52 protein-coding genes and 4 pseudogenes (2 of these 56 only partly in view) are annotated in these 57,671 nt (G+C 62.9%); 23 read left to right on the top strand and 33 right to left on the bottom strand.

Annotation, left to right across the window (positions count from 1 at the left end; all coding sequences use genetic code 11):
- Together AC1D75_RS03880 and AC1D75_RS03875 are read right to left on the bottom strand one after the other, a co-directional pair.
- Positions 1-142, bottom strand: the 5' portion of a protein-coding gene (locus AC1D75_RS03880; RefSeq protein WP_495513980.1) for a hypothetical protein. Its footprint begins 101 nt before the window's first position; only the first 142 of its 243 coding nucleotides appear in the window; it begins with the start codon at positions 140-142; the stop codon falls past the left edge of the window.
- Between the two features lie 168 nt (positions 143-310).
- Entirely contained in the window at positions 311-982 is a 672-nt protein-coding gene (locus tag AC1D75_RS03875) for a DedA family protein (protein WP_495513979.1), read from the bottom strand.
- Positions 983-1,336: 354 nt separating this feature from the next.
- On the opposite strand from AC1D75_RS03875, the gene AC1D75_RS03870 reads away from it, so the two are divergent.
- Positions 1,337-2,086, top strand: a complete 750-nt coding sequence (locus AC1D75_RS03870; RefSeq protein WP_495513978.1) for an SDR family NAD(P)-dependent oxidoreductase — start codon at positions 1,337-1,339, stop codon at positions 2,084-2,086.
- 67 nt (positions 2,087-2,153) lie between these two features.
- Here AC1D75_RS03870 and AC1D75_RS03865 read toward each other — a convergent pair whose 3' ends face one another.
- Positions 2,154-2,681 carry an ester cyclase gene (locus tag AC1D75_RS03865; RefSeq protein ID WP_495513977.1) on the bottom strand — a complete coding sequence of 176 codons (528 nt, stop codon included), beginning with the start codon at positions 2,679-2,681 and terminating at the stop codon, positions 2,154-2,156.
- 206 nt (positions 2,682-2,887) lie between these two features.
- Between AC1D75_RS03865 and AC1D75_RS03860 the strand changes: the two genes are divergently transcribed.
- Positions 2,888-4,207 carry a hypothetical protein gene (locus tag AC1D75_RS03860; protein ID WP_495513976.1) on the top strand — a complete coding sequence of 440 codons (1,320 nt, stop codon included), beginning with the start codon at positions 2,888-2,890 and terminating at the stop codon, positions 4,205-4,207.
- A 2-nt stretch (positions 4,208-4,209) separates the two neighbouring features.
- The gene (locus AC1D75_RS03855; RefSeq protein WP_495513975.1) at positions 4,210-5,598 is read left to right on the top strand and encodes an outer membrane protein assembly factor BamB family protein; all 1,389 of its coding nucleotides are present in this window, start codon (positions 4,210-4,212) and stop codon (positions 5,596-5,598) included.
- A 9-nt stretch (positions 5,599-5,607) separates the two neighbouring features.
- On the opposite strand, the gene AC1D75_RS03850 is transcribed toward AC1D75_RS03855, so the two are convergent.
- Positions 5,608-6,675, bottom strand: coding sequence for an alpha/beta hydrolase-fold protein (locus AC1D75_RS03850; protein ID WP_495513974.1), 1,068 nt, complete (start codon positions 6,673-6,675; stop codon positions 5,608-5,610).
- 188 nt (positions 6,676-6,863) lie between these two features.
- On the bottom strand, positions 6,864-7,409 hold the full coding sequence (locus tag AC1D75_RS03845) for a TetR/AcrR family transcriptional regulator (protein WP_495513973.1): 546 nt from the start codon (positions 7,407-7,409) through the stop codon (positions 6,864-6,866).
- Positions 7,410-7,517: 108 nt separating this feature from the next.
- Here AC1D75_RS03845 and AC1D75_RS03840 point away from each other — a divergent pair, with 108 nt between their 5' ends.
- Both AC1D75_RS03840 and AC1D75_RS03835 read left to right on the top strand, forming a co-directional pair.
- Complete coding sequence (locus tag AC1D75_RS03840; protein WP_495513972.1) at positions 7,518-8,525, top strand: aldo/keto reductase; 1,008 nt, start codon at positions 7,518-7,520, stop codon at positions 8,523-8,525.
- Between the two features lie 32 nt (positions 8,526-8,557).
- On the top strand, positions 8,558-8,947 hold the full coding sequence (locus tag AC1D75_RS03835; RefSeq protein WP_495513971.1) for a VOC family protein: 390 nt from the start codon (positions 8,558-8,560) through the stop codon (positions 8,945-8,947).
- 852 nt (positions 8,948-9,799) lie between these two features.
- Here the strand turns inward: AC1D75_RS03835 and AC1D75_RS03830 are convergent.
- Positions 9,800-11,236 carry a hypothetical protein gene (locus tag AC1D75_RS03830; protein WP_495513970.1) on the bottom strand — a complete coding sequence of 479 codons (1,437 nt, stop codon included), beginning with the start codon at positions 11,234-11,236 and terminating at the stop codon, positions 9,800-9,802.
- Between the two features lie 269 nt (positions 11,237-11,505).
- On the opposite strand from AC1D75_RS03830, the gene AC1D75_RS03825 reads away from it, so the two are divergent.
- Positions 11,506-12,237, top strand: coding sequence for a hypothetical protein (locus AC1D75_RS03825; RefSeq protein WP_495513969.1), 732 nt, complete (start codon positions 11,506-11,508; stop codon positions 12,235-12,237).
- A 541-nt stretch (positions 12,238-12,778) separates the two neighbouring features.
- Here AC1D75_RS03825 and AC1D75_RS03820 read toward each other — a convergent pair.
- A pseudogene (locus AC1D75_RS03820) lies at positions 12,779-13,093 on the bottom strand (transposase); the annotation flags it as partial.
- 1,493 nt (positions 13,094-14,586) lie between these two features.
- Between AC1D75_RS03820 and AC1D75_RS03815 the strand changes: the two are divergent.
- Positions 14,587-16,413, top strand: coding sequence for a hypothetical protein (locus AC1D75_RS03815; RefSeq protein ID WP_495513968.1), 1,827 nt, complete (start codon positions 14,587-14,589; stop codon positions 16,411-16,413).
- A 49-nt stretch (positions 16,414-16,462) separates the two neighbouring features.
- Here AC1D75_RS03815 and AC1D75_RS03810 read toward each other — a convergent pair whose 3' ends face one another.
- From AC1D75_RS03810 to AC1D75_RS03800, 3 genes are all read right to left on the bottom strand, one after another.
- Positions 16,463-16,936, bottom strand: a complete 474-nt coding sequence (locus tag AC1D75_RS03810; protein WP_495515974.1) for an Abi family protein — start codon at positions 16,934-16,936, stop codon at positions 16,463-16,465.
- Positions 16,834-17,322, bottom strand: a complete 489-nt coding sequence (locus AC1D75_RS03805) for an Abi family protein (RefSeq protein WP_495513967.1) — start codon at positions 17,320-17,322, stop codon at positions 16,834-16,836. Before AC1D75_RS03805 ends, AC1D75_RS03810 begins: the two co-directional genes overlap by 103 nt.
- 218 nt (positions 17,323-17,540) lie before the next feature.
- Positions 17,541-18,068 carry a HEPN domain-containing protein gene (locus tag AC1D75_RS03800; RefSeq protein ID WP_495513966.1) on the bottom strand — a complete coding sequence of 176 codons (528 nt, stop codon included), beginning with the start codon at positions 18,066-18,068 and terminating at the stop codon, positions 17,541-17,543.
- An 83-nt stretch (positions 18,069-18,151) separates the two neighbouring features.
- On the opposite strand from AC1D75_RS03800, the gene AC1D75_RS03795 reads away from it, so the two are divergent.
- On the top strand, positions 18,152-18,412 hold the full coding sequence (locus AC1D75_RS03795; protein ID WP_495516094.1) for a hypothetical protein: 261 nt from the start codon (positions 18,152-18,154) through the stop codon (positions 18,410-18,412).
- A gap of 27 nt (positions 18,413-18,439) precedes the next feature.
- Here AC1D75_RS03795 and AC1D75_RS03790 read toward each other — a convergent pair.
- The 3 genes and pseudogenes from AC1D75_RS03790 to AC1D75_RS03780 all read right to left on the bottom strand — a co-directional run.
- Positions 18,440-18,745: pseudogene (locus tag AC1D75_RS03790) on the bottom strand (ApeA N-terminal domain 1-containing protein); the annotation flags it as partial.
- Positions 18,746-18,764: 19 nt separating this feature from the next.
- Positions 18,765-18,962 carry a helix-turn-helix domain-containing protein gene (locus tag AC1D75_RS03785; protein WP_495513965.1) on the bottom strand — a complete coding sequence of 66 codons (198 nt, stop codon included), beginning with the start codon at positions 18,960-18,962 and terminating at the stop codon, positions 18,765-18,767.
- 726 nt (positions 18,963-19,688) lie between these two features.
- Positions 19,689-19,976, bottom strand: coding sequence for a hypothetical protein (locus tag AC1D75_RS03780; protein ID WP_495513964.1), 288 nt, complete (start codon positions 19,974-19,976; stop codon positions 19,689-19,691).
- An 83-nt stretch (positions 19,977-20,059) separates the two neighbouring features.
- On the opposite strand from AC1D75_RS03780, the gene AC1D75_RS03775 reads away from it, so the two are divergent.
- Positions 20,060-21,028, top strand: a complete 969-nt coding sequence (locus AC1D75_RS03775; protein ID WP_495513963.1) for a phospholipase D family protein — start codon at positions 20,060-20,062, stop codon at positions 21,026-21,028.
- Positions 21,029-21,176: 148 nt separating this feature from the next.
- On the opposite strand, the gene dnaB is transcribed toward AC1D75_RS03775, so the two are convergent.
- A complete protein-coding gene (gene dnaB / locus AC1D75_RS03770) occupies positions 21,177-22,562 on the bottom strand; it encodes a replicative DNA helicase (RefSeq protein WP_495513962.1) in 1,386 nt (461 codons plus the stop codon).
- A gap of 504 nt (positions 22,563-23,066) precedes the next feature.
- Between dnaB and AC1D75_RS03765 the strand changes: the two genes are divergently transcribed.
- Entirely contained in the window at positions 23,067-23,630 is a 564-nt protein-coding gene (locus AC1D75_RS03765) for a hypothetical protein (RefSeq protein WP_495513961.1), read from the top strand.
- A gap of 31 nt (positions 23,631-23,661) precedes the next feature.
- Here the strand turns inward: AC1D75_RS03765 and AC1D75_RS03760 are convergent, their stop codons facing one another.
- Positions 23,662-24,105, bottom strand: a complete 444-nt coding sequence (locus tag AC1D75_RS03760) for a MarR family winged helix-turn-helix transcriptional regulator (RefSeq protein WP_495513960.1) — start codon at positions 24,103-24,105, stop codon at positions 23,662-23,664.
- Between the two features lie 131 nt (positions 24,106-24,236).
- Between AC1D75_RS03760 and AC1D75_RS03755 the strand changes: the two genes are divergently transcribed.
- Positions 24,237-26,372, top strand: coding sequence for an MMPL family transporter (locus tag AC1D75_RS03755; protein ID WP_495513959.1), 2,136 nt, complete (start codon positions 24,237-24,239; stop codon positions 26,370-26,372).
- 12 nt (positions 26,373-26,384) lie between these two features.
- Entirely contained in the window at positions 26,385-27,002 is a 618-nt protein-coding gene (locus AC1D75_RS03750) for a lipocalin family protein (protein WP_495513958.1), read from the top strand.
- A gap of 77 nt (positions 27,003-27,079) precedes the next feature.
- Here AC1D75_RS03750 and rplI read toward each other — a convergent pair whose 3' ends face one another.
- From rplI to rpsF, 4 genes and pseudogenes are all read right to left on the bottom strand, one after another.
- The gene (rplI, locus tag AC1D75_RS03745; RefSeq protein WP_495513957.1) at positions 27,080-27,535 is read right to left on the bottom strand and encodes a 50S ribosomal protein L9; all 456 of its coding nucleotides are present in this window, start codon (positions 27,533-27,535) and stop codon (positions 27,080-27,082) included.
- A gap of 18 nt (positions 27,536-27,553) precedes the next feature.
- Positions 27,554-27,817, bottom strand: a complete 264-nt coding sequence (rpsR, locus tag AC1D75_RS03740) for a 30S ribosomal protein S18 (protein WP_020106984.1) — start codon at positions 27,815-27,817, stop codon at positions 27,554-27,556.
- A 67-nt stretch (positions 27,818-27,884) separates the two neighbouring features.
- Complete coding sequence (locus AC1D75_RS03735; protein ID WP_495513956.1) at positions 27,885-28,427, bottom strand: single-stranded DNA-binding protein; 543 nt, start codon at positions 28,425-28,427, stop codon at positions 27,885-27,887.
- 240 nt (positions 28,428-28,667) lie between these two features.
- Positions 28,668-28,943, bottom strand: a pseudogene (gene rpsF / locus AC1D75_RS03730) (30S ribosomal protein S6); the annotation flags it as partial.
- A 172-nt stretch (positions 28,944-29,115) separates the two neighbouring features.
- Here rpsF and AC1D75_RS03725 point away from each other — a divergent pair.
- Positions 29,116-30,573: a hypothetical protein gene (locus AC1D75_RS03725; protein WP_495513955.1), complete on the top strand. Its 1,458-nt coding sequence runs from the start codon at positions 29,116-29,118 to the stop codon at positions 30,571-30,573.
- Positions 30,570-31,181 carry a GNAT family N-acetyltransferase gene (locus tag AC1D75_RS03720; protein ID WP_495513954.1) on the top strand — a complete coding sequence of 204 codons (612 nt, stop codon included), beginning with the start codon at positions 30,570-30,572 and terminating at the stop codon, positions 31,179-31,181. The genes AC1D75_RS03725 and AC1D75_RS03720 overlap by 4 nt, the downstream gene beginning before the upstream one ends.
- Positions 31,182-31,192: 11 nt before the next feature.
- On the opposite strand, the gene AC1D75_RS03715 is transcribed toward AC1D75_RS03720, so the two are convergent.
- From AC1D75_RS03715 to AC1D75_RS03705, 3 genes and pseudogenes are all read right to left on the bottom strand, one after another.
- Entirely contained in the window at positions 31,193-32,821 is a 1,629-nt protein-coding gene (locus AC1D75_RS03715; protein ID WP_495515973.1) for a glycosyltransferase family 87 protein, read from the bottom strand.
- A 91-nt stretch (positions 32,822-32,912) separates the two neighbouring features.
- The gene (locus tag AC1D75_RS03710) at positions 32,913-35,162 is read right to left on the bottom strand and encodes a transglycosylase domain-containing protein (protein ID WP_495513953.1); all 2,250 of its coding nucleotides are present in this window, start codon (positions 35,160-35,162) and stop codon (positions 32,913-32,915) included.
- Between the two features lie 101 nt (positions 35,163-35,263).
- Positions 35,264-35,653 (bottom strand): annotated as a pseudogene (locus AC1D75_RS03705) (DUF5318 family protein); the annotation flags it as partial.
- A 288-nt stretch (positions 35,654-35,941) separates the two neighbouring features.
- Here AC1D75_RS03705 and AC1D75_RS03700 point away from each other — a divergent pair.
- From AC1D75_RS03700 to AC1D75_RS03690, 3 genes are all read left to right on the top strand, one after another.
- Positions 35,942-36,583 carry a PadR family transcriptional regulator gene (locus AC1D75_RS03700; protein WP_495513952.1) on the top strand — a complete coding sequence of 214 codons (642 nt, stop codon included), beginning with the start codon at positions 35,942-35,944 and terminating at the stop codon, positions 36,581-36,583.
- Positions 36,576-37,673 carry an inositol-3-phosphate synthase gene (locus AC1D75_RS03695; RefSeq protein WP_495513951.1) on the top strand — a complete coding sequence of 366 codons (1,098 nt, stop codon included), beginning with the start codon at positions 36,576-36,578 and terminating at the stop codon, positions 37,671-37,673. The genes AC1D75_RS03700 and AC1D75_RS03695 overlap by 8 nt, the downstream gene beginning before the upstream one ends.
- Before the next feature lie 305 nt (positions 37,674-37,978).
- On the top strand, positions 37,979-39,010 hold the full coding sequence (locus AC1D75_RS03690; RefSeq protein ID WP_495513950.1) for an alcohol dehydrogenase catalytic domain-containing protein: 1,032 nt from the start codon (positions 37,979-37,981) through the stop codon (positions 39,008-39,010).
- A gap of 24 nt (positions 39,011-39,034) precedes the next feature.
- Here the strand turns inward: AC1D75_RS03690 and AC1D75_RS03685 are convergent, their stop codons facing one another.
- Positions 39,035-40,336 carry a TrpB-like pyridoxal phosphate-dependent enzyme gene (locus AC1D75_RS03685; RefSeq protein WP_495513949.1) on the bottom strand — a complete coding sequence of 434 codons (1,302 nt, stop codon included), beginning with the start codon at positions 40,334-40,336 and terminating at the stop codon, positions 39,035-39,037.
- Between the two features lie 93 nt (positions 40,337-40,429).
- Here AC1D75_RS03685 and AC1D75_RS03680 point away from each other — a divergent pair, with 93 nt between their 5' ends.
- The 3 genes from AC1D75_RS03680 to AC1D75_RS03670 all read left to right on the top strand — a co-directional run bounded on the left by AC1D75_RS03680 (position 40,430) and on the right by AC1D75_RS03670 (position 43,355).
- Complete coding sequence (locus AC1D75_RS03680; RefSeq protein ID WP_495515972.1) at positions 40,430-41,350, top strand: alpha/beta hydrolase; 921 nt, start codon at positions 40,430-40,432, stop codon at positions 41,348-41,350.
- 194 nt (positions 41,351-41,544) lie between these two features.
- Complete coding sequence (locus AC1D75_RS03675) at positions 41,545-42,678, top strand: ABC transporter permease (protein WP_495513948.1); 1,134 nt, start codon at positions 41,545-41,547, stop codon at positions 42,676-42,678.
- Positions 42,675-43,355 carry an ABC transporter ATP-binding protein gene (locus AC1D75_RS03670; protein WP_495513947.1) on the top strand — a complete coding sequence of 227 codons (681 nt, stop codon included), beginning with the start codon at positions 42,675-42,677 and terminating at the stop codon, positions 43,353-43,355. Before AC1D75_RS03675 ends, AC1D75_RS03670 begins: the two co-directional genes overlap by 4 nt.
- A gap of 19 nt (positions 43,356-43,374) precedes the next feature.
- Here AC1D75_RS03670 and AC1D75_RS03665 read toward each other — a convergent pair whose 3' ends face one another.
- From AC1D75_RS03665 to AC1D75_RS03655, 3 genes are all read right to left on the bottom strand, one after another.
- Positions 43,375-44,919, bottom strand: a complete 1,545-nt coding sequence (locus tag AC1D75_RS03665) for a hypothetical protein (RefSeq protein ID WP_495513946.1) — start codon at positions 44,917-44,919, stop codon at positions 43,375-43,377.
- A 147-nt stretch (positions 44,920-45,066) separates the two neighbouring features.
- Positions 45,067-45,861 (bottom strand): LLM class F420-dependent oxidoreductase, encoded by a 795-nt coding sequence (locus tag AC1D75_RS03660; protein WP_495513945.1) that lies wholly within the window; start codon positions 45,859-45,861, stop codon positions 45,067-45,069.
- Positions 45,862-45,875: 14 nt separating this feature from the next.
- On the bottom strand, positions 45,876-47,312 hold the full coding sequence (locus AC1D75_RS03655; protein ID WP_495513944.1) for a phytoene desaturase family protein: 1,437 nt from the start codon (positions 47,310-47,312) through the stop codon (positions 45,876-45,878).
- Positions 47,313-47,440: 128 nt separating this feature from the next.
- On the opposite strand from AC1D75_RS03655, the gene AC1D75_RS03650 reads away from it, so the two are divergent.
- Both AC1D75_RS03650 and AC1D75_RS03645 read left to right on the top strand, forming a co-directional pair.
- Complete coding sequence (locus tag AC1D75_RS03650; RefSeq protein WP_495515971.1) at positions 47,441-49,525, top strand: PhoX family protein; 2,085 nt, start codon at positions 47,441-47,443, stop codon at positions 49,523-49,525.
- Positions 49,526-49,747: 222 nt separating this feature from the next.
- Positions 49,748-49,906: a hypothetical protein gene (locus tag AC1D75_RS03645; RefSeq protein WP_495513943.1), complete on the top strand. Its 159-nt coding sequence runs from the start codon at positions 49,748-49,750 to the stop codon at positions 49,904-49,906.
- Here the strand turns inward: AC1D75_RS03645 and AC1D75_RS03640 are convergent.
- The 3 genes from AC1D75_RS03640 to ggh all read right to left on the bottom strand — a co-directional run bounded on the left by AC1D75_RS03640 (position 49,903) and on the right by ggh (position 52,952).
- The gene (locus AC1D75_RS03640) at positions 49,903-50,523 is read right to left on the bottom strand and encodes a TetR/AcrR family transcriptional regulator (RefSeq protein WP_495513942.1); all 621 of its coding nucleotides are present in this window, start codon (positions 50,521-50,523) and stop codon (positions 49,903-49,905) included. The genes AC1D75_RS03645 and AC1D75_RS03640 overlap by 4 nt on opposite strands.
- 75 nt (positions 50,524-50,598) lie before the next feature.
- Positions 50,599-51,546, bottom strand: a complete 948-nt coding sequence (locus AC1D75_RS03635) for an alpha/beta fold hydrolase (RefSeq protein WP_495513941.1) — start codon at positions 51,544-51,546, stop codon at positions 50,599-50,601.
- 65 nt (positions 51,547-51,611) lie between these two features.
- Positions 51,612-52,952: a glucosylglycerate hydrolase gene (gene ggh / locus AC1D75_RS03630; protein ID WP_495513940.1), complete on the bottom strand. Its 1,341-nt coding sequence runs from the start codon at positions 52,950-52,952 to the stop codon at positions 51,612-51,614.
- 91 nt (positions 52,953-53,043) lie between these two features.
- Here ggh and AC1D75_RS03625 point away from each other — a divergent pair, with 91 nt between their 5' ends.
- On the top strand, positions 53,044-53,724 hold the full coding sequence (locus AC1D75_RS03625) for an SDR family oxidoreductase (RefSeq protein WP_495513939.1): 681 nt from the start codon (positions 53,044-53,046) through the stop codon (positions 53,722-53,724).
- A gap of 15 nt (positions 53,725-53,739) precedes the next feature.
- On the opposite strand, the gene AC1D75_RS03620 is transcribed toward AC1D75_RS03625, so the two are convergent.
- From AC1D75_RS03620 to AC1D75_RS03605, 4 genes are all read right to left on the bottom strand, one after another.
- The gene (locus AC1D75_RS03620; RefSeq protein WP_495513938.1) at positions 53,740-55,545 is read right to left on the bottom strand and encodes a penicillin-binding transpeptidase domain-containing protein; all 1,806 of its coding nucleotides are present in this window, start codon (positions 55,543-55,545) and stop codon (positions 53,740-53,742) included.
- Between the two features lie 115 nt (positions 55,546-55,660).
- Positions 55,661-56,587: a serine hydrolase gene (locus AC1D75_RS03615; RefSeq protein ID WP_495513937.1), complete on the bottom strand. Its 927-nt coding sequence runs from the start codon at positions 56,585-56,587 to the stop codon at positions 55,661-55,663.
- Positions 56,569-57,447 (bottom strand): LysR family transcriptional regulator, encoded by an 879-nt coding sequence (locus tag AC1D75_RS03610; RefSeq protein WP_495513936.1) that lies wholly within the window; start codon positions 57,445-57,447, stop codon positions 56,569-56,571. Before AC1D75_RS03610 ends, AC1D75_RS03615 begins: the two co-directional genes overlap by 19 nt.
- A gap of 82 nt (positions 57,448-57,529) precedes the next feature.
- Positions 57,530-57,671: the 3' portion of an alpha/beta fold hydrolase gene (locus AC1D75_RS03605; RefSeq protein ID WP_495513935.1), read on the bottom strand. Its footprint extends 842 nt past the window's final position; the window shows 142 of its 984 coding nt (coding positions 843-984); the start codon falls outside the window, past its right edge; the stop codon is at positions 57,530-57,532.

The raw sequence follows: 57,671 nt of genomic DNA, 5'->3' as shown, positions 1-57,671 counted from the left end.
CCGTGCGGTCGAGGGCTTCACAGCGCAGCAGATAGCCACCGGAATCGACGGAAGCGGCCGCGGCCATCTCCCGGCACGTCTGGGAGGCCTCGGCGGTCCATTGAAGGCTCGTGTGAGCGGGGCTGTACTTCGCGATGAACACGCGAGCGTCACAGGTATGGCAGGCGAGAGACTGCAATTTTCCGGATCCCTTCCTCGGATGAACCGAGACTACGAACCAGGATGTGGTGGGGACCACAGGAATTCAGTCCAGCGGAACACCACGTTCGCGCAAGTCAACGCCGGAACCACCCGATGGCTCGCATTCGGCTCAGGTGGTGTCCTTTTTGGGATTGCCAAAGTCGGGATCAGCGGGTTCAACTTTCCGCGATTCCCGGAACTTCTTGACCACGCGATCGACGACGAAACCCAATACCAACGCGAGGCAGATCGACACGACCGCACCGAGCAGCGGCTGTTTGTCAAAAAGGTCACCGACGAACCGCCCGATCAGAGCCGAATACACCGCCCACGTGGTACCCGCGATGATGCTCAGGGGCACAAACTTCTTCCGGGGGTAGTGCGTCGCACCTGCGGTCATGTTGGCAGCAACGCGACCAACCGGAACATATCGGGCCGTCAGTATGATCACCGCGCCGCGCTTGTCGAGCCCGTGACGCGCCCTGCCGAGGGCCTCACGCACCTTGGGTTTGCGCATCCACGAGAAGCGATCCACGCCGACCCGTCGGCCGATCGTGTAGGCGATGTTGTCGCCGATGATCGCGCCCAAGGCAGCAAGGAGGATGATCAACCATAGATATGGTCGGCCCGTGGATCCGGACAACGACGCCAGGGTCGTCAAGACGGATTCGCTCGGTAGCGGCGGAAAGAACCCGTCGATGACGCACAACGCGAACAGCACCGGATACACCCATAGCGCGCTGGCCTGAGCGCTGATGAATTCGTTGATCACGTCCATATGCGCCGCCGTGCTTCCTGTCATCTGCCGGTTCCGGATGTGCACCGGAATAGGCGTCGGACCTACTTCGCAAACCGGGTGGCCGGAGCGCGGCCGGTTGCCACACCATCGATCCTGACACGGCGCCGACAGTAAAACCGCCCGATCAACGGGAAAGATCAGCGAACACCCGGGGTGCTCCACCCCTACCGCCGACCCCGAAATCGGACTTTTCGCACCACCCATGCCGGCATGGTCGGGGTAATGGAGAACCGATCACCGATCCCTCCTCGACTCTCTCGTCCAATGCGAGGTCTGATTCCCGCCAGTCTTCAGCGCTCGTTGCAGTGAAGATCAAGTGGCACACACCAGAACGCCAAAATCGTTGGCGGATAACACATGGAGCAGATGATGTCGAAGATTGCGTTGATCACCGGATCCAACCGGGGGCTGGGTTTCGCCGCTGCGAAAGCGCTTGGACGGGCCGGCTACACGGTGGTTCTCAGTGGCCGCACACACGAGAAGGTGACGCCGGCCGTCAAAGAGCTACAGGCACTGGGGTTTGACGCGCAGGGCCAGATCCTCGACGTCAGTTCATTCGAGAGTGCACGTTGTGCCGCGGACGATTTGCGCGACCGACACGGACATCTGGATCTGTTGGTGAACAATGCCGGAATCCTGCCGGAGGCCACTCAACCCGGTGACGTCAATTTCGTCCATCCTGCAAGTGCATCGCAAACGTTCACCGTCAATACCGTGGGCGTCCTCAACGTCATCGAAGCGATGTTGCCACTGATTCGGCGAAGCGAGGCCGGACGAATTGTGAACGTCTCCAGCACAGTTGGATCGTTGGCAGAACAGGAAGATCCGCAGTCGCAGTACTTTTCGATGATTGTTCCGGCCTATCAGGCCTCGAAAGCTGCACTGAACTCGATCACCATCGGCTTGTCGAAGCTGCTCGTCGACACCCCGATCAAAGTGACAGCGGTGTGCCCGGGCTACGTCCAGACCGAACTCTCCCCCGATAACAGGGCACAGGCGCCGCTCACCGCGGACGAAGCGGCCGAAGTGGTTGTCCGCGCCGCCATGCTCCCCGACGACGCCATGTCGGGAACATTTGTGGACGCAGCCGGTTCCGTGCGCTGGTGACCAGGGATGAAGGACTTCGTGGTGGCTGGGGACAACGTTTCCCACACCCGCCGCCCGCCTCCATCTGCTAACGGCGGCGAACCATCCCTGCCACACGAGTTTTGGCGTTGAAGGCGGCCTTCATCGCGCGATCCGCGATCGATCCATCGGGCGGCATCATCTTGATCTGGCGAGCAAACTCCATCTGGTCGTAGCGCACCGTGTTGGTGACGACCTTCCCATCTGCGATGACAAAGTGGTCGAAACCCTCCAAGTCGATTGACCGCCCGGTTCCGGCCACTCCGACGAAGGTACCGACGTGACGACCGGTCAAATGCCAGTGGACCAGAACATCTTTGCCGGCCTCGGCGATCGACACGACCTCCATGTCGAAGTCGTGCACGGCCGCGAAGACCTGCTCGAAGTAGGCGGCAATGACGTCGGCTCCACGACACGTGCCGGTTGGGAACTCCACGAGGGTGTCGGTTGTCCAGAAACCACGCAGGCTGTCGATGTCCTGGGCATTGAGGCGGCCCAATGACCACCGGACGAGTTCAGCGTTGGAGACGTCCCTCGGCGGGGCAGTGGTGGTCGAGGTGTAGCTGGGATCGGGCATCTGTCCTCCATGCACTTCTGTGTGCGGCAAGTTCACTGGCGCCGCCTGGCGGGCTTCCATTCCCAGACTGACATTGCACGCCACCCAAAGCGCGTGTAGTCGGCTACTCGACTGACGCCCTTCAACCCGCCGATCTGGCGTCGAGTAACGAACGTGCTGGTCTGGACGACATGGCTTCTGTAGCGGCCACGATCGGGGGGAGACCGATGGACGACGAGAGTTCTTCGCGTAAGAAGGAAGCGTGGACCTTCGCGCTGGTCATCGTGTCCGTCCTTGCGCTCGGGATCGTGCTGGCAGGATTTCTGCAACCTGAGCCCGATCCGGAACTGACGACGGCTCCGCCCGCGTCGACCACAGAGGCCGAACCCACTGCGCCCGTCGAGTACGACATGGTGGAAGAACCTGTCGACCTGACGGCACAGATCCCTGGATGCGACGTCGTCGAACAACCTGACGAGTCCGGTGGCTACAGCGCGTTCTCGGTCTCCTCAGTCGACGAGCAGACCTATGACAACCCCAAATTTCCTTGGTTCAACGGCCCGAAGGCGACCGCGATGTCGAACGCGGTGGCCGAGACATTGCCTGACAGTGCAGAGATCGAGTTCGCGAGTCCGGAACGGTCGCTCGTCTTTCAACCGATCATGGACTTCGGTGACTCTGACGCCGAACCCAAAGGGAGCACCATTGCATCGGGATCGGTGGTCAACGATGATGCCAGGGGCAGCCTGACCGTCCAAGTGCAGCAAGGCTCAGCGCCGATTCCATCCTGTGTGGCAGGGTATCTCGACGAGCGTCGCACCTTGCCTGACGGCGTGGTGGTCGATGTGCACGACACCTGGTGGGAAGTGAATGGTGTTCGTACCCTCAGTCGGTCGGCGCAGGCATACGTGGCGGACGGGTCGCTGATCCACGCGAGCTCCACCGACAACTCCGGAGCGACACAACAGGAGCACAGCGGCAAAATCCCCTTGACCACAGATGATCTGGTACGTATCGTCAGCGATCCGCGGCTCCGTATCAGCACTGTCGTTCCGCCGGGGACCCTGGCCCCGCCGGAGGAATGTTATGGCTACTCCGAGGCCAACGGCCCCGCCGTTACTCGTGAGCAGGCACGCAAACTCGACGCCATCCTCGCGACAATCGATCTAGGCGGGCCGAAGCTGAGACCCTTGCAACCCGGCGGGAACGACACCCTGTGCACTGCGGATCCCGATGCGGGACTCGAGATTTCAATCGCCGGAGGTCAGCCGCTTCCCGTCGAAGAGCGCCCGGTTCCGGGTTCCGATTCCCAGAAGACGCTGCGAACACTCGCTGACGGGACCGTTGTACAGACCGAGCGGTCCTTCCATTCAGCCTCCCCGATGAACAAGCCAGAGGAATCCACGATGCAGATGTCGAGTTCGGTCATCGTGACGCGACCTGCCGGGACGAGGATCTCAGTCAGTTCCAGTGCGGCAACATCCGATCAGGTGCTCTCGTTCAATGAGCTCGAATCCATCGCACTCACACCAGGATTGGAACTGTAGACGTGCCCGACAAGAGCACCTGGCAACTCGTTGCTGCCGCCGCGGCTGCCGTCGTGACCCTCACCGCAGCGGGGTTTGTGCTGGTGGACCACCACACGCAGGCGTCGGTCAAGAAGATCACCGGGACGACCGCGCAAACGCCCGGACTCGCCTGGTCCCTTGATGCCGCCGAGTATCTCGGCCGGCCGTTTGCCGACTTCTCCGACCCGCGCGGGGGATCCTCGTACAACTCCGGTCTCCCTGGATTCATCCTCGCGGGAGGCACCCTGGTGACCATTGCCGGCATCCCCAACGACGGATACACCCTCGACGAAGCCGTCATGATAGGCGTCGACCCCGACGATGGGACCGTCCGCTGGGAGGCTCCCGCCGCCGATCTCCAGCAATGCAGCGAGGAACCGCTCGGCGGCAAGATCTATTGCTATGCAATGGATGATGGGTACGAGCTCGTCAGCTATGACACCGGATCCGGCGAGACGGCCAGGCGATCAATCGAGGAATCGATCTTTGGTCTCACCACCACCTCGGACACCCTTTTCATCGTCGAAGGCAGTCCCGAGGAGAACGATGTGCGGGTCCATTCAGGTACGTTCGATGACGTTTCCGCCAACTGGTCGCAAAGCTTCGACATCGGAGGCGGATGGGAGGACGTGTTCGGTCCCGACACGCTGATTGTGACGGACGGCGTCGGCCTCGTGCGGATCAGCAACACGATGGCGCAATTCGATGCCGAGTCGGGTAGCGAGCTGTGGAGCAACGGCGACAACTGCGTGTACGCCGCGAGTCTCGAATCCGGTGGTGTTGTGGCGCAGGCGAACACCGATTGCGAGTCCTACGACACCATTTCAGAGCAGCTACTCAGAGGCCCCGACGGGAAGGTTCTGGCTACGGCGAAGAGCTCCGTGCGGCAGGGTCCGATGCTCGAGCACCCGTCAGACTCTGATGCCCCGATCCTGCTGGGCGATTCCGCGTACGACCGCGCCACCGGCGATCGGCTCTGGACCAATATCGATCTCGTCGCGGGCGCGAACGGGACGCAGGGAACCGTGACAGCCGTCGTCGGCGACATCGCCTACCTCCGTGACACGTCAGGCGAAGTCGAGACGGAAACGGGCATCGACGTGCGAACAGGAACACGGTTGTGGCACAACGATACTGCCCAACATTTCAATCCGACTGCGGCCGGCGGCAGTGTGATCGTCGGTACCGATGGGATCGCGTTGACGGCTTTCGACGTCAGCACCGGCAAGGTGGTGTGGACCGCGCCGTTCACAGCCATCGACCCCGATCCCGAAACATTCCTCTCGGGTAGTGCGACCGAACGGTACGACGACGGGTGGATCTTCTCGTCGGACCGCCGGATGATCGGTCTCACACCGCTGCCTCGGTGACCGGTGCGGTCATGGGCAAAGACGGTCGATCGCGTCGAGGATTGCGTGGCGATACCACGCGTAATCGTGTCCACCGGAGTAGGTTTCGAAGTGCACATCACCTCCGGCGTCCTTCGCCGCGTCCGCGAACCACCGTGACTGATCGACCATCGCGCCCTCGATGTTTCCGACCTGCACCACAACGCGATTGGTGAAAGCGCGGGTACCGGCCATGCGTTTGAGCGACCGAGTGAGCGTCCCGGGTCGCTCGTAGTCGCGTGTTTCGCTCTCTTCGTCGAACCAGAAGGACCCCGACTGCACAATCGCAGCGTCGACGAGGTCGGGGAGGTCGATGAGAAGACCAGCCGCAGCCAGGCCACCGTAGCTTTGGCCGGCGACGATGATCCCTTTCCATCTGATTCCGGCTCGTTCGAGTGCCGGAAGTACTTCCCGCGTCAACAATTGCGTCATCAACGCACGCTTGTCGAGAATGCGCCGGTCGGGTGTGCTGACGAGGATGGCGGTCGGCGATGGTCCGGTTGCATCCTTGTTGCGCTGGGTCATTGCACTGCGATAGCCGAATCCGGAATCGGCCCACAGATCTCCGTCGAACATCACCATGAGTGGTCCATCCACATCACCGGGAAGAATCGTCAGCGCCCGACCCGATTCGACTATGGAATAGACGGATTCACCCTCGGTCCCACCGTCGCTAGCAGAGGCCGACCAAGCCGGGTGTTTGACCGCACCCGGCAATTCCAGCACCGACGACGAGCCGAGCATACCGAATGGACGGCGAATCACATCAGGATTACTCGGGTCGCAGACAAGGTTGTCGAGGACCTGATAGATCGACATTTCTTGCTGCGCTTCAACGGATTCGAAGATCAGGAAACCGTAACTCACACACGCGTCGTCCGGAAGTCGGACCGTCGTCGCATATACGCCCGGCTCGGTGAGCGTCAGTCCGATGCCGCCGTGGATGGTGGTGCCGGGATAACCGGTCAGATGAAGCGAGACGACCACGGGAACATCGCTGTACCAACGAAATGTGACATCGGTGTACCCGGCGACCAGGTTGGGTTCAGTGACCGCCATCGGTTCGACTACCTCTCCTACAGATCATCGACACCCAGGATGGCACAACCGTTCTCCCGAGCCGCGATCGCGGTTACACTCCTCGACGAGGTCTCCCCCGCCGAGGCCGATACCCGAGGACTGACAGCCAGGCGTGAGACGAAGATCGTCATCGGCAGTCGCATCCATCTGAGCTCAGGTGTCCCGGTTCAGGACGTACCGTGCTCGAGAATCGCCATCAATGCGGCGACGAAAGGCTCAGAGCCGACATCGCCTCGGATAGCTAGTTGTTCGCTGTAGCCGACGAGAACTGCGACAAAGGCTTCGGCGATCTGAGCCGGGTCATCCGGGTGATTGTCGGGGACGAGTTCAGCGATCGCCGTCCGCAGCTCATCGAGTTGGGCACGAACTACCTCGGCCAATGCCGGCGACAGCGCGGCTTCGGCGTAAATCTGGGCGACCAGTCGGGCATGGCCGGTCTCTTGCGACATTGTCCGCATGTGCTCGAGTAGATCCCGAACCGCCTCGGCGGTGAGTGCGTCCGGAAGTGCGCCACTCGCCTGTTCACAGACTGCAATGACGATCTCGTCTTTGCTTCGGAAGTAGCGGTAGATCGCCCCGTTGGACAGGCCGGTCTCAGCGACGATGTCCGCCATCGACGTTCGAGCGAACCCATGGCTGGCGAACCGAACGCGGGCGGCGTCCACTATCTGTTGACGTCGCGCGTCGAGGTGCGCTTGGGTGACCTTCGGCATAAAAGAGTGACCCCTCGTTTTATTTTGGTACGTTGATCAGATCGTACCGAACACCATCTGGAGCCCACCATGCGCTACAAGACCTTTTCTCGACACAGCGGCCTTCGGGTGTCTGAATATGCCCTCGGCACCTCGACCTTCGGTGCAGTCGAGACCCTTGACCGACCCGATGCCTCCCGCACGATCTTCGACGCCTTCGTCTCTGCGGGCGGCACCACATTCGACTCCTCCGACGTCTACCAGGGCGGGCGGGCCGAATCCGTCCTCGGCGAACTGCTTGGTACCGATAGAGACGATTTCGTGGTGATCACCAAATACACAGGTCTCCGACAAGACCATTCCGGCCCCGGCACAACTGGAAACAGCCGGAAAACCATGATCCGCTCCCTGGAGGCCAGTCTTCGCCGACTCCAGACGGACTACGTAGACGTGTTCATGCCGCACTTCCCGGACGGTGTCACGCCGGTCGCCGAGATCCTCGATACCTTCGACGACTTGATCCGATCCGGAAAGATCCTGCACGGCGGGCTTTCCAACTTCCCTGCCTGGCGGATAGCCGGGGCCGCAACACGATCCGAACTGAAGAATCATGCACCCTTGATCGGCATCGAGACCGAATACAGCCTCGCCGAACGATCTGCCGAGCGGGAACTACTGCCGATGACCCAGGCCCACGGCCTTGGCGCGCTGCTCTATTCACCGTTGGCGGGTGGACTACTCACCGGCAAATACCGACGCGGCGAGACAGGTCGGCTCAATGCTCAGGCCGGTGGAGTCGAGGACAAAGGGCACAACGCGGCAGTACTCGACGCCGTGCTGGCCATCGCCGACGAGATTGGCAGCACCGCCCTTCAGGTGTCCATGTCGTGGCTACGCCGTCGGTCCACACTGGCGAACACCGCACTGATTCCGATCATCGGCCCACGCTCCCTGTCACAGCTGCAGGCATACCTCGAGTCGCTCGACTTGGAGTTGAGCGAAGAGCACTATCAGCGCCTCGACGACGTCAGCGCTGTCCGGCTCGGGACACCACACGAAGATGTGACGGCCGCACTCGCGGGCGGCTACGACGGTGACCGCACCACGCTCGACACGCCCCTGATCCCCGTGCTCTAACCGACAGAACTCGCGATAGGAAACCAAATATTATGTCCAGCAACGTACTCGGTGTCAGCTTCGACGCCCACGACGCCTACGCAATCGCCACCTTCTGGGGCGAAGTCCTGCAATGTGCCGTCGCCGATGGAGCCAGCGCAGACCACGCCTCACTCCCGACCGAACCAGGAACGAACCGCCCGCGGATGAGCTTCCACCGAGTCCCCGAAGGCAAATCCGTGAAGAACCGGATGCACCTCGACCTCACCACCACCGACTTCGACACCGAAATCGCCAGACTCATCTCCCTCGGCGCCACCAAACTAAACGATGTCGACCTCGGAATCCGTTGGGCAACGCTCGCCGACCCCGAGGGCAACGAATTCGACGTGATCGACGGATCACACACCGGAGGCCGCGCAGCTGCCGCCGACAGTGAGTGACCGGGCCGAACAAGTTGCCGCGCAGGCAGTTTACGACCGAAGCTGCACTGCAGCTCGACATTTCCCGTGTAGGTTCCGCCGCACAATGTCACCTGAGAAGGCTGTGACCTGTGGTGTTCCATGGACTGTCACCAACAGATTCCAAATTATCCTGTCAGAAAATTCGGGCACACCGGAACATTCCAGACTCGCACCGAAGCATATCTGGCACCGCATGTGTTGTGCAGCAACCCAGAGCACCTCCCCTCACAGAAGGCAGTCGGAAACCTCGTTGTGGGTATGAGAATCACGACGGTAGCTCCGGCGGGACCGCCAGGATCTGCGCGTGGGATCGTCTCGGCAGGCGTTACTTCGATGACCATTTAATGGCCACCACCTGGGCGGGATCGGGCTGCCGGAACAGTGATCCCACCAACGAATGGCCGGATGTGACCCGCTTCGGCTTGACGGCACACGGAATGCGTTCAGTTGAACTCACCGGCTTACATGTCGGCCAAGCCCAGCACGCCCAACCGCGGGTGGAGACCACCGAAGCGCGCGAGTTCCAAGTCGCTGTCGCCGACTCTCAGATAAGTGTTGAAACCCCAGCTACGGCTTCATGCGGGCAAGAGCGCGCGTCCATGTCACGATCAGTAACCTGAGCGCTTTCATAAGCCCGCCCAGAACTTGGCGGCGCGCCTGAACTAGGCCGCGTCTAGGGCCGACATCTGCTGCGGCTGGCTGCCTGTAGCTTTCGGGTCGGACAACCGTGACTCTTACGCTCGTATACCGGGAACTAGGGGCGTGCCAGCGTAGACGGGTGGTGTTCGCGTGCGGACTTTCGCGCGCGACGGCCATCAAGATGCGTGACAGTCAGGTCGCTAAGGCCTGTTCTAAGGACTGCCTAAGAGTCTGAATCCGGGTGTCGCGAATGATTCTGTCGGGTGACGAAGTGAAGGCGTCCACCGCTTCGGAGAGTGCCTTGGCGTCTCGGTCGACGTACTTCGGGCGGAGGATATCGAGGGCCTGCCCGAACTTCTTCCGCGGCTTGTCGTAGCTCAGGTTGCCTGCCACCTCGGGGCCAGTCAGAAGGTATAGCGCGCGTGCGGCTTGCCCGGGGGTCAACCTGGTTATGAGGTCTTCGTAGATCTCGTTGGCCTTCCATGAGACGCCACTGGAGCGCCCGAGAAAGATGGTGGCGAGGGCCTCGACGTACTTTTTCTCGACGCCGATAGGGATTGCTTGGGTGCCGATGATCTGAGCGAGACGAGTCGCGACCGGTGGCTCATTATAGAAGTTGTCCATACCTTCGTGCGCCCGGCGAAGTTCGTCGATCAGGGTGTCAATCTCGCCAAGTCGAACGTCCTCAGAGAGGTAGGAGAGGCCGTCGACGGCGGAAAGGAACTCCCGGGCGAGGTCTGCCTGCTCTTGGTCGAGCGATGCCTTGAATCTCGCCTGCCGCACGCCATAATTCGCTCGGACGGTCTCTGGGACTTGCGACCAAAGCGGAACTGACAGGAGCCGAACGTTGTCACGAACGACAGTCGATGAACTGAGGTCGGTATAGATCCCGAATAGGCCGTTTGCGAGCAGCTCGACTTGGTCGGGGCGGAGGCCATTGAACACTCCGGCCAGCTCTGCGGCCACGTCGGCGGTCACCGTCGTGTTTTTCACGTTGTACAGCAGCCGCCCCGTCGCGACCATTGTTGGCGATTCCGGGAGGAGGATCACCTCACGGATGCACGTCTCCATGAACGCGAGAAGTTGGTACGGGCCTATCTCGTGCTGGTTTGGGTGCGCCGCGCTCGCGTGATTTCGCATGTAGCGGACGAGGTCGAGTTGCTGCTGACCGACCGCCGATATGAAGCCTATCTTCGCGGCCGCCCGGATCAGCTCGTCATCGGTGATCTTCGCGAGGTCGGAGGGCTCGCGAAGATCCTTCCGCTTGTCAGGGTCTGTGACCGCCTGATCGAAGAAGTAGTTGAGATCGTATGCGACGATCCGATTACGAAGCTCACCGATTGTCTCGTCCCAGAGATAGTTGAGGGCTGCGTCGAAGAGCCCGGCGCTGACGGCGAGCATGAACTTGGACATGTAGACGGCGCGGCGGCGGTGTTCGGCAGGCAGAGGACCAATTACCGTTTCGACGTTGTTGAGGATCGATATGCGCTGTTGGATGTCGACCAGGACACCCACCGTCGGCAGCCCGAACTCGTCCACTTTCGAGAGGATCGCGCTCTCATAGGAGGTGATCGTCCCTGAAACGTCGATCTGCTGAGGAAGCCTCGTCGACGGCACGATGTCGGACACGTACGCCTCCTAAATGCTTGTTTGGTACAACCTACCGTTGAGCCGGTAGTCCTCACTAGATCTTGCAGGTGACGGCAATCCGAGTCTCAGGTCCGTGTCACCGAGTCCAACAAGGGTGCCGAAGCATAATCCACGTTGTCATCCGACAAGGGGTGGGGAGTGCCACCACTCCAGTTGACGCGTGAGGTTAACAGGTAGGCCCGTGCGGTCAGCACAATTTGACGCAAGTTGGCCACGGCTTCGGATCTCGCCGCCGTTAGGGTGACCGTATGCCCGAACCAATCGAGCTCGATGTGCCCTCGACATGGCCCCAGCGGCTACGGGACTTAGCCGCACAGGCGTCCTTACATCCCAGCGGCAAAGGCGACTATGCCCCTGAACTTGAACCGACCCCCGAACTATCGTTACCAATCGATGCGATCTTGGCCGAGCACGGCATCGTCGCATACCACTACACCCGGCTTCTGGACTCCGAGGTCGACGATATTCGCCGAAATGGATTGCGTGCCACTTCAACCGAGCTCCTGGCAGACAAACTCGACTCGGCAGTGTCGGGAGGCTACATTACTCCCGCTCAGGCCAAACATCTCAACGCTACAAGCGTCCTCTCTGACGCAGACCACGGCAGCGGGCGGCTGAACGAAGTATGCGCGGTCACAACGCCGCAGTCGGGTGCCGACGTAAGTGGACTCACTCCGCTGATGAGTAACTGGGGCGGTGAGATCATATACTTCTATCAACGAACTGGTATTGATCCCGACCTCACGCGACTTCTAACTAAAGTCGGTCGGCCACAGGTAGTTTCATTCACACATTATCCGTCGCCGACGCACTTCTACACATCGCCCCTATCAAATGCAGTGATCGGCCGATGGCGCGAGCTCGACGAGTGCTGGACCGAAATACACCATCGCACAGCCAGCGGGGAACGTGTGCCGGTGCTCAACATCCTAGAGCCGGACTCCTACGGCGCCGTACACGCCGGTCCCAACCACGCGTAGTACTCGATCTCACCAACGATGGCCAAGGCGACATCACGACGCACACCAGGAGCGACTGGGAAAGTCCCCGTGATGATATGCATTCCACACGGATCCTAGTTGGCAAAGGCAGCCGACAACGCGCCCAACCTCCGCTTTCACGCACACTTAGGGACACACGATGGCGCGCGACGATGACGCTTTCCGCTCGACCGGCCAAAACCGCTCCGAACGTTTTGTTGCCTCAAGATAGCTGCGATACAGAACCTTTCGACCACCCCTTGACGGAGGCCGCCCGAAGACTGCGGCGATCTGCCAGAATCCCCTGCCCGGCATGCATAGATCAGCGATCGCGGCTCTCATTTTGTGATAAAGACGAGTGCGATGTGTCCGTTGCCAACCGCTTTCGAATGACGTATTGGACTGCACGTGGAGACAGACCTAGTTGATCCACACCAATCCACCATCTGAGGGTTCCCCATTGATCAAACCTCGGAACCAACGGATGGCTCGTCTCGTGCATTTGGGACTATCCCTTAAACGGTGTTTCGGCCGTTTTCCATCAGTAGGTTTCTGATCCAGGCCAACGGTCCGCGAAGGTGATCGCGAAAGCGTTGAGTGCAGGCTTCCACCGTGTGATCCATCGTGCCTGACCTTTGCCGGTCGGGTCCAGGGATCGGGTCACCAGGTACAAACATTTGAGCGCGGCTTGCTCGCTGGGGAAATGGCCGCTGGCTTTGACCGCACGGCGGTACCGCGCGTTCAACGACTCGATAGCGTTGGTGGAACACAAGACTCGCCGTATCTCGGTGCCGTAGTCGAGGAACGGGATGAACTCTTGCCAGGCGCTATCCCACATCCGGATGATCGCCGGATACTCATCGACGATCAAACGCCGCCGCGACCGCATACGGTGTGGCCACGACCAACCAGGATTCGGTTCACGGCTCGAACGGAGCTCAGCCACATCGGTAATTCGTAGCGCATCGAGCCCATGAACATCGCTGAAAGTACAGTCCTGCAAGCCAATTCCAGAAATCGTCACACCGGCCAGTCGAGCCCGTTTCAATGAGGTGATCGACGCAGCAGCACTGATCGGAAGTGCCGCAGTCAGTGCTCGATTGAGTGTCGCGTAGGCGATCTGAAAATCGAGCCAGTCAAAGATACTCATCCACTCTGGACGGACTGGGCGAACCCAATATCCGTCAGGTGCTGGTTCTGAGGTCGCTGGAACAGCTTCGATCAGCGAATCCTTGGCCAGGTTGGCATCAGTGAGATCCACTGCAGCGCTGGCAACGACCAGATGCAGCCGCTTTTCTGCCCTCAATCGAACACACGACACGACTCCAGCGGTGACATCAAGGCGGACAGACTCCCGAAACACGGATCCTTCGAAAATTACTTCCGTCGCCAGTAACCCCTCGGATGAAACATCTCCCTCCCAGATCACCCTAGTCAACGCCAACACCTTGAAGATCGCCTTGCAGAACGTGGTGTCGCAGGTGAAGGCCGCCTCCTCGCACCAGGCGGTGTCAGCTAATACACAGTGGGGCAAGCTCAGGTCGACAGTTTCAGATCCAAAACACCGACGATGCGGGCGGCGTCAAGGTGGACTGGGAGGTCAAGGTCGACTACCAAGTGCAGGAAGTCCGCGCGCACAACACGATCGCCACCCCAGGCCGTTGCGTCCCCGATACTCGGCCGCCACTTAGAGTCGCGCTCGGCCCCGGTCCTGAGATCGCATCAATTGCGTTCGGACGCGGCAGCCAGCAAGCGTGTTTCGGCCTCGGTGATGGGCTCCAACTTCGTTCGACTCCTCACATCACTCGACAATGCCGTCCCGCCCAACACCCGAATGGAGTGAAGGTGGATAGATCCTACTGGGGCGGGGTGTATTTCATCACTGGTGACGAAGCATATTGCAGCACAAGCAATTACGCCGATAACAGAATTATCATCAACTAAACTTGACGACACCTTGGTGGAGGGCGTGCCGCTCGCCGTCGGATGACACCGTAGGTGGGAGTTCGCCACCCAATCTGGGAGTCGTTCACGGCGATATCGGACAACTTGCAACGTCACTTGGGAAAACGTCGTGTCGCAATCCCGCTCAAACTGTCACTCGAACAGGTATGAGCGCCGATTCGACGGAATTCTCAATTCCAATGGCACGGAGCACCTGTAGATATCGGGAGATCTACGCGGGACGGGCACTCCCAACTACCTGGCACTAGTCCCAGATCGCGGTCAGCCGACCGTCGGCTCCGATGACCTTTAGAGGACGCACCATCCTGAATGGTAACTAACCGACACGAAGGTCGGATCCACCGTTGATCGGACGCTCTCCGGAGTTTCAATACTCTGATTGGCATGACGATGGGTGGGCGTGAGGCGGCCGGCGACAAGATTCAGTGGACCAGGTTGGATCAGCCCTGGTTTGACCGAATTGTTGAGACACTGCTGCTGCGGAAGTTTCGTGGCGGAGCGCAGGTTGAAGTGGTCGACGGCAGAGGTGGCGACGGGGGCATGGACGTGTCCGTTACCTATCCCGACGGCCGTCTCGTGATCTACCAGCTGAAGTACTACCCCGAGGGCATGTCCGGGGGCCACAGGCCCCGTAGGACTGAAGTGAAGAAGTCGTTCAAGCAGGCGGTGAACAAACATGAACCGCACGAGTGGGTACTCGTCGCTCCACGCAACTACACCAACTCCGAGAAGCGCTTCCTGCGTGGGTTACCGGATGCGACTCCGGATGGGAAGCGTCATCCCACAGTCGATTGGATTGGCCGATCGGCCCTGGACCAGATGCTCATCGACTTCCCTGAGGTCGATCGGTGGTTGACTCTCGACCACGTCCGGAACACCCGCGAGGTCTTCGAACGTGAGCGGACTGCATTTCTTAATTCCCCCGCTAGCGACCTCGCTACCCGTGTGGATGCTCTTGGCGGGCTCATCGACGCAACAGATATGGATTGGACCTGGGACTTCGCGCGGCAAGGCAATACGACGATCCAAACACTGCGAGCTCAGCATGACAACGCGGCGGTCCGCAGCCCCATCAGCATCACATTCAGCACGATGTTCGCCGCCGACTCTGCGGTGGGGCGTGAGTTTCGACGATCGATCGAATACGGCTCACCGGAGCGGGTGACGATCCCAGGCGCCGCCCTCACCAGATTTGAAGTCTCCGGCCCAGACGTTGTGAGCGGGATACCCGACCCGGACCGTCTGGTGATCGCAAGTCTCCCTGACGATGAAAGTCCCGCAGTTGGAATGCTTATGGAGATCCGGTTGCTTGAAGACGGCGAGGTGGTTGCAACCGAGGAGGGAACAGTCATGGAAGTGCACCGCGGCACCCGGGGCATCACCAATGTGATGTTTTTCTGCGGTAATCGACTCACCGTGACGGCCGAAATCCCGTATCAAGCCGCGGCCGGTCCCACATCGATGAAAGTTGGGTACAAACTCCAAGGCCTCAGCCCGCGAGCTGTTGCCAACCTACTCAAGATCGTGCTGGGCCTACGGATATCGGGTGAGGTTGAGTTTCACATTGACGGCCAGTTTCTGACGAAGTACAGGCGCTCTAGTGACGAGATCGACGACGAGGCCAGCGAGTTCAAGGAGCAGCTCATGATCTACCGTTTCGCCGAAGACTTCGCCGACGTACTCGCTCACACTGGGCAGAGAATGACTTTCCCGAGCAGCTTCACCGCGGATGACCGGGTCCACGCGCGTGTCGCCCGGCTACTGATCGAGGGTCACATGGTGGCGTCGCCATTGGCGCCCGGAATCCATGGCCGCTTAGCCGCCAATGCCTCACTTACGCGTGAGCTTCGCGACATGCTGACGGAAAGACGCGACATCCGCTGGCCGGCCGGGCCTTACTCTGCTCCAATCGCTGGCCGGCAGTTCGATCTTGGACAGTCTTTTACGGTTCACCCAGAGACGTGGATCGAGAACGGCGCCGCCGCTCTCGAAGCGCTAGAACGCGGCGAAGTCAGTACTGACCTGCTGATCGTGAGGCCGGGCGGCGACCCGTACTTTTTCGTCTATCTCCCAGCGACCGATCCAGAAGGCCACGAGGGTCGCTGGTTCGCGAGATGGAACCTCGACGGTATCGACGAACCCTGGCTGGACCGGCCATGGCTCACACCCGAGGACGCAGATACTGACCCTCTAGCCGAATCAACCGAGTAAGTGGCACTCTCAACTACCTGTCACTAGTCCCAGATCGCCTGTCACGGAGTTACTTCGGCGACGGATGTGTCAGTCCGGCGCAGAGCCAGTCGGGTTGGCTTCGATGAAGTCCCAGAGGGTGTCGGAGTAGTCGTGGTTGCTGCGGACAGTCGACCAGGTGGGCGAGCGTCATGATCCAGGCCCACGGAGTGTTTTTGTAGATGGATTTATCGTGGTCAGTCTGCACCTTGCGTGGTGCCTCGAGTTCGACGCCGTGGCTTCGGTTCCAGATTCGCTCGTGGTGCGCACAGACGTTTCGCAGCACGGTCATCGCCCGGAATGTGCGGGCTGCGTGGCTGTGTTTGAGGTCGAACCGGGTTGCCAGAGGCTTCAATACGCCTTCGACGTCAGTTGTGAGGCCATACATTTTCGAGGTGGTGCCTAGAGACATTGTCTCGACGGCTGCCCAGATCGGCATGGATTCGCCGCGGGTTTTGTGGTGCCCGGCGAATCGCTCGGTGGAGCGATTGAGATCCTCCGTGATGGACTTGAGCAGTGTGTCGCGAGCCCGTTCCGGTACTCGTACGCATTCTCCTCGAGGTAACCGCCAGGCCCGGTTGACTGGCCCATCAGATATGCGAGCTGGGAGCGGAAGACGACCTCAAACTCTGCCAGTCCTTCGTGGAGCCTTCTGGCCAGCTGCTGGTCAAAGAGGTAGGCCGCTCGAATGTCAGCAAACTTGGCGCTGGCATCGAACCGGTTGTTGCCGGCGGCGGGGTTGATCTGGAAGTACCGGAAGTAGCCGCTCAGGCGATAGTAATTATGGTCGCAGAGGAGTTGCTGGGCCAGGGTCGTTTCAGTGTCTGCGAGAGGGAGCCCGTTGGCCAGGAGCTTCTGTAGCTGCTGCTCAACGGTGAGGAAGGGCTTCACCGGAGTGATGGTAGTAAAGAGCCCGCCGAAGTGAGGAAGCTTGCGCTCTAGCCTTGGCGGGCATCGTTGACACAAGGATAGCGCGGGTGACTCTGCGGATCAACCGCCTGATGTGGAGCTGGACGCCAGTCCCAGGTAGCTGGCACTACTCCCAACTCTGCTGTCACCCGACAGTGGCAGCTGTCGGACGGCGCGGAGGTCAGTCTGTTGGCGGCGGGTCAAAAGTAGTCGTCGTAGAGTTGCCGCAACCTGTGATAGCTCACTGGGGCCGCGTTGCGCTGCTGATCGGCGGAGAGCCCGAGCTTCGCGAGCAGTACCAGGTGCAACAAGGTTTTCGTTACGTAAGTCAGTGCGGGTCTGACCTCGTGAGGGATCGTGTCCATGCCGTCCCACGCTGAATGGCCGATCGCGTTGCGCGCCCTGGCTATCCACGTGACCCACTGGTCCCGGTCGTGGAGCAATCTTTCAACGGCCTCGCCGTCGGGGATTGCGGCCAACTCTTTCATCCGGGTCGTGAGGCCCGGCTGGTTCTGTCTGATCTTTGAAAGTGCCCATTCCTTCGCTGCGTCATCGGGCAGAGCCTTGATGTGCTTCTTGAGCTCCTTGTGCTCCTGGTCGGAGATGCCGGTTGTGTCTGGACACAGAATCTGGTGGATGCCCTCGGCGGCGGAGGCAGCGTTAAACAGCTTGTTCTGGTAGTAGCCGCGGCCGCCGTAGTCGAGGCTGAACAGCACCGAACCCGACATTCCCAGCTCTCGGCGCGCAACGTCAACCAGTCGGAGATGAACCGCTCAGGTACGGTGGCCAGCCCGAACCCTGGACGCCAACGATGCTCGATCACGGTGTCGGCGTTCATCAACACCTGGACCGGCATGCCTTCGCCGGTGAACAGGACAGAAGACTCGATCCGGCAGTCCGCGCTGCCTGCCATGGTCAGGAGGTCTTGGAACGCTTGGACGGTGGTGCCGAAACCAGCCCATTCTCGGGGTTCGTCGGACTCGATGACCAGTTGGACTTCGTTACCCTCACGGCGCAGGCTGAGCTGCTCGCCCGGGCATTGAGGGTTGGCGATCTGCTCCGGCATCGGTAGCCCATCGCGGCCGCGCGTTGCCCAGTCGGTCAGGTTCGACAGGCTGACCGCTACCCGACGGAAGATGGCGACGTCGGCGGAGTCGATGTGGACGCCGATCAACGCGACGTGCACGTAAATCTCTGCCTGCGTCATCGTCCCGAAGGGCAGGACGCCCAGCAGGGTCACCGGTGTGGCCTCGGCGGTTTCGCCCCACACCACCGCGTTTTCGACATCCCACGGGACGAGGTGCTGGTCGAGCTCGAGGCGCAAAGACCCGTCGGCGGCGGTGGTGAGGTTGCCCGCGGCGGTACGGTCGGGATCGGCTGGCATCCACCACTGGCCGTTGTCCACGATCACAGGTCCGCCCCCGTCATCGCTTGCCCACCCACTTGCGGACGGTCATTCGATCGACACCCAACTCGGTTGCGATCTGCGTTTCGGGGACTCCTTCGGAATGAGCGGACTGGGCCATGATCTGCGCGATACGCAGGGATTCCTTCGCTGTGGCCCGGGCCTTGGCGAGTTTCTCCCCGTACGCCTGGCGTTCGGCCTGGGTGTATTGGTCCATGTAGACAACTCTACAATCGTTGCTGTAGTCATGCCTACGCGAACACCGGCCCAGTCAGGGTTATGAGCGGAGCTGATCAGGGTAGATCGTCTGCGCGATTTCCGTGCAGCGGGCATCAGTCATCCTTAACGCGGAGTTTCGCCAGCTTCAGCGTTCACCTCTGTTCGCTTCAAATGGTCACGTGCAAGCCCTGACGACAATCGGGGGGCCTCGGGGTTCCACGTCCCATTGGAGTTCAGCATTCTGGGCGGGTCCGTCGTGCCTGCACCGTCGGTGGCCAACAGCAGTGGTGTTGCCTGCCGACCGACAACAAGGACCACCACCCCCATCTTCCACTCGCAGACACGTGATTGAGTCGCTGATCCGAGCGGGCAACTAACGCAGTGAACAGCACGCACAATATTCGAATGAATACGACAGGCCCGGCCGACCGAGACTCACAGGAAGACAAACCTGTCTCCCAACCAGCGGAATCGCCCAGCACAAAAACGAGCACCGGCTTCTTCGCCCGTGCCGCGCTCGCAATCGTCAGCCTCGGACTACTCGTCGTGTCAGGATTCGTGTTCTTCTCCGGAGACGCCGGCGTCGCGCAACCCGTCGCTACCGGCCTCGGTGCACGCCGTGTAGGTCAACAGACCCGCTCACTGGATGAGCCGTGGGCCCTTTCATCACGTGGCAGTAGGCATAGGAGACGCCGGCCGTGCTGGAACTGATTCGTGCGCCGGGTCAGTAGCTCGGGCGCTGCCTCGGCACGCCACGTGCACCGATTAGCCGGTGCGCACGAGGGTGCGCGGCTCGGTACGAGTCGACCACATCCTGCAGCTGGTGCTCGGGGCGAGTGGGGCCGCGGTCACGGTCGTCGTTGATCGAGTCGCGGAACGCCTGAGCGATGCGGTGGACCTCAGCCCGGTCCTCAGCATGCAGCGGGACACGGAGCACTCGGGCCTCGCCTTCCGCCTCATCGGTGAGACCGCGGCCTTCGTTGATCAGGTCGTCCCAGTATTTCTGATTCACGAGGAGACGGTAGCGAATCGACATGCGAGAAGTGGTGGGGACGAGCGAAGTATTTCCGGTACATCTCTTGCTACTTTCACTCGATGGGCCTCGTCGACAATGCCGCAGATGTGCTGTTCTCCGCGCTCGAACAAGAAATGGGCGACGTACTCCTCGCCAGCCCATATCTGACGAGGGACGTCGCAGTGCGACTCGCCGAGTTCGCGAAAAGGAGCAACTTCGACTGGACGCTGATCACACGTCTCGATGCCCCAGCCGTTGCGAACGGATACCTGTCAGTGGACGGGCTCCGAATGCTGCTCGGCGTCGAGGTGCGTGTCATCGATTGCCGGCGCCTTCATGCCAAGGTGTACGTGGTCGGCGACCAGTTCGGCTTGGTCGGCTCGGCCAACCTGACCGGGTCCGGACTGGGACTAGCCTCGGCGAAGAACCGTGAGCTGTGCGCACGAGTCGATTCTGCCGACGTGCAAGGCGCCCGCGACCTACTCCTTGCCTGGGCGGCTGAAGGTATTCACATTGACTCGGCACGTCTAGACGAACTCGTCGACGAGGCCGCCGACCTCCCAAAGGCTAAGCCTGTACCGCCGAGCGCCACCGCGGCTATCAAGCCAACGACTGCCGACGTCGAACAACTTATTCTTGATGCGCGTGATCGGCGCTTGTGGGTGAAGGCCCAGTACGGCGAGCCGCACCTCGACAGTTGGCGGAAGGAATCCTGGTTCTCGAGTCCTAAGAAGGGCAAGCCGAGCTTCGCCCCATCAGATCTGGTCTTGATATACGCACTCGAGCTGCCCGGTGCTTACACGGTGGTCGAGGCTATTGACGAAGCCACCGAAGACCCTGCCTTTGTCACCGAGCAGAGTGGATCACAGGATGCGGGCAAGCGGTGGCCGTGGGTGAACAGAACGATCCCGCGCTTGGTCCCGGAGAATCTGACGGTGGTCACTCCAGATCAGCTCGGCATCTCTGGAATGGGACTGCGGAACGGTCACAAAGTGCTGGCCCTGAGCGAGTTCACCGCCGCGGTACGTGCACTGGCGCAGTCGACCTAGGAACGTCCTACCCCTACTGCGGCGCTGCAGCCCGCAACCCACTGTCGCCAAGCTCGGAATATCCGAATTTACTGCCAAAACCACTGACACCGACTCTGGAAACTGACACTTTCTCGTGGAACCTACAATTTCCCGATGGCGGCAGAAATCAGCCGCGCGCCATATCCACGAACTTGCTCAAATGTAGTTGGTGCGCAACGGTAATCGTCGCCGTCGGACCGTTACGGTGTTTGCCCACAATGATATCCGCTTCACCGGCGCGTGGATCGTCGCGTTCGAAGGCATCGGGGCGGTGCAGCAGGATGACCATGTCGGCGTCCTGCTCCAGCGATCCCGATTCACGAAGGTCGGAAACCTGCGGCCGCTTGTCGGTACGTTGCTCAGGACCACGGTTCAGCTGGCTGATCGCGACCACCGGAACTTCGATCTCCTTCGCCAAAAGCTTGATGCTTCGGGAGAATTCGGAGACTTCCTGCTGGCGGGATTCGACTTTCTTACCCGATGACATCAGCTGCATGTAGTCGATGACCACAAGCTTGAGATCGTGCTTCTGCTTCATCCGCCTTGCCTTGGCGCGGATTTCCATCATCGTCAGGTTGGGCGAGTCGTCGATGAACAGGGGCGCCTCGGAGATTTCACCCATCCGGCGAGCCAGCCGCGTCCAGTCGTCGTCACTCATCCGGCCGGCGCGCATGTCGCCGAGCTTGATCTTCGCTTCGGCGGAGAGCAACCGCATCACGATCTCGGTTTTGCTCATTTCCAGGGAGAACATGGCACTGGCCATGCCGTGCTTGATCGAGCACGACCGCAAGAAGTCCATGGCGAGCGTTGATTTACCGACACCGGGTCGTGCCGCGACGATGATCATCTGGCCGGGATGAAGCCCATTGGTCAGCTCGTCGAGATCGTGGAACCCGGTCGGCACGCCCTTCGACATTCCGCCTGCCGACGCGATGGAGTCGATCTCGTCCATCGTCGGCTGCAGCAACTCTTCCAACGGGACATAGTCTTCGGTGGTGCGGCGCTCGGTCACCTCGTAGATCTCGGCCTGCGCACGGTCGACCACTTCGGCGACATCCTGGCCATCGGAGCCGGCATAACCGAACTGCACGATGCGTGTGCCTGCCTCGACGAGTCGGCGCAGGATCGACTTCTCGGCGACGATCTCGGCGTAATAGCCGGCATTGGCGGCGGTCGGAACCGTGGAGATCAGCGTGTGCAGGTACGGCGCACCGCCCACTCGACGTAGTTCACCCATTCGGTCCAGCTGGCCGGCCACGGTCACCGCGTCGGCCGGCTCACCTTTGCCGTACAGGTCGAGGATCGCGTCGTACACGGCCTGATGCGCAGGCTTGTAGAAATCACCCGGGCGCAGCTTCTCGAGGACATCGGCAATGGCGTCCTTCGAGAGCATCATTCCGCCCAGAACGGACTGTTCCGCAGCCATGTCCTGCGGGGGTTGACGACCAAAATCTTCGGTCGGTGGCGCCTGATCCTGAGGTTGAGCATATCCGCGGTCATCAACGACGGCCAAGATGCCACCCCTTCGCTAGTTTGTTCGGTTCAAGTCTCGCAGGCCGCTCCGACATCCCGGATCTGCCATGCCGAAGCCGACTCGATTCGACACACTCCGGCAGACACTAAGGGCTGGTGCGGATCCGGCCAAATGCACCTGTGGATCAGCCTGTTAGCCAGCTGTGCACCATCCGCCACATCTTGTTAGCGCCCTGTGTGGAACTTGTGGATAACTGAGATCGGATTTGCGATCATCGCAGCTCAGGGGCTGTTCAATACTTTTAGTTACTGTGGATAGCGTTCTCGCGGCGTGTCCCGAGATGTCCGATTTCGGGCGTGTTCGGTTTAGCTCACGATGAATCACAGATGAAGCGGAAGCCACTGTGGCGCAAACACCCGACAGGTTTTGCGTCCTATCAAAAGTGATCTTCACGATCGTTTTTGCTTGCCGCCGAACCTGGCCACGTGACCAGCCCAATAGTGGTGGAATGAGGTGTCGGGGTTCATTCAAGGGGAGGCGCTCGTGCGGAAAATACTGGGAGCAATCATCGCAGGCGCCGCGACAGCGGTACTACTGACAACGGGTTCGACGGCATCGGCCGCCCCATCTCCCGACTATCACCAAGTACCGGACCTCTCCGGCTATGCGGCGATTGATCCATCGCCGTACCGATCCCCCGACTACAACGACAACGGGCGCACCTTCTTTGTCACCCCCAGCGGTCGCACGTGTGCGATGGGCCCGGGCTACGGATTCAACAGCTGCAGCGGACATCCGCGCACCGCACCCCCGGGGAATGTCGGGGTGGCCATCTCCGGCGGGCAAGAAGGCCCCTACTGGATCCCGGCCGACACCAGTTACCGAACCACGCCAACAGGCTGGTTTCGTGCGCCTCTCCTCGACATCGGTCAGTCGATCACCGTCGAGGGATCAACCTGCGCCGTGAGCCCCGTCGGTGTCACCTGCGTCGCAGGTCCCCGCGCGTTCGCGGTCACGCAGACCTGGTTCAAGTTCGTCTACCCGGCAGGTGACACTCGCCATGACAAGAACTCCGATCCGCGCTTCCTACCGGCAGACCAACGCTGACAACATTTTCTCAAATAGCGAGCGCACCAGCCTATTTCGGATCTTCGAGGTCATCTTGATAGGCCTCCATGGCAGCAACCATCGCCGCGAAGACCCGATGTGCGGCCTCGAGATCGGCGTCGGGCAACTCCGCGAACGCGTCCCGCATGTGCCGGCCGAGTGGCGCAAAGAACTCCCGTGCGACGGACATGCCGTGATCGTCGTAGTGCAGCATCACTTTCCGTCGATCGCTTTCATGCGGTGCCCGCCGGATGTGTTGGGTCGCGATCATTCTCTCGACGAGGTGCGTCACCGCGCCCCCGGACACCTGCATCCGCTTGCCCAGCGCCCCGGCGGTCAGCGGCTCACCGTCAGCGTCGGCGACCATCACGTGCAGCAATGCCCGGAAGTCGTTGGCGCTGAGATCGTTCTGCCCGGCGAAAACCCTGGTGATCCGGTCCGATTCGGCGTTGAGCAGCCGCAGGTCAGAGGACATCTGAGTTTCCAGCGCAGCACGCGGATCCTCAGATGGCGGTTGCTCGGACACAAGTTCCTTCTTCCGGTCAAAGCATCTCGAAACGAGATACTTTAGTTGCTCAATAGTTGAACATATGAGACGGTTTTGCAATGGCGACTATCGACAAGTCCATCCATTCTGGCACCCGCTGGGACCACTTCGCTGCCCTCGTGACCGGTCGCCGGTCGTGGTTGGTCGCGCTGGTCGTGTTGATCCTCGCCGGTGGCGCGATGGGTTTGATCGGCGGTAATGATTCGGCCGAAGAGGCGCCGACGTCGCTGCCGACCTCAGCCGATTCGGCGCAGGTCAAAGATCTCCTCGAAGAGTTCCCCGACTCCAATGTGGCGCCCGCGGTCCTGGTGACAGTGCGCTCGGACGGCGCCCCCCTCACCCCCGCCGATCAGCAAGCTGTGGCGGCTGCACACCAGCGCATGCTCGCCATCGACCGTTCCGTACCTGCCGATACCGCGGCCGGTCCGCCGGTGATCACCTCACCCGACGGGATGGCCGCGATCTCGATCGTCCCGGTCAACACCGACTTGAGCGGCTTCAAACTCACCGACCTCGTCGATGAACTCCGCAGTGCGGCCGACAACGGCCTGCCTGCCGACCTCAAGACCTATGTCACCGGCGGCCCGGCCTTCGGTGCCGACACCGCCAACGCCTTCTCCGGCGCCAACATCACCCTGCTGGCCGTGACCGCGTTGGTGGTCGCCATACTGCTCATCGCCACCTATCGCTCACCGATCCTGTGGCTGATACCGCTGATCGTCGTCGCCTTCGCCGACCGTGTGGCCAACTCGATCGGCACCGGCTTGGCCGAACTCACCGGCCTGTCGTTCGACGGATCCACCGCCGGGATCACCAGCGTGCTCGTCTTCGGCGCCGGTACCAACTACGCCCTGCTGTTGATATCGCGGTACCGCGAAGAACTCCGCACCGAACCCGACCACCGGGTGGCCCTGCATTACGCCGTACGCCACGCCGGCCCGGCGATCCTTGCATCCAACGCCACCGTTGTGTTGGCGTTGTTGACCCTGCTGCTCGCCACCCTGCCGAGCACCCGCAGCCTCGGCGCCCTGGCCGCCGCCGGCTTGGTGGTCGCTGTCCTCTTCGCGCTCCTGGTACTCCCACCGCTGTTGGCGCTCTGCGGAACTCGCCTGTTCTGGCCATTCATCCCCAAGGTCGGTGACCCGATTCCGACCGAGGGTGGTCTGTGGTTCCGGATCGCAGGCGGCGTCTCCCGCCATCCGATAAAGGTGTTGGCGGTCGCCCTGACCGTGCTCATCGCCTGTTCACTGGGTCTGGCCGGCGCCCAGATCGGTCTGTCGCAGACCGAGCAGTTCCGGGTGAGTGCCGACTCTGTCGAAGGATTCGACGCACTCGCGCAACACTTTCCGGCAGGCGAGGCCGACCCGACGACTGTCGTCGCGAAAACCGATACCGCACAACAGATCCAGGGTGTTCTCGATGCCACCGACGGTGTGGTGTCGGCGTCCGAGGACGGCCGGTCCGAGACTGGATGGACCAAGTGGTCGGTGGTGATCGATGCCGCACCGGCATCCCAGCAGGCCTTCGACATCATCGACGATCTACGTTCGGCCACCGCTGACGTCCCGGACTCCGATGCACTGGTCGGCGGCTCCGATGCCCAGGCACTCGACACCCGCAATGCCGCGGAAAATGACCGCTTCCTGATCATTCCGTTGATCCTCGCCGTGGTGTTCGTCATCCTCATCGTGTTCCTGCGAGCCCTCGTGGCGCCGGTGGTCCTGGTGGCCACCACGGTCCTGAGCACCGTCGCCGCGATCGGTCTGGGCAGTCTCATCAGTGAGCACGTCTTCGGCTTCCCCGCCCTCGACGACAACGTGCCGCTCTACTCGTTCCTCTTCCTGGTCGCACTCGGCATCGACTACACGATGTTCCTGGTGATCCGAGCCCGCGAGGAGACCCCCGGGCACGGGACCCGCGACGCCATCATCCGCGCGGTGGCCTCCACCGGTGCCGTGATCACCAGTGCCGGAATCGTTTTGGCGGCCGTGTTCTGCGTGCTGGGCATCCTCCCGCTGATCACACTCACCCAGCTCGGCATCATCGTCGGCATCGGCATCCTGCTCGATACCTTCCTCGTGCGCACGGTGGTCATCCCGGCGCTCTTCAGTCTGATCGGGCCACGAATCTGGTGGCCCGGCAATGTGGATACACAAGCGCGTCCACAACCTGTGTCAGAACCGCAACCGAAGTAGGAGACGACAACCATGACGTTCTCGACTCGTCGCATCACTCAACTCGTGGCAGGCGCCCTGGCAGTGGGATTTGCCCTCGCCTTCGCCGCACCGGCCTCCGCAGACATCAGCTCCGTGCCGCCGCCGTTGAAGCCCGTGGCCAAACTCGACACCGCCCGCTACCTCGGCACCTGGAATCAGGTCGCCGCACTCCCACAGCCGTTCAACCTCATCTGTGCCCGCGACACCAAGGCCAACTACCAACTGATCGACGCATCGAACATCCGGGTCGAGAACACCTGCATCACCTGGACGGGCGGCGACAACCGGATCGTCGGCAACGCCCGCGTCAACGATCCCGTCACCGGCGCGCAGCTGCATGTCAGCTTCCCCGGTGTCCCGACGCAGGAGTCGAAGAGCGGACCAACCAACTACGTTGTCTCCCATATCGCCGACGACTACTCGTGGGCGTTTGTCGGCAACCCGTCGCGCACGTCGGCCTTCGTCTTGTCCCGGGAACCGAACATCAGCGCCGACGGCTGGAAGCAGATCCGTAAGGTCGCCGAGGACGACGGCTACAACGCCTGTCTGATCCTGACCTCACCGACCACCGGTGGCTCGAACGAGATCCGGCCGCTCTGCACCGTCTGATCCCGTAGTCGCAATACCCGGAGATACGACAAACCCCCGACCCAAAGGGCCGGGGGTTTGTCGTAGACAGAAGCTGACTACTCAGCAGCAGCCACGGTCAGGTCGAACTTCGCAACGATGTCGTTGTGAAGGCTGACCACAACCGGGTACTTACCGGTGGCCTTGATGTGCCCCTTGGGCAGTGCGATGGTCCGCTTGTCGAGCGACGGTCCACCGGCGGTCTTGATGGCGCCGACAACATCGTTGGCGGTCACCGAACCGAACAGCTTGCCGGAGTCGTGGGTCTTGACGCCCAGCTTGACCTCGGAAAGCCCTTCGATGGCCTGCTTGATCTCGTTGGCGTGCTCGACGCCACGAACTTCGCGGGCAGCCCGTGAACGACGGATGCCTTCGACCTGCTTCTCTGCACCCTTGGTGGCAGCGATCGCCAGTCCACGCGGGAGCAGGAAGTTACGGCCGTAGCCATCCTTGACCTCGACGGTGTCGCCGGGGACGCCCAGGTTCTCAACCTCTGCGGTGAGGATCAGTTTCATATTCTTGGTCCTTTCCGCTTATCGAGAGGTCGAAGTGAAGGGCAGCAAGGCAACTTCACGCGAGTTCTTCACCGCGATGGCCACGTCACGCTGATGCTGGACGCAGTTACCGGTGACCCGACGCGAGCGGATCTTGCCACGGTCCGACAGGAAACGACGCAGCAGCGCGGTGTCCTTGTAGTCGATCAGTAGGTTCTTCTCTTTGCAGAAGGTGCAGGCCTTGGCCTTGACAACCTTTTCTGCGCCACGGACCTTCCGTCCGCCTTTAGCTTTTCCAGCCATGTGTACTTACTCCAAAAAATGTTCAGACGGCTCGGGTTTCATCCCGATGGGTGTCTGGAAATGTTCGTCAGAACGGTGGTTCGTCGTCCCCGCCACCAAACGATCCGCTCGCGGGAGCACTGCCCCACGGATCGTCGTTCGATGCAGCTGCACTCGAGTTACCTCCGCCGCCACTGCCACGGTTTCCACCGCCGCCGCTGCCGCCGGACCCGAAGTTGCCGCCACCTCCGCCTGTGCCGCCGCCGCGCGAGGCCCGATTGACCTTTGCGGTGGCGTAGCGAAGTGAGGGACCGATCTCGTCGACCTCTAGTTCCACTATCGTTCGCTTCTCACCCTCACGGGTTTCGTACGACCGCTGCTTGAGCCGGCCGGACACGATCACCCGCGAACCCTTGGTGAGAGACTCGGCAACATTTTCCGCGGCATCGCGCCAAATGTTGCACCGCATGAACAGCGCTTCGCCGTCTTTCCAGTCATTGGTCTGCCGGTCAAACGTCCGCGGCGTCGAAGCCACGGTGAAGTTCGCGACAGCGGCACCGGACGGTGTGAACCGTAGTTCCGGATCGGCTGTCAGGTTTCCAACGACGGTGATGACGGTATCGCCAGCCATGTGTATCTCCCGAGATCAGTTGCGGTTGCGCAGTGGTTTGGGGTCGATGTGCACCGAGCGAGCCCCTTGTTGAGAGGAGCCTAGAACTCGGCACCGACACGCACTAGGACGTTCGCGGAGAACCTTTGGTTCTCTTGGAACACCAGGTAGCTACTTGGCTACCTTCGGCGGCTTGGCCGCAGCCTTGGCAGCGAACTTGGCAGCAATCTTCGCCCGTCGCACCTTGGCCTTTTCGTCCACGCGCATCACCTTGGTGCGGAGCACCGATTCGTTCAGCTTGAGCTGGCGATCGAGCTCGGTAACCGTGGCCGGTTCCGCGTTCAGATCGACGACTGCGTAGATACCCTCGGTGTGCTTGAGGATTTCGTAAGCAAGACGGCGCTTGCCCCAGACATCGACGCCTGCAACATTTCCGCCATCCTGGCGAATCACATTGAGGAAAGTATCCAACGATGGAGCAACAGTTCGCTCATCCAGGTTGGGGTCAAGAATGACCATCAATTCGTAATGACGCATAAGACCTCATCACCTCCTATGGACTAGGTAGGCCACGGACGTTCCGTGGCAGGAGGGTCGCCTGCGTCGGCAACCGAGCCAGGGTACCCCAGATGACGCTGACCAGCGAAATCCTCCCTACCCCCATGGGTGGCAACGGCAACGCGGCACCCCATCTCCTACCCTGTAGCCCATGCCTTCGCCGCCGGTCCCTTCAACATGGGAGCTGACGACCCCCGAAAAACCATCCTGGCGCGTGCGCCTGAGTTCGGGTCGCGGCGAACTGGTTTTGATCCTGCTCATCTCGCTGGTGATCAGCTCGCTGTTCATGTGGCTCGGCTATCTGGGCAAGGCCACCTGCGGCGGAGCACCGTTCGACGCGTCCGGGCGCAGCGCCCACTGGCCGGTGGGGACCGGCGAAATCCTCATGCCGTGTTACTCCGACCTGCAATTCCTCTGGGTCGGCCGCGACATCAACAACCACATCTTCCCGTTCATCCACGGCGGCATCACCGAGAACGGCGTGCTGTACGGCGGCGTCGTCGAATATCCGGTGCTGTCGGGCCTGCTGATGTACATCGGCGCCAGCGGCGCACACACCGATACCGACTTCCTCCTCCAGTCGGCTCTGCTCATCGCACCGTTCGGTGTCCTGATCGTCATCCTTCTCGCCCTGCTGGCCCGCTGGTGGGTGCTGCTGTGGGCTGCAACACCCGCACTGATTCTCTACGCGTTCCACAACTGGGAGCTGCCGGTCGTCGCCACCACCGTGGTCGCGGTGGCGATCATGATCTTCGGCGCGCGGATCAATCCCCGTACCGGACTGCCGTGGCTGTCGCTGCGGACCAGCGCCTTGTGGACGTCGTTTGTCCTGTCGATCGGGTTCTGTCTCAAGATCTATCCGGGACTGTTCGTGTTGCCGCTGGCCATCTTCGTGCTGACCCGGGCGATCGGTGCCAAGCAGTCAGCCAAGGCCGATCTCGATTGGAAGGGCGCGGGCGGCGTGGTCGGAGTGGCGATCGCGACGGTTGTCGCCGTCCAGTTGCCGTTCATGGTCGCGGGCTTCGAAGGCTGGAAGGCCTCGCTGTCGTTCCAGGGCAAGCGCAAGGCCGACGTGGACACCAACTCCATTTGGTACTGGGGCCTTCGACATCTGACCGGCGACGGACCCAACGATCCGGACAGTCTCTACAACTCGCTCGTCGGCGTGGCCTCACCACTGCTGATCATCGTCGGGATGGCGGCGGCCGTGTGGTTCGGTGTCCGGCACTGGCAGCGCGGCAACGTCTTCCCATGGATCGGGACCAGCGCGGCAATGCTGGCCGCGTTCATGCTCTTCCATAAGGTGCACTCGCCGCAGTACACACTGTGGATCTTGCCCTTCTTCGTGTTGCTCGCCGTCGACTGGCGGATCATCGTTCTCTATCTGATCGGCGATGTCGCACTCGATCTCACCATCTTCCGGATGTTCGGCATCCTCACCCGGGGCGACGACATGACCTGGTGGGTGATGGGTGGCGTGCAGCTCGGTGTCTGGTCGCATGCGCTGTGTCTGCTGATCCTGATCTACCACTTTGTCGGAGCGCCCTTGCGGGTGCCGCCGAAAATCACTTCACCTGAGAAGGTCCCGGAGACTACCGTTCCGGCATGAGCTGGTTCGCGACACCCACCCTGACCGGAACCCGGGTCACCCTGCGCCCGTTGACATTGTCGGACGCGGCCGCGCTGTATGCGGCCGTCGATCGCCCGGAAGCCTACCGATGGACGACGGTCCCGGCCGACGCCGACAGCGCCACCCGATACATCCAGACCGCCCTCGACACCCCCGATCGGGTGGCGTTCGCTGTGATCGACCAAGACTCTGACCGGATCGTCGGATCCACCAGTTTCTACGCCGTCGAGCCCGCAAATTGGACGCTCGCCATCGGCCACACCTGGTATTCGACTGCGGTCCAGGGCACCACGGTCAACCCGGAGGCCAAACTCCTGCTGCTGCAACGGGCCTTCGAGGAACTCGGTGCGGTCCGGGTGGTCTGGCACACCGACGAACGAAATGCCCAGTCGCGGGCCGGGATCGCGAAACTGGGTACCACCTTTGAAGGGCTGCTACGCAAACACCGGCCGCTGCCGGGACCCGCCGAGGAAACCCGCTCGAACGGACCGCGGCCGTCGTTGTGGCGCACCACGGCCCAATACGCGATGACCGACGAGGATTGGCCCGCGGCCAAGAAGGTTCTGGAGCAACGCGTCCTGGGATGACGCCGCCGCGGTCAAGCCCGCGAAACCTCGAACGCTTCGGTGGGCGGATCACTTTCTTGGGCAGCCATTTTGCTCGGCTTGCGTGGCCACGGCATCCGATCCGGCGCGTTGTCCAGAACGCCGCCTCCGGGATCGTCGACCACGACGCTGCGCCAGCCACGGCCACGTCGAACCAGGTCTGCGGTTGGGTGATAGATCTGCCAGATCACCATCGCGCAGAGGGCGATCACGGCAATGTCGCGGATCACCACCGCCGACAGGAACCACTGTTCGGGCAGCCCGTCATCGGTTTCCTTGTACAGGTACCACATCATCCGGGGCACCCACACCAGAGCGTCGATCAGCATCCAGCCCAACAGGATTCGGGTGTGCGGCAGAGCCAGCACCGCCAGCGGCACCAGCCACAGTGAGTACTGCGGACTCCAGACCTTGTTCACCAACAGGAACCCGGCCACCGTCAGGAACATCAACTGCGCCAGGCGCGGACGCATCGGGGCCTGGAATCCGATGAACACCACCACAAGACAGACCAGGATGAACAGGCCCATGCTGATGGCATTGAGCAGCGTCGGCGACTGGCCGGGCTGATTGCCCCACTGATAGCCGGTGATCGCGGAGATGACATTGAACAGGGTGTCGGGGTCGGTACCGCGGTCCGAGTTGTACCGGTAGAACTCGGTCCAGCCGCGGAAGTGGGTGATCATGATCGGCAGATTGATCAACAGCCACGTCGCCGCGGTCAACGCCGCGGTCACCAAGAAGTCGCGCACTTTGCCCGCGCGCAGACACAGCACCAGCAACGGGATCAGCAACAACGCCGGATACAGCTTCGCCGACATGCCGATGCCCAGGAAAATGCCTGTGAGCCAAGGGTTTCGCCGTGACCACGCCAGCATCGCAACCGAAAGCGCAGCGATGGCAATGGCGTCGAAATTGGTGAAGATGTGCACGATCACCAGCGGCGATGCCGCGGCCAGCGCCGCAGCCCACACCCGTCGCTGCGCAGTCAGGGCCGTCGCCCAGATGGTCACCAACCAGCACAGGGCCAAGCCCAGCGCCACCAGGTTGAAGAACAGGACCACATTCAGAGCCCCGGGAACACCCCAGTTGTCGTGCGCCCAATCCCAACCGTGCGCGGTCTGCGCCGCTGCGTACATGAACATGCCGGTCAGGACCGGATACTCCATGAACCGCTGCTGCTGACCGCCGGACCCGTCATCCTCATACCAGGATGTCTTGTACGGGAACGCGCCCTCGTCGAGTCGCTCGGCGCTGTACAGCGGAATCGTGTCGGCGTAACACATTGCGGTGTATTGCCGGTGGTTGTCCCAGTCCAGGCCCATGACCCCGGTCTCGGAGTCCGGGGCCTGCTGCAGGCAACCGGCTTTGGCGTACCAACCGAGCGCCAGGAACACCAGAGCGATCAACATCAACACCCGAACCGGGGTCCAGGTTCGGCTCCGGCCGACAACCGCGTGCAGGCCGATCGGGCCACCGATCACCATGCTGCCCGGCGCGACGATGGGATCGGTGCCGCTGGGCAGCTCGCGGGTGGTCACCTCACGGCGATCCGTCGCCGACTCCGCAGGTGCATCGAACAGGTTCAACGCTTCCGTCGTCTTCGCGTCGGCGAGGTCCACGTCTTGGGCGTGTGTGTCCTGCTCCGGCCCCTGATGTTCCGTCGGCACCGCAGAGCCCCCCGGATCCCCGTCGGTAGCCACGGACCCCCGCCTACGGATTCCTGGTGGGCGGCCCGGCCTCTTCAGACGGCAACTCGGGTTCCGCCTCGGATTCGGGTTCGGGTTCGGTCTCGGTTTCTTCACTGGCCTCACCGCCACCGGGCAGCGGGATCACGATGCCCGGCGCCAACGTCACACCCGGCCGAGACGTCGTCGTCTCCGGCTCCGTGGTCGTCGGAGCCGTACTGCGGGTGGAGGTGGCCGCCGAGGACGTCGGCGGGGCCTCATACGGAATGCCCGAAATGCCACCCACCGCAGCCGGCTTCGGGAAGTCCTCGATCGGCTGGCCGTCGAGCGCGGCGTTCATGGCTGTGCGCCAGATCTGCGCGGGCAGTCCCGAACCGTAGATCGTGGAGCCGTTGTAGTTCACCAACTCGGTGCCGGCGTCGGTGCCGACCCAGACCGCGGTGGACAGCTGCGGCGTGTAGCCGACCATCCAGGCGTCCTTGTTCATGCCGGTGTCACCGAGCTGTGTGGTGCCGGTCTTCGCGGCCGACGGCCGCGAACCACCATCGAGCGCATTGCCGTTGGAGTACGCGGCGACGGGTTCGAGTGCGGCCGTGGTGTTGTCGGCGACCTCGGCTGGAAGTCGGCGTTCACCCTGATCGTCGGTGCGTTCGAAGAGCACGTCGCCCTGCGAGTTCTCGACCTTCTGCACGAAGTGGGGTGTGTGGTACGTCCCCGATGCCGCCAGGGTCGCATACGCCGATGCCATGTCGATGACACGTGAGTCGTACTGTCCCAGCACCACACCGCCTTCGACGCCGGTGCCGTCCTGGTTCTCCAAGGTCGGGGTGCCGTCGGGCCGGGTCTCCGGGATACCGGCGCGGTGGGCGGCATCGGCGACAGCACTCGGTCCGCCGTTGAGGTCCATCATCAGCCGGTAGAAGACCGTGTTGAGCGACATCTTCATCGCGGTGGCCAGGTTGCAGGTACCGCAGGACGTGCCATCAGAGTTGTTGATGGTGACACCGCCGGACTCGAACGGCGCCGAACTGTATGTCTTCGACAGCGGGATGCCCTGTTCGAGGGCGGCCACCATCGCGAAGACCTTGAACGACGAACCCGTTTGCAGATCAGCCTGCGCGTAGTCGAATCCGTTGCCGTCGTTGCCACCGAAGTAGCCCCGCACAGCGCCGGTTCGAGGATCGACCGATACCACCGCGGTCCGCAGATCCTTCGGTTCACCGTCCAGCGAACCGTTGGCCGCGTCGACGTTTGCGGCCTGCACCTGCGGGTCGATGGTCGTGCTGATCTTCAGGCCGCCGGTACGGATCTCGTCTTCGGAGATGTCGAGGCCACCCAATTCGGCGAGTACCTGCCGTTTGATGAGCCCGTTGGGTCCATCGCTGGCCGGATCACCGGTTTGCGCCTGCTGCTCGACCACGTTCGGGTACTGCTGGGCGGCAGCCTCGTCCTTGGTGATCGCCTTGGTGGTGACCATTCCGTCGAGCACGTACTGCCAGCGGACCTGCGCTGCTTCGAGATTGGTGGCCGGGTCGTAGTACGAAGGGGACCGGATCGAGCTGGCGAGCACTGCCGACTCGGACAGCGTGATGTCACGGATGTCCTTGTTGAAGTAAGCCTTTGACGCCGCTGCGACACCGTAGGCGCCACGACCGAAGTAGATGGTGTTGAGGTAGGCGGCCATGATCTCGGGCTTGGACCACTCGTTGGCCATCTTGGTGGAGATCGCCAACTCACGGAACTTGCGCTGGTAGCTGGCCTCGTCGCCGGTGAGCACGTTCTTCACGTACTGCTGGGTGATCGTCGACCCACCGCCTGCACTCTCGTTGCCGGTGATCTTGCCGAGCGCGGCACGGCCGTATCCGCTGATCGAGAAACCCGCGTTCTCTTCGAACTCGCGGTCCTCGGCGGCGATGACGGCCTGCTGGAGCACCAGCGGGATATCCTCGATGGGGACATCGGTGCGATTGCCCTCGGCCGGCACGATCCTGGCGATCTCGCCCCCGCTGGTATCGACCACCGTCGCGATCTGACTCTGCTTGATGTCACCAGGGGCGGGCACCGCCACATCGGCATAGGTGACAAGGAACACTGCCCCCATCACCAGCGCGAAGCCGGGCACCAGTGCACCACCGAGCCCGAGGATCCACGCGACGGCTTTCTGCCACGCGCGCTTCTTCTGCACCGGACTCCGACCGGGGGACGCAGATTGCCTGGCGTCACCGTTGCCGGTGGTCCAACCAGATCGATTCGGTCCGTCAGGGCCGTTGCTCACAGATACTTCTCCATACCTTCAGTGCCCATTCCTGCTGGGCCTTTATCGGCGTCCGCCTTCGCGGATCCACCGGTAGTCGTGTCGTTCGATGCCCGTCCGCCGGCAACCCGGCGGGTCCGCCGTACGGGCGGTCGCGGTGGCAATCCCGACACGTACGACTGGACCAGATGGTTCCAGCTGCACGTGCGGCACACCTCCACCACATGTACCGAAAATTCTTCCTGGCTCGCTGCCAGGCGCTGAATCTCTTCATTTGTACGGGCCGAACCTGAAACCTGTCCAAGTTTCTCGCCGAACACCCACGAAACGATCGTGACCTGCTCTTTTCGGCAGATCGGGCATCGTTCCGAGCTGGTCAGCCCATGAAACTTGGCCGCCCGCAGCAGATAGGGGCTGGCATCGCAGACCTCGGCCACACCGGTACGCCCGGCGTAGACCTCGGCCAGCCGGGACTTCCGCTGTAACGCGTAGTCCACCACCTGTCGCTGCATCGGCACTCGTCAAGAGTACGTGGCTCCGACCAGCACGCGGTCGTGGTTGTCCGGCGATGTCACTTTCAGTGCAGTCCACGGTCAGTTCATCGAGCGGTCCGAAATAGTCGTCGACCGTGCCGAACTTGTCCGTTTCCGCGATGGTCTCGGCCCACTCGGAGGCCGGTTCCACACATGATTGCGCAGGTCAGCACACTTTAGGGTACCGGTTATATCGGCGCGATACATACGTGTGTAACATCAGGCTTACAGGTTTCTGAAACACGTCGGATGGAGGTGTGACCGAATATGCTCGAACTCGCAGTACTCGGCTTGCTCCTCGAGTCTCCGATGCACGGCTACGAGCTGCGCAAGCGGCTCACCGGCCTGCTCGGCGCATTCCGCGCGTTTTCGTATGGATCGCTGTACCCGTCGCTGCGCCGAATGCAGGCAGACGGTTTGATCGCTGAGGATTCGGGCGCACCGGGAACTCTGAAGCGACGCGCTCGTCGCGTCTACGCATTGACCCCGAAGGGACGGGAGCGGTTCGCCGAACTGCTCGCAGACACCGGCCCGCAGAACTACACCGACGATGGCTTCGGAGTGCACCTCGCATTCTTCAGCCGGACTCCCGCCGAGGCTCGCATGCGAATCCTCGAGGGTCGGCGCCGGCAAGTGGAAGAACGCCGCGAGGGTCTCCGAGAGGCTGTCGGTCGTTCGAACCGCACAGTCGATCGTTACACCAAGCAGCTCCATCAGTTGAGTCTCGAGTCGAGCGAACGAGAAGTCCGCTGGCTCAACGAGCTCATCGCCGCCGAGGGCTCGGAACGGACCGAGGATTCGACTGAGACGTCGAGGAATCCCGGACCGTTGCCTTCGGAAACGGTCTTTGCAGAACCCGAAACAACCTCAGTAACACCACACAAAGAAGGGGAACCCGACCATGGGTGACAACAATTCAATTCGCGTGGCGATTGTTGGCGTGGGAAACTGCGCCTCATCCCTGGTCCAGGGCGTGCAGTACTACAAGGATGCCGACGAGAACGCCAACGTTCCCGGCCTCATGCATGTGAAGTTCGGTAAGTACCACGTCCGCGACGTCAACTTTGTCGCCGCGTTCGACGTGGACGCCAAGAAGGTCGGCTTCGACCTCTCGGACGCCATCTTCTCCAGCGAGAACAACACCATCAAGATCGCTGACGTGCCGCCGACCGGTGTCAACGTCCTGCGCGGGCACACCCTGGACGGACTCGGCAAGTACTACCGCGAGACCATCACCGAGGCTGACGGCGACGGCGTCGACGTGGTCCAGGTCCTCAAGGACAACAAGGTCGACGTACTCGTCTCGTACCTGCCGGTCGGATCCGAACAGGCCGACAAGTTCTACGCACAGTGCTGCATCGACGCCAACGTCGCGTTCGTCAACGCACTGCCCGTCTTCATCGCCAGCGACCCGGTCTGGGCCAAGAAGTTCACCGACGCCGGTGTTCCGATCGTCGGCGACGACATCAAGAGCCAGGTCGGTGCCACCATCACCCACCGCGTCATGGCGAAGCTGTTCGAAGATCGTGGCGTCACGCTCGATCGCACGTACCAGCTGAACGTCGGCGGCAACATGGACTTCAAGAACATGCTCGAGCGTGAGCGCCTGGAGTCCAAGAAGGTCTCGAAGACGCAGGCTGTGACCTCCAACCTGACCGGTGCCCTGGCCAACAAGATCGAGGACAAGAACGTCCACATCGGACCTTCGGACCACGTCGCGTGGCTCGATGACCGCAAGTGGGCCTACGTCCGCCTCGAAGGCCGCGCCTTCGGTGACGTTCCGCTGAGCCTCGAGTACAAGCTCGAGGTCTGGGACTCCCCCAACTCGGCAGGCATCATCATCGACGCCGTGCGCGCCGCCAAGATCGCCAAGGACCGTGGCATCGGTGGACCGATCCTGCCGGCTTCGGCCTACCTGATGAAGAGCCCGCCGGAGCAGCTCGCCGACGACGTCGCGCGCGAGCAGCTCGAAGCCTTCATCATCGGGGCCGATTCCTGACAAGCAGAATCGGGATCGGTGCAGACGCCTGATCTGAGGTCACCAGACCCGGTCGGCAACTGACACAAACCAAGAGCCGCACACCTTTTCGAAGGTGTGCGGCTCTTGGCGTTTGACCTTTGTCGAACACAATCGAATGGTGCGACCAGACGCCTACAATATGTCGAAGGTGCACCAAGGCCTTGAAGTCGGCGTAGATCCAGGTAAACGCCTGTTGGCCCGGTACCAGGAAGTCACATTCCGGCATATCCAACACTTGCTCGTCAAGTGGATCGGCGAGGAAGTCGACTGAGAGGTCTACGACCATGCAAGCCTTGCAATACCGTGAAATCGGAGCCCGGCCCGAAGTCGTCGAGATCGACAAGCCATTACCGGGCGCCGGCGAGGTACTCCTGCGGATGACCGCCGCCGGAGCCTGTCACTCCGATGAGTTCATCATGTCGACTCCTGCGGATCAGTATGCGTTTCAACCACTTCCGCTGACACTCGGACATGAGGGCGCCGGAATCGTCGAAGCACTCGGGCCGGGGGCCACCGGGGTCGAAGTGGGGCAATCCGTACTCGTCTACGGACCCTGGGGCTGCGGACTGTGCTATCCGTGTTCGCAGGGCAGCGAGAACAACTGCATTCACGGCATCAAGGCACCCGGTATCTACCGGCCTGGCGCAATGGCCGAATACATGATTGTCGACGACAGCCGTCATCTGGTGCCGCTGGGCGAACTCGATCCCATCTCCAGCGTCTCGCTCACCGATGCCGGATTGACGCCGTATCACGCTGTGAAACCGACGATCTCGAAGCTGGTACCGGGCACAACAGCGCTCGTCATCGGTGTCGGCGGACTCGGCCACGTGGGTGTACAACTCCTCAAAGCGCTCACACAAGCGAGGATCATCGCGGTCGATATCGCCCCCGAGAGTATCGAGCACGCAGTGCAACTCGGCGCCGACCACGCCTTCGCATCGGACGCCGCGGCCGCCGGCCGCATCCGCGACATCACCGGTGGACGCGGGGTCGACGCCGCCTTCGATTTCGTCGGTGCACAGGTCACCGCCGACCTCGCGCAGGCATCGATAGCCGTTGGCGGCGAGATCGCGATGGTCGGCGTGAGCACCGGCGCAGTACCGGTCGGCTACCTCACCGTTCCATTCGATGTCTCGGTGCGGGTGGTCAATTGGGGCACGAGGCCCGAACTGATCGAAGTCGTCGAACTGGCTCGTCGGGGCGCGATCGAGATCGCGGTGGAGGAGTTCTCCATGGCCGACGCACCTGTCGCGTACGAACGACTCCACGCAGGCAAGATCCGCGGACGGGGTGTGGTCGTTCCGACCCGGTAGCCCCGCCCGCGGACCACCAGATTGCTACATCGTTCCGTTCAAGAACGCCGAGTAGGCGGGCAGGTCGAGTTGGCCGTGTCCGCTCAGCCCGATGACGATAACCTCTTCTCTGTCCGAATCACGCACGCGGTCAACGGCTGCGGCGATCGCGTGGGTCGATTCCGGTGCGGGCACGATGCCTTGCGTCCGGGCAAACAGAACGCCTGCGGCGAACGCGTCCTTCTGCTCGATCGCGATGCCATCGACGAATCCGAGTTCGACGGTGTGGCTCAGTGCCGGTGACATCCCGTGATAGCGCAGGCCGCCGGCATGGATGGGATCGGGCACGAAGTCCATACCCAGCGTATGCATCTTCAGCAGCGGCGTCAGACCCGCGACATCGCCGTGGTCGTAGCGGTATTCACCCTTGGTGATCGACGGGCAGGCGGACGGCTCCGCGGCGATGATCTTCGGATTCGACCGGCCGTGGATCTGCTCGCGGATGAACGGGAACGCCAGCCCGGCCAGGTTGGAACCACCACCGGCACAACCGAAGACGTAGTCGGCGCCGCCGGACTCCACCAGGGCGAGCTGATCGACGGCTTCGAGCCCGATCACACTCTGATGCAGCACAACATGATTGAGAACGCTACCGAGCGCATACCGCGCACCGGGATCCTTCACCGCCGCCTCGACTGCCTCGCTGACCGCCATCCCGAGACTGCCGGTGGTATCGGGTGTCGCCTTCAGGATTGCGCGGCCGGCCTCGGTCAGCTCCGATGGGCTCGAATGCAGTGTCCCGCCGTATGTCTCGATGAGGTAGCCGCGGTAGGGCTTCGACTCATAGGAGGCCCGGACCTGCCACACCTCGACGTCGATGCCGAACAGCGCGCCCGCGAAGGCCAACGCGCTACCCCACTGACCGGCACCGGTTTCGGTGGTCAGGCGGGTGACGCCGTCCACCGAGTTGTAATAGGCCTGTGCCACTGCGGAGTTGGTCTTGTGACTACCGACCGGGCTCACGCCCTCGTACTTCACGTAGATCCGAGCCTTGGTGTTCAGCGCCTCCTCGAAACGCCGGGCCCTGATCAGCGGCGAGGGCCGCCACATCTTGTAGATCTCGCGAACCGGCTCGGGGATCTCGATGTAGGTCTCCGTCGACACCTCCTGCGCGATGAGTCCCGACGGGAACAACGGCGCGAGATCGTCGGGGCCCACCGGCTCCTTCGTGCCGGGATGCAGATGCGGCGGAATCGGCTCGGGCAACTCCGCTGCCAGGTTGTACCAGTGTGTCGGGACGTCCACGCTGATCAGGTCGCGACTGGCTTCGGGGGTCTGGATGGTCATGCCCACGACTTTAGGCGTTGTCGCGGCGACGGTCACGGGGGTTACGCCGAAACCGAGACGTTCGGAGGCCGAGCCCGGATAGCATCCGACATGATGATCAACCGGATCCGAAATCGCGAGGCATTCGACCCTGACCTGCGCCTGCACTCGTTGCTGGTACCGCAGCACCTGGTCGGGCCCCGCACGGTTCCGGCGATCCGGTGGTTGTCCAAACTGATCCGCGGCAGTTCCGCCGCCACCGTCCACCAGATTGCACCGGGTGTGAGCGTGCGGTTGTTCCGGCCGACCAAACCGGCCGCGGTCCCGGGACCGGGTGTCTTGTGGATCCACGGCGGCGGCATGGTGATCGGCACCGCGGCCCAGGACGATGCCACCTGCAGACATTTCGCCGACGCCGTTGGCGCGACGGTGGCATCTGTCGAGTACCGGCTCGCCCCGGAGCACCCCTATCCCATCCCCGCGGAAGACTGTTACGCCGCGCTCCGATGGCTTGCCGAACGACCCGAGGTCGACACGGACCGGATCGTGGTCGCCGGTGCCAGCGCCGGTGGCGGATTGGCCACCACCGTCGCGGCCTTCGCCCACGACCGCGGCGAGATCACCCCGATGCTGCAGTTGCTGGTCTATCCGATGCTCGACAACCGCTCGGTCACGCCCGACGAGAACCACCGGCTCTGGGACGCGAAGAGCAACCGATACGGCTGGGACAGTTATCTCGGCGACGCCTCACCCGAGGTTGCGGTCCCCGCCCGCCGCACTGACCTGACCGGCCTGGCCCCGGCGTGGATCGGCGTCGGATCACTCGATCTCTTCCTCGAGGAAGACCAAACCTATGCCGAGCGGCTGCGCGATGCCGGTGTGCCGTGCACGTTCATCGTGATCCCGGGCGCATTCCACGGCTTCGACATGGTCGCCAACCGCGCACGCATCGCCCGAGACTTCTTGGCCGCCCAGACCGACGCCATCCGCGAGGCACTACGTACCCGCGACCGGTCGAAACTGTCCGACGAGTGAACGGTAGAACCGGCCCCGGCGAGTACTACCGCCCGTAGTAGGGTGGCTCGACGGAACAATTCGGACGCCGCGTTCTCGGATCGACAGTGCGGGAAGGGCCCCGGACGGACTGCTCCGACTGCCCCACGTCACCCGACTGGTCGACGGCAATATGAGCCGCCGTTTGTCGGTGCTCACCCGCAAGGAGTTTTCCGATGTTCCTCGCAATTCGCGAACTGATCTACGCCCGGACCCGGTTCTTGTTGATGGGGGCGGTCGTCGCGTTGATCTCGGTCCTCATGGTGATTCTTTCCGGATTGTCCACGGGCCTGGTCGACGATGGTGTCTCCGGCCTTCAGCGCAGCCCGGTACAGGCATTTGCATTCGCCCAGGGCACGAAGGCCGACTCGGCGTTCTCCCGGTCGGTTGTCACCCGGACGCAGGCCGAGACGTGGGCGCAGCAGCCCGATGTCGAACACGCCGAACTGATGGGCAACTCGATTGTCAATGCGCACAACAGTGATGGCACGCCCGTCGACCTGACACTGTTCGGCGTGACTCCCGGTTCGTTTCTCGAACCCGACGCCGCCGAGGGCACCGCCATCGCCGGACCAAACGACATCATCGTCAGCTCAACTGCCCGCGACGAGGGTGTCGAGATCGGCGACCGCATCACGATCGATCGCATCGGCACCGAGCTCAATGTTGTCGGATTCACCTCGGACAAGCGCACATTCGGCCACGTCGACATCGCCTATGTCCCCCTGACCACCTGGCAGGAGATCAACAGCGGCGGCGCCAACAGCGACGGCTCTTTCGACCCTCGAATCTACGACGAGGCCAGTGTGGTCGCGATCGAAGGAACCTCGAACCAGCTGCCCGACTTGGCTTCCGGTGACACCGCGGCCGGCACGTCGTCAAAGAGCCTCGAGGACTCGTTCGATTCTTCACCCGGATACGCGGCGGAGACGATGACCATGTCGATGATCACTGTGTTCCTGTACGCGATCTCCGCGCTGGTGGTCGGCGCCTTCTTCACGATCTGGACCGTGCAACGTACGCGAGAACTTGCGCTCCTACGCGCACTCGGCGCCTCGACGCCGTACCTGCTCAGGGACAGCATCCTGCAGGCAACATTTGTCCTTCTCGGCTCTGTCGCCGTGGGAGTCGGCATCGGGGTCGGGTTCGGATCCGGACTCAGCGGAACCGGGATGCCCTTCTCCATGCAAACCGGGCCCATTCTCCAGGGCGCTGTCCTGCTGATCGTCCTGGGTCTACTCGGCGCGGCCGTCGCAGTGATCCGAGTCGCCCGCATCAATCCACTCACCGCCCTGGGGGAAAACCGATGACCACCACTCGCACCGCAGGCCTCGAACTCCATGACGTCACACTGACATTCGGCGACGGCGACAGTTCGATCACCGCCCTGGACAACGTGAACCTACAGGTCACACCCGGCGAGCTGGTTGCGATTGTCGGGCCTTCCGGGTCCGGCAAGTCGACCCTGCTCGCGGTTGCCGGCGGGCTGACGGTACCCACCACGGGTTCGGTTCACCTGGCCGGTACCGACCTGAGCACGGTTCCGGCGAAGAAGTTGACGAAGATCCGCCGCGACCACATCGGGTTCGTATTCCAGACCGCCAACCTGGTGCCGTCGCTGACCACGCTCGATCAACTGCGACTGATGCCCACGATCACCGGGCGTCCCGGTCGCGATCCCCTCCCGCTGCTGGAGGCCGTCGGTATGAGTCACCGCCTCGACAAGCGGCCCGGTCAGTTGTCCGGTGGCGAACGACAGCGGGTGGGTATCGCCCGGGCCCTCGTCACCGAGCCGTCGTTGCTACTCGTCGACGAACCGACCGCCGCGCTCGACCGTAAGCGCAGCCACGAGGTGGTGCAGGTGCTCGCCGAAGAGACGCACCGCGCGAACGTTGCCACCATCATGGTGACCCACGATCACGACGTCCTCTCCCACTGCGATCGGGTGGTCGAGATGATCGACGGGCGCCTCACACCAGTGCGTTGACGTCCCGGGGGGTGCGCGCTCAATAGATCGCGACGCGGTCCGGGTCGAAGTAGTGCCCGACGCGACGGGCGTCGAGTTGCCGGAAGATCTCACCGGCCGCCGACGGCCAGGCCGACGTGGTCACCGATTCACTGGCCCGCAGGACCGTCACGGTGATCAGCGCGACGTGGCCGAGCGGGGTGTCGAAACCGCTTGGCGCGCCCCACCCCTTGTTGCCCAGAAGGACGCCGGCGGTGCCGTTCACCAGCCATTCCCGCGGGCCCGTCAGGCCCGGTAGTTCCACGTACACCGCCTCGGGTGCGGCCGTGATCGAGCGGACGAAATCGGAACCATCGGTGGCCGCCCGTTCCGCAACCGCCGACAGCACCCCGAAAAGCCAGTGCTCACGGGCACTCTCGTCGGCCCGGAGCCCCGGTTCGATCGACTCCAGGAAGAACTCCGCTCCCACACCGAGCATCGAGCCACCCGCCACCGGGCCATAAGCGGTACTGGTTCCACCGCCGGTCAGACTTGGTGCCGACAGTCCGTCGGTGGCGAGCAGCGTGGTTCGATCGCGCCGCACCGCCCGGAAGGCCCGGGTACCGCCCGGCCAGAGCACACCTCCGGCGTCAAGCGGCGCGAGCAGCGACTCGTACACGTGCCCGACGCTGCGCCACAGGTTGTCTCGGGCCGTTTGGGCCTCGCGTGCACCCGGCACATCCGCGGTGGACTCCGGTTCGCCTCGATTCGCGACCGCGATACCGCCGTACTGCACCGGGGTCGGCGCGGAGGGCACCTGGTTCGCCTGATGTGCGCGCTGGAAAGCACGTTGGGTGAAGGCCAACTCGTTCGCGTCGGGAGTCATTGCCGGCGTGGGGATCTCGACAAATCCGTCATCGGCGACGAGGAAGATCAGTCGCATCTGGCCACCGGCCCGAGCCGGGTCGGAGGGCGCCTGGGTGAAGACCCGCCAGCCCGCCTGAATGCGTTGCGCGGTCAGGGAATACAGATTGTGGCCGACAAAGTTCACCCGCCGTGCGCGAATGAAATCGAGTGCGATGGCCACCGCAGACGCAGGATCGGTCGCGTGCGTAGGCACCGAACCCGGGGCAGGGAACGGAAAGTACGTCCCTGACAACAACTGCGCCAACGATATGCCACCGACGTAATCGATCAGCCATTGCGGCGCGGTCCGTGGGTATCGGAGCAGATCATCCCGATAGGAGTCCGGGTCGAAGATCAGGCCCGCATCGATGGGTCCCATCTCACCGTGATCGTAGTGAACCACCGGTGGGGCGGCGCTCAGCGTGATCTCCATGGTGAGCGCCGCGTCGTGCCCGGCCTGGTAGCGGCCCACCCGCAGATCTCGGGCCAGTTCCAGCGCAATCGGCGGCGCCGGAACCGGGGTTGGCAGCACCTGACCGAAGTAGGTGAGCGTGTACCGCGTCGCGGTTCCGGCGAAGCTGAAGCAGATCTTCGCGCCGACGGCCCCGGGAGGCGCCGCGGCCTGGACAGACTGCCCGATGGCGGCGATGAACTCGGCTTCAGGCAACAGGCGAGCCTGCGATGTCGACCAGTACGTCACCGCAAACCCACCTCGCTACCTGACTTGCCGGGCCATTTGAGATGCCGCAGCGGCATCCTCATCTGACGTTTGTCGACCATTATCGCCGAAGAATGCCCACCCGCGGCATGACCGGGGTGGGCAATCGACTTGGGGGGTTTGCCGACGCTACGCGCCGTTGCGCCGATCTCGCCACGCACACATCTTGGTGGCCAGCGACAGATCGTAATCCGGGCCGTTCACTCCGATGGTGAACAGTGTGACGCCCTCATCGGCGAGGCTCTCGGCCAGCGCGATGGCGGCCTCGGGGTTTTCGGCCGCGGACAACTCGCTCGACCGGACGATCTCGTTCGGATCGCGTCCGATTGCGGCGCAGTGCCCGGCCAGGACCTGCGCCTTGTGGCGGTAGATCTCCACATCGACAAACGAATGCCAGATGTGGGCGTGCTCGGCCACGTACTTCAGCGTCTTCTTCTCGCCGCCCCCGCCGATCAGGATCGGGATCTCGCGGGTCGGTGCGGGGTTGAGTTTGCCGAACCGGTCCTTGATCCGCGGCAGGGCCTCGCCGAGCGCATCGAGCCGGCCACCTGCGGTGCCGAACTCGTATCCGTACTCGGTGTAGTCGCGCTCGAACCAGCCTGATCCGATTCCCAGGATCAGTCGTCCACCCGAGATGTGGTCGACCGTTCGGGCCATATCGGCGAGCAGCTCCGGATTCCGGTAACTGTTGCAGGTGACCAGCGCACCGATCTGGATGTTCGAGGTCTGCTCCGCCCACGCGCCGAGCATCGTCCAGCACTCGAAGTGCTCACCGTCGCGCTCACCGTAGAGCGGGAAGAAGTGATCCCAGTTGAACGCCATGTCGATCCCGGCATCCTCTGCCCGAAGGACTGCGTCGCGGATGTCTGAGTACTGGGCGTGTTGTGGTTGCAGCTGAACAGCAATCTGGATAGGTGCGGTCATGAATCCAGTCTGCCTCAGTTTCGGCCCGAGTGCTCCTGGATGATCGCGGCTTCGGCGGCGTACTTCCCACACATTCCGTGCACACCGCCGCCGGGAGGCGTGGACGACGAACACAGGAACACGCCCCTCACCGGCGTTGCGTACGGCACCCGAGCAGCGACCGGCCTGGTGAACTGCTGACGAAGATCCGAAATGCCCGAATTCATGTCGCCACCTACATAATTCGGGTTGTAGACGGAATACTGTTTGGCGGTCATGGTGTGCCGAGCCAGTACGACGTCTCGAAAACCCGGTGCGCACCGCTCGATCTCCGCCTCCACGGCCGCCGTCATGTCGACGTCGCTGCCGTGCGGTACGTGGCAGTACGCCCAGGCCACGTGCTTGCCTGCGGGGGCCCTCGTCGGATCCAGCACGGTTGGCGTGCCACCGATCAGGTTCGGACGCTGCGGGATCCGGCCGGCCTGCACGTCTTTCTCGTTGTCGCGGATCTGCTGTTCACTTTCGGCGATGTGGAAGGTGACCGTGGACCCGGTGTGGGGGTCGGTCCACGGGATCGGTTCTGACAAGGCGTAATCGATCTTGAAGGTGCCCGGTCCGAACCGGAACTTCGCGAGCCTGCGGCGATAGCGGGCAGGCAACCTCTCGCCCATGATGGTGGCGAATTGCCGCGGATCGATGTCGAAGAGCTTCAGCGGTGCATCCGGCAGGTCATCGAACTTGTAGACGGGATGGTCGGTCTCGATATGCCCACCGTGCTCGCGCAGTGCACCGGCAAGCGCATCGGCGATCGACTGACTGCCGCCACGCGCCAGCGGCCAGCCGCCGGAATGCACCAGCATCCCCAGCATCAGTCCCACCGCGGCCGTCGCGACCTCGCCGGGCGGTCTGACCACATGCGTGGCGATCGCCGAGAATGCCGTGCGCGTCCGAGGGTCCCGAAACATGATCCGGTTGAACACATCTGCGCTGAGCAGGGCCAGCGGCCCGAAATGTGCGGCGGCCAACGGGTGTCGGGGTATCCGGAACGGGCCGAAGAAATCGGAGATCAGGTCCGCCGAGTGCGCGGCAGCGTATCCCAGGGTCGCCGACCAGGCGCGGGCATCGCGGCCTAGGAACTCGGCGCTGCGGCCGAGATCGGTGTACAGCGGTAGAGCGGTCCCGTCACCGAACACATGCGACAGACCGATCTCGGGCACCAGCCAGTGCAGGCCGTGGCGCGACAGATCCATCGAATTGAACGCCGGAGAAGCCATCCCGGTCGGATGCACCACCGAACACACGTCATGGTGAAAGCCGGGCTCGGTCAATTCGGCCGTCCGCGTCCCGCCGCCGATCGTGGGGTGCGACTCGAGTACCAGCACCTTGCGGCCGGTCTTGGCCAGGGTCACCGCCGCGGACAAACCGTTCGGACCCGATCCGACCACCACCGCGTCGTACCCATCTGCTCCCATGTCCATCAACGGTAGACCTCAAATGCCAAGACTTAACCACTGATTCATCCCACGTTCCGACACCCGTTGTTTACGCCGCCTAACGTTCGACCGGTTGCTCGATGTCTGTCTACCTGGGGGAGCCCGCGGTGCGTATTCCGCTCACAATCACCACCAAGCATGAAGGGGCGTCTGCGCGTTCCCTGGTGACCTGCCATTACAAGTGCGGCGACGCCTGCTGGCATGAACCCCCCAACACCAGCAACAACACCTACTTCCGTGATGTCGCCCGCGGGGCCATCTCCCGACGTTCGATCCTGCGTGGCTCAGCGGCCGCAGTGGTAGCGGTCGGCGCCACCTCAGCACTGGCAGCCTGCGGCGGCGATGGCAAGACAGCGGCCACGAGCAGCAGCGCTGCCGCCGGCACCGGTGTCGGTACCGCGGCGGAAACCGGGACCACCGGAATGAACTTCGCGCCGGTCGCACCGAATGTCGAAGACGCCCTGGTGATCCCGGCGGGTTATGAACAGGCGGTGGTGATCAGGTGGGGTGACCCGGTACTGCCCGGCGCCCCTGAGTTCGATTTCGACAACCAGACCGCCGATGCCCAGGAGAAGCAGTTCGGATTCAACAATGACTTTGCCGGACTGATCCCCATCGACGGCCAGGCCGGTCACTTCTACCTGGTGGTCAACCAGGAGTACACGACCGAACAGTTCATGTTCAAGGGCTACAAGCCCAAAGAACCCACCGATCAGCAGGCCCGCGTCTCGATGGCAGCCCACGGGATCACGGTTGTCGAGGTCAAAAGCGAAAGCGGTTCAGGCAAACTCACACCCGTGGTCGGAGACCGCAACCGACGGCTGACGGCGATGAGCCCGTTCACCCTCACCGGTCCGGCAGCAGGCAGCGAGTTCGTGAAGACTGCCGCAGATCCCACCGGGACAACGATTCTCGGCACCATCGGCAACTGCTCCGGCGGCCTGACCCCGTGGGGCACGATGGTCTCCGGCGAAGAGAACTTCAACAACTACTTCACCGGCGCGGCATCGGTCACCGAACCGGTCGCCAAAGAACGTCTGGACCGTTACGGATTCGACGACGAGGACGACTACCACCAGTGGGGTCGCTACGAAACCCGTTTCGACCTGGCCCAAGAACCCAACGAGGGCAACCGATTCGGTTACATCGTGGAGGTCAACCCGCACGATCCGGAGTCCACCCCGGTCAAGCATTCCTCGATGGGGCGGCTCAAGCATGAAGGCGCCAACATCTTTGTCACCGAAGACGGCACCGTGGTGGCCTACACCGGCGACGATCAGAAGTTCGAGTACATCTACAAGTTCGTGTCCGACAAGAAGGTTCAGCCCGGACTCGGTGCCGCGGCCATGCGCCACAACATGAGCATCCTGTCGACCGGCACCCTGTACGTCGCCCAGTTGAGCGGCAACGAACCCAAGTCGATCGACGGCAGCGGCGCACTACCGTCCTCCGGTTCTTTCGCCGGAACCGGCAAATGGTTCCCACTGCTGACGGTGACCGACGACGGCGCCCAGTCGCGCGTCGACGGCATGAGCGCCGAAGAGGTCGCGGTGTTCACCCGAGCGGCCGCCGACAAGGTCAACCCGACCAAGATGGATCGCCCCGAGGACATCGAGGCACATCCGGTCACCGGCAAGGTGTACTGCGCGCTGACCAACAACAGCGATCGCGGAACCGATGGTGAGGCCGCGGCGGATTCACCAAACCCCCGTAACAAGAACAAGAACGGCCAGATCATCGAGATCACCGACAACCACGCGGGTACCGACTTCACCTGGGACCTGCTGCTGGTCTGCGGCGATCCGGCAGCCGCCGACACCTACTACGGTGGCTTCGACAAGACCAAGGTCAGCCCGATCTCCTGCCCCGACAACGTCGCCTTCGATCCGCACGGCAACCTGTGGGTGTCCACCGACGGCAATGCCCTCGGCAACAACGACGGCCTGTTCGCCGTCGCCCTCTCCGGCGAGAACCGGGGTGAGACAAAGCAATTCCTCACCGTCCCGCGCAGCTCCGAGACCTGTGGCCCGATCATCGGGACCGACCGGGTCATCGTGTGCGTCCAGCATCCGGGAGAAGAGGACGATTACTCGGCCGACAAGCCGTATTCGCATTGGCCCGACGGTGGCGACAGCCAGCCCCGCCCGGCAGTGGTGTCGGTCTGGAAGTCCGGCGGTCAGATCGGCATCTGAGGCAGTACGCCAGGCCGGGGCTCCGGGACCCACTTCAGAAGAACTGGACGCGAAAGCCTATCCATAGCGCCGTGGATGGGTTACCTTTCCATGGATCCGACGGGGAGGGATCTACGGGGTGGGGGCGTGTACCTGGTGTGTCGACCGGGGCAGGGTTCGACGCGTGAATCATCAACCTGCACCGGATCACACCATTGCCGACTATCCACGGAGCGAATCAACGTGTCAGAACAACCGTCAGAACCCACCCGCATCCAGAAGATCATCGGGGCGATCTTCATCAAGGCCTACCAGCTGAAGCAGAAGATCAAGCCCGCACCCGCGGCGCCCCTGTCCACACCTGCCGCACCCCAGCCCGACACCGAGCCCACAAACCCCTAGGTGAAGAGGTTCTCCATCACGTCGCTCACCTGTGCGGCGAGGTAGTCCCCGGCGGTGTCGTCACCGTTGTGCCACCTGATCAGGGCTTGCTGAAACAGACCGTCGATCAGCGCGTAGGCCTGCGGTGGCTGCAGCGCCGGGACTGCTTGATCGAACTCGCAGTAACGGGTGACAACCCGCCAGGTCATGTCTTCCAGACCCTGCTCGATCTCGCCGACCACCGGCCGGAAGCTCTTGTCAAAGAGGCTCTGAGCCCGCATGTCGTACCAAAGCCGGTGCGTCGACGCATCTTCGACGACCGAATCCTTCATCGCCGCGGCAAACCGGCTACACAGATCTGACGCGCTGGTGGCTCCCTCGGTGGCTGCGTCATATCGGGTCACGCATTCGACCTTGTATTCACGGACGACAAAGATCATGAGTTCGTTTTTGTCCGCGAAATAGTAGTGCAGGACGCCGTGAGTGAAATCCGAATTATTTGCAATGTCGCGCAAACTCGTGTTGGCATAACCGCGTTGGGCGAGTGTCAGTAAGGCCGACTTCGCCAGTTCTCGGCGGCGATCCCCGAACTTGTCCGGACGCCGATCACCGCGCGGCTTTTTCGTAGGCGTACTCATCACAAGGGATTCTAGGGCCGTGCGATCTCGGCAATCAATTGTCTGCCCACCTTCAAACAATTCCTCACAAATCGTTCAAGAGGTCCGGCGGAGATGGTCGACAATCAACTCACCCACAACGTCGGGCTTTTCCAGATGCAGAAAATGACCGGCACCCGGCACGATGCGGGCTTCACTGCCCGGCGCCAGGACCTTTTCGGAACGACCGACAAACCCGGCCTGCATGCAGCCGTCGTCGGCGCCGTGTAGATACAGCACCGGTGTCAGCGGCTCACCGAAGGCGGCCGCCTGCATGCGGTGATATCGGCCGGCGCTGCGACCCGGTCGCAACGTCGCCCGGTAGTAGCCGAGCACTGCGCTGCGGTGCTGCCGATCCGGTAAGGCGGCAAAGACCGCGGGAAGATCCACACCGGCGTCATAGCCTGGTGACCAGCGACGCCACAGCAGCGGGATCAGCCGGTCCAGGCTGCGCTCCGACAACCGCGGCAGCTGGACGAACATCATGTACCAGCTCATGACCAGTTGGCGACCGAGCAATTTCATCAGCTGTGCCGTATTGTCCGACAGCGAAGTGAAGGCACCGACCGGTGGCACCGACATCGACACCACCGCGGCAAACGGGGAATCCCCGTAAGCAGCAAGCCCGTTGGAGGTCAGGGCACCCCAATCGTGGCCGATGACCACTGCCCGGTTGTCGGCCTCGAGAAGCCGATGGATTTCGACCGCGTCGTACATCAGCGCACCCAGGTGATAATCGTCGTCCGCCGCGACCGTCGACGGCGCATAGCCCCTGGTGAACGGTGCGACGACCCGGTATCCCTCCGCTGCCAGCCGCGGACCAAGGTGTCGCCAGCTGTAGGCGGTGTCCGGAAAACCGTGCAGACACAGCGCAAGTGGGCCGTCAGGCGGCCCCCACGCGAAGGCGGTGAGCGTGACCGTCGGCAATTCCAGGATGATCACCTCGGCGCCTGCGGGCACAGCGATTTCGGGATCCACTTCGGACGGGTCGACTTCGGGGGCCATCGAACCACTCAAGCCGACAGCCGCCGTCCTGTCCAGGGTTCAGCGGTCCGACCGCCGTTGTCTACTCAGTCCAGCCAGTCCAGAACCGCCGCCGCGGTCCATGATTGCTGCATGCTGCCCAGCGGCGCCCCGGTGAACGGTTCGTAGTACTCGGCAAATGACCCGTCCTGCGTCTGCCGCAGACCTTCTTCGCGAAGACGTGCCGACCGCTCGGGCCAGCCGCGCTGGGCAAAAGCCCACGAGAACAGCCATGTGATCACCGGCCAGACCGGCCCGCGCCAGTACTCCCGCGGTTTGAAGTCCGCGGAAATGGGTGACGTGGACGGCGGCACCGCATATTTCAGATCCGGGTGGCCGCAGAAGCGTGGGCCCTCGAACAAACGCAAGAGGGCGCGTTCGCGGTCGCGGGGCAGACCACCGCAGAGCAGCGGCGCAAACATCGCGATGGTCTCGGTGTTGATCCAGCGATCCGCGCGAATATCGAAATCACGTGCCGCCCCGTTGCGTTCCGACGTCGAGGCCGCAACCCCGGAGCGGAAGCGCTCGGACCAGGCTCGCAGGTCGCGGACGTCGGCGAGCGGTTTGGAATACTCCTCTCCGATGGTGGCCAGGACGTCACAGGCGACTGCGAAGATCGCGCTGACAAACACGTCTTCGATCGCAAAACTCATCACGTCGGGCAGAATCGCGTCGTCGTAATTGGCGCGCTTCATCTGCTCGACCAGCCACAGATACCGGTCGTATTCGATGTCGGTCGGACGCATCGACGCGTCCGCGCCATGCGACAGATCAGCCCGGGTGTACGGCGGGAGATCGAGGCCCGGGATCACGTTGTTGTAGGCCGCATCCCACCGCGGGGAGTTGTCCATGCCGGACTCCCAGCCGTGATAGAGCGTGATCCGGCCGCGCCCCTTGGGATCCCGCGCGTGAGCCAGCCACCGGTGCCAGCGCACCAGGTCGCCCCAACGCCGATCGAGGAACTCCTCGGCCATCGACCGGGTGGTGCGACCTTGCCGACGGGAATGATCGAGGATCCGCTGGACCGCGATCGCGTGCACGGGCGGCTGCGTGATGCCCGAGGTGTCCGGTGCCCGTGGCGCATTGAACGCGAGATCGGAGCACTCCCAGCGGGCGGGCCCGGGGAAGTAACCGTCGCGACCGTTGGCGAACACGATGTGCGGGATCATCCCGTTGCCCCATTGCGCCGAGAGCAAGGTGTCCATCTCGACCACGGCCCGCTCGACACTCAGCGGCGCCAGACCCACCGTGACAAAGGCGGCATCCCAGCTCCACATATGCGGATAAAGACGCGGCGCCGCGCTGGTCATCGTCCCCAGATCGTTGCCGCGCAGAAGGTACGCGGCGCGGGCGGACAGCTGTGTGTTCGTGAATCCGGAGTATCCCACGCTCCACATTCTGACCCCCCACCTCCATTCGCGCCCGGCCTGGTAGCCCGACCCGCCGGGCGTGTGGTCCATCGGCACTAAGGTTGAGGCCATGCCAACCGCGTTGATCACCGGCGCCAGCCGCGGGCTGGGAGCGGCCATCGCCCGCCAACTCGCCCCCACCCACGACCTGCTGCTCGGCGGCAGACCCTCCACCGACCTGGACAACATGGCGTTGTCTCTGGACGGTGCCAGCACATGGCCGGTCGAGCTGACCGATCCCGACGAGATCGAGGCCGCCACCGAGGCGATCAGCTCACTCGACGTGCTGGTACACAGCGCTGGGGTGATCAGCTGGGGCACCGTCGAGGAGTCCCCTGCCGACGAGTGGCGCCGGGTCCTCGAGGTCAATCTCATCGCCGCCGCCGAACTCACCCGGCAGCTGCTGCCTGCCCTGCGTAACGCCGGCGGCCATGTGGTGTTCATCAATTCCGGTGCCGGCCAACGGGTCAACGCCGGTTGGGGTGTCTACGCGGCCAGCAAGTACGGACTGCGAGCGCTGGCCGACGCGGTGCGTCTCGAAGAACCGGCGCTGCGGGTCACGTCGATCTTCCCGGGCCGGATCGACACCGAGATGCAGGAAGAACTCAATGCCATGGAAAGCGGGGGCGACTACGACGGGACCCGCTATCTGCGGCCCGAGACCGTGGCCGCGGCCGTCGTCGCCGCCATCAACACCCCGGTCGACGCCCATCCGCAAGAGATCGTCCTCAAGCCCACCGGTCGTCACTGACAGGGCTGACGGGGCTCAGCCCTCGGCGGCCGGCCGCAGGAAGTCGCCGGCCACCGCAACCGCGGGCCCCGAACTGTCACCCCCGACCACCAGTGACGCGAAGGCGATGTCACCGCTGATCCCGGCGAACCAGCCGTGCGCGTGGGTGTTGTCGCCGTACTCCGCAGTGCCGGTCTTGCCGCCGAGACCGTCGATGTCGGCCAGCGACGCGGCGGTGCCCGACGTCACCGTCTGACGCATCATCGTCCGCAAGGCCGCCACCACATCGGGATCCAGCGGCGATGGTGTCTTGTCGGCGGTGGTGCTCTGCCCGATGACCAGGCCCGGCAGCACCATCGAGCCGTTGCCCAGGCTTGCCTCGGCCACCGCCAGACCGAACGGCGACACCGTGACACTTCCCTGGCCGATCCCGTTCTCCACCCGCAACGCGGGAGTATCCGCGGAGCCGACCTGACCGGTGACCGTGGTGATGCCGGGAACGACGAAGTCCACACCGATTCCGAACTGTTCGGCAGCGGCCGGCAATGCATCGGGTCCCAGTCGGTCCGACAGTGTCGCCATCGTGGTGTTGCACGAGCGTGAGAATGCCGTGGTCAGCGGTACCGAACCCAGATCGAAGTCGTCTTCGTTCGGGATGGTCCGGCCCTCGATGGTCGTCCGACCCGGGCAGGGCAGCTGCGACTGCGGCGTCACTGTTCCCGACGACAACGCCGCGGCGGTCGTCACGGTCTTGAACGTCGATCCCGGCGGGTACAGCCCGGTCAACGCTATCGGACCTTCCCTGTTCGCCGCGTCGTTCTGCGCGACCGCGAGTATCCCGCCGGTCGACGGTGAGATGGCCACCAGCACTGCCGGTTTGGTCTGCGCCGACACGGCCCGCTGGGCCAGCATCTGCAGACGTAGGTCCAGCGTCAGCCCGATCGGCTGCACCTGTTGCGGGAGAACGGTCTTGAGCTGGTCGACGTTCTTGCCCTCGTCATCGACGATCCGCACCGACCAGCCGGCCCCGGCCGAGATCCGGTCGTTCCATACGTCTTCCATACCGGCCAGCACGGGCGAGCGCAGTCCGCGCTCGGCGGTGAGCAGTTTCCCCTGCTCAACGACCTCGACTCCGTCTATCGAATCAAGCTGTTCCCGAACTCTTTCCAGATCATCGGCGCGCAGGGTTGCGACGTTGACGGTCGGACCGCCTTGGTCTCGGGCCGCGGTCCGGATCGACGCGTCGGTGATCGAGGGGTCGATCCCGGCGAGTACCCGGGCCAGCGCGGCCGAGCCCTCACCGAGTGCCGCCTGATCCAGCGTGATCACACCTACCGTCTGCCATGTCATCAGTTCGGCGCCGGACCGGTCGACGACCGGGGTCAGAAGTTCTTTGTCGTCGGAGTACTGAAAGTGCGCACCCGAGCGTAAGTTGCTGTGCAACAAGGCTGGTGACCACTCCAGTCGCCAGCCGTCGTCGGTGTCCACGGATCGGCCGGTCGTCTCGTACGTCAGGTCTTTGCCCGGCCCGAACGTCCACGCCATGGTCAACCGGCCATCACCACCGTCGGATCCCACGTCGCCGACCGCAACATCGACCGCGGCCTCTTCTCCGAGTCGATCGAACATGTCCGCGATCGCCGCCCTCGCGACAGCGGGATCGGTGGTCTGATCAGCCGCCTTGTCCACGTCTTTGCTGTGCAGCGCGGACGCGAACGCCTCGAAGTTGCTTTCCGGATCGTCTCCCGACTGGCTGCAGGCCGCCGCAAGCAGTGCCACGACCACCAGCACCGCTACGGTCGAACGTCGAAAGGCGGGCCGCGTGCGTTCATCAATACTCATTGCCCGCGAACTCAACCACCGCGGCGCACCGCCCACAAGGTCGCAACACCCCGCAACGCGATAGCGTTCGGATATCACCGCAGGCCAAGCCCGATGCGAATCGGGCACAGCACGATCAGATCACCGGGCTCCGCACCTCTGTGACCGCGATTCTGGCGGCCCGTCCGATCGCGGCCTCCACCGTCGGGAGCGACATCTCCGATCGGGCGGCATGGGTGAACACGGCGACCGCGATCGGATGCTCGCCGGGGTATTCGACCACCGCGACCTCATTGCGGATGGCGCCGAGTGTTCCGGTCTTGCCCGCGATCGTCGCCACCCCCAGCGGGAATCCCGACGAGATGCGTTGCTGCCAGGCCTGCTTACGCATGGTCTTGCGGATCAGGTCGCACATCGCCGGCGAGGCCACCCTGTCGTCCCAGATCAGTTCGAGTAATCGGGTGGCCTCACGAGGTGTGGTGGCGCTGGCCAGCGCTGGGTCGTACGCGCTGATGGTGTCGTCGCGATCGATGTTCGCCAACGCCGAAAAGGCCTCGGAGACCGAGTCCGCCCCGGTCTCGGCCACCAGTTGCTGCTGCAGTTGCGCCATTCCGCCGACCACTTGCGTCCCACCCAGGCCCGCCGTCTCGAGTACCTCCCGCACCGCCGCCAGACCGACCTCGGCGAGAATCACATCGGCAGCGGCGTTGTCGGAGATCACCATCATCTGCACCGCGAGATCACGCCAGCTCAACGTGATCGGATCATGCAGTGCGGCAATGCCCGTCGGCCCGGCCGCACACCTACGCGGATCGACGGTGACGGTCGCGCCCAGATCCAGCTCATCGCGATCCGACTTCCGGCACAGCGCCACCATGAGGGGGAGCTTGTAGACCGACGCCATCACCACCGGATCGTCTGCCTGCCAGGCGAACTCACGAACCGGGACCCGACCGATGGTGCGGGCGTGGACCCACCCCGCGCAACCGGCATCGGCGAAGGTCTCGCCGATCCGGGATCGGGCGCTCGCGACATCGCGGGAGATCACCGGGAGAGCTTCCACAGCGCGGATTCGACCGCGTCGATCGCCTCGCGATCAGCTCCCGCACGCCGCACCAGCTGCAGTCGTAGCGGCACGTCCTCGCGGATCATCGGCACCGGCGTGATGCCGGCGATGTGCCCGAGGTGATCAGCGCCCACCGCCAACGCAAAGGCCTGACCGCCTGCCACTGCGGCGATCACCTCACCAGAGGTCCGGACCGGCATGACCTCGACGTCCAGCCCGCGGACGTGGAGGGTGTCGAGGAGCAGATCGACGGCGGGCGGATTCGCGGTCCGGGGCATATGTGCCAACGCCAACCCGTCGAGCATCCGCACCGATGGCCGCGCCGCCGACGCCACCGGATGACCCTGCGGAACCACGAAGGTCCGCTCGATGCGAACAGCCGGTCCCGCTTCCAGATCGTCTCGGACACAGGGGTGCTCGACAACGGCGAAATCGATCAGTCCCTTCCGGACATCCGCGATCAACTCGACAACCGTGCCCGTGACCATCCGATGCCCACGATCGGCACCCAGCACGGCAAGTGCCGTCGAACACCGGGCAGCAATCGCCGGATCGACATCCGACGGCAACCCCCATCGCAGAACATCCCGGTGCTCCCGCAATCGCCGCGCCTCCCCGGCGAACCGCTCCGCGTCGTCGACCAACACCCGGGCACGGGGCAGGAGCTCGCGCCCCGCGCCGGTCAGTACCGCTCCCTGCGGTCCCCGGCGGATCAGTTCGACACCGAGTTCCTTCTCCAGGCGCCGCAGCCCCTGGGACACCGGCGGTTGTGTCATCTCCAGGCGCGCGGCGGCGTGGCCAAAATGTCCCTCTTCGGCCACCGCAACGAAAAACCTCAGGTGTCGGACAAGATCCATGCCCCCCACTGTGGCACCTTCACCGATCGTCGTCGCATCCGAGCCGGACCCGACCCCACGGTCTGATCGGTGGTCCGGGTTTTCAGAAGTCGAGTGTCGTCGCGAAGTGCGCCAATGCCGCGTTGATCTCGCCGGCACGTTCCATCTGGATGAAATGACCGGCACCGTCGTATGTTTCGACCCTCTGCAGCCGAGGCATCATCTGGCGCATCCGGGTGATGGCC

The organism is Williamsia sp. Y712, from assembly GCF_059445525.1.
Note: the sequence above shows the minus strand (reverse complement) of the source record. Positions and strands in the feature narration are given on the sequence as shown.

Excerpts from the sequence above, each read along its gene's own strand:
- AC1D75_RS03875 (WP_495513979.1), bottom strand. The coding sequence starts at position 982 with ATGACAGGAAGCACGGCGGCGCATATGGACGTGATCAACGAATTCATC.
- AC1D75_RS03870 (WP_495513978.1), top strand. The coding sequence starts at position 1,337 with ATGGAGCAGATGATGTCGAAGATTGCGTTGATCACCGGATCCAACCGG.
- AC1D75_RS03865 (WP_495513977.1), bottom strand. The coding sequence starts at position 2,681 with ATGCCCGATCCCAGCTACACCTCGACCACCACTGCCCCGCCGAGGGAC.
- AC1D75_RS03860 (WP_495513976.1), top strand. The coding sequence starts at position 2,888 with ATGGACGACGAGAGTTCTTCGCGTAAGAAGGAAGCGTGGACCTTCGCG.
- AC1D75_RS03850 (WP_495513974.1), bottom strand. The coding sequence starts at position 6,675 with ATGGCGGTCACTGAACCCAACCTGGTCGCCGGGTACACCGATGTCACA.
- AC1D75_RS03845 (WP_495513973.1), bottom strand. The coding sequence starts at position 7,409 with ATGCCGAAGGTCACCCAAGCGCACCTCGACGCGCGACGTCAACAGATA.
- AC1D75_RS03835 (WP_495513971.1), top strand. The coding sequence starts at position 8,558 with ATGTCCAGCAACGTACTCGGTGTCAGCTTCGACGCCCACGACGCCTAC.
- AC1D75_RS03825 (WP_495513969.1), top strand. The coding sequence starts at position 11,506 with ATGCCCGAACCAATCGAGCTCGATGTGCCCTCGACATGGCCCCAGCGG.
- AC1D75_RS03815 (WP_495513968.1), top strand. The coding sequence starts at position 14,587 with ATGACGATGGGTGGGCGTGAGGCGGCCGGCGACAAGATTCAGTGGACC.
- AC1D75_RS03800 (WP_495513966.1), bottom strand. The coding sequence starts at position 18,068 with ATGTCGGGTTCGGTGCTGTTCAGCCTCGACTACGGCGGCCGCGGCTAC.
- AC1D75_RS03795 (WP_495516094.1), top strand. The coding sequence starts at position 18,152 with ATGCTCGATCACGGTGTCGGCGTTCATCAACACCTGGACCGGCATGCC.
- AC1D75_RS03785 (WP_495513965.1), bottom strand. The coding sequence starts at position 18,962 with ATGGACCAATACACCCAGGCCGAACGCCAGGCGTACGGGGAGAAACTC.
- AC1D75_RS03775 (WP_495513963.1), top strand. The coding sequence starts at position 20,060 with ATGGGCCTCGTCGACAATGCCGCAGATGTGCTGTTCTCCGCGCTCGAA.
- AC1D75_RS03760 (WP_495513960.1), bottom strand. The coding sequence starts at position 24,105 with ATGTCCTCTGACCTGCGGCTGCTCAACGCCGAATCGGACCGGATCACC.
- AC1D75_RS03755 (WP_495513959.1), top strand. The coding sequence starts at position 24,237 with ATGGCGACTATCGACAAGTCCATCCATTCTGGCACCCGCTGGGACCAC.
- AC1D75_RS03750 (WP_495513958.1), top strand. The coding sequence starts at position 26,385 with ATGACGTTCTCGACTCGTCGCATCACTCAACTCGTGGCAGGCGCCCTG.
- rplI (WP_495513957.1), bottom strand. The coding sequence starts at position 27,535 with ATGAAACTGATCCTCACCGCAGAGGTTGAGAACCTGGGCGTCCCCGGC.
- rpsR (WP_020106984.1), bottom strand. The coding sequence starts at position 27,817 with ATGGCTGGAAAAGCTAAAGGCGGACGGAAGGTCCGTGGCGCAGAAAAG.
- AC1D75_RS03735 (WP_495513956.1), bottom strand. The coding sequence starts at position 28,427 with ATGGCTGGCGATACCGTCATCACCGTCGTTGGAAACCTGACAGCCGAT.
- AC1D75_RS03725 (WP_495513955.1), top strand. The coding sequence starts at position 29,116 with ATGCCTTCGCCGCCGGTCCCTTCAACATGGGAGCTGACGACCCCCGAA.
- AC1D75_RS03720 (WP_495513954.1), top strand. The coding sequence starts at position 30,570 with ATGAGCTGGTTCGCGACACCCACCCTGACCGGAACCCGGGTCACCCTG.
- AC1D75_RS03700 (WP_495513952.1), top strand. The coding sequence starts at position 35,942 with ATGCTCGAACTCGCAGTACTCGGCTTGCTCCTCGAGTCTCCGATGCAC.
- AC1D75_RS03695 (WP_495513951.1), top strand. The coding sequence starts at position 36,576 with ATGGGTGACAACAATTCAATTCGCGTGGCGATTGTTGGCGTGGGAAAC.
- AC1D75_RS03690 (WP_495513950.1), top strand. The coding sequence starts at position 37,979 with ATGCAAGCCTTGCAATACCGTGAAATCGGAGCCCGGCCCGAAGTCGTC.
- AC1D75_RS03685 (WP_495513949.1), bottom strand. The coding sequence starts at position 40,336 with ATGACCATCCAGACCCCCGAAGCCAGTCGCGACCTGATCAGCGTGGAC.
- AC1D75_RS03680 (WP_495515972.1), top strand. The coding sequence starts at position 40,430 with ATGATCAACCGGATCCGAAATCGCGAGGCATTCGACCCTGACCTGCGC.
- AC1D75_RS03675 (WP_495513948.1), top strand. The coding sequence starts at position 41,545 with ATGTTCCTCGCAATTCGCGAACTGATCTACGCCCGGACCCGGTTCTTG.
- AC1D75_RS03670 (WP_495513947.1), top strand. The coding sequence starts at position 42,675 with ATGACCACCACTCGCACCGCAGGCCTCGAACTCCATGACGTCACACTG.
- AC1D75_RS03660 (WP_495513945.1), bottom strand. The coding sequence starts at position 45,861 with ATGACCGCACCTATCCAGATTGCTGTTCAGCTGCAACCACAACACGCC.
- AC1D75_RS03655 (WP_495513944.1), bottom strand. The coding sequence starts at position 47,312 with ATGGGAGCAGATGGGTACGACGCGGTGGTGGTCGGATCGGGTCCGAAC.
- AC1D75_RS03640 (WP_495513942.1), bottom strand. The coding sequence starts at position 50,523 with ATGAGTACGCCTACGAAAAAGCCGCGCGGTGATCGGCGTCCGGACAAG.
- AC1D75_RS03635 (WP_495513941.1), bottom strand. The coding sequence starts at position 51,546 with ATGGCCCCCGAAGTCGACCCGTCCGAAGTGGATCCCGAAATCGCTGTG.
- AC1D75_RS03625 (WP_495513939.1), top strand. The coding sequence starts at position 53,044 with ATGCCAACCGCGTTGATCACCGGCGCCAGCCGCGGGCTGGGAGCGGCC.
- AC1D75_RS03620 (WP_495513938.1), bottom strand. The coding sequence starts at position 55,545 with ATGAGTATTGATGAACGCACGCGGCCCGCCTTTCGACGTTCGACCGTA.
- AC1D75_RS03610 (WP_495513936.1), bottom strand. The coding sequence starts at position 57,447 with ATGGATCTTGTCCGACACCTGAGGTTTTTCGTTGCGGTGGCCGAAGAG.